Annotated in this window: 37 protein-coding genes (1 of these 37 running past the window's edge); 14 read left to right on the forward strand and 23 right to left on the reverse strand. The window is 43.5% G+C overall.

What is annotated here, in order from left to right; genetic code table 11:
- The first annotated feature begins 137 nt into the window (after nt 1–137).
- Nucleotides 138–1,268, forward strand: coding sequence for an ISAs1 family transposase (locus BLU80_RS00005; RefSeq protein WP_091391872.1), 1,131 nt, complete (start codon nt 138–140; stop codon nt 1,266–1,268).
- A 236-nt stretch (nt 1,269–1,504) separates the two neighbouring features.
- Here BLU80_RS00005 and BLU80_RS00010 read toward each other — a convergent pair whose 3' ends face one another.
- The 15 genes from BLU80_RS00010 to BLU80_RS00080 all read right to left on the reverse strand — a co-directional run bounded on the left by BLU80_RS00010 (nt 1,505) and on the right by BLU80_RS00080 (nt 31,910).
- Nucleotides 1,505–3,166, reverse strand: coding sequence for a glycoside hydrolase family 43 protein (locus BLU80_RS00010; protein WP_211481691.1), 1,662 nt, complete (start codon nt 3,164–3,166; stop codon nt 1,505–1,507).
- A 221-nt stretch (nt 3,167–3,387) separates the two neighbouring features.
- Complete coding sequence (locus BLU80_RS00015) at nt 3,388–5,802, reverse strand: glycoside hydrolase family 127 protein (protein WP_211481692.1); 2,415 nt, start codon at nt 5,800–5,802, stop codon at nt 3,388–3,390.
- Nucleotides 5,803–5,861: 59 nt separating this feature from the next.
- On the reverse strand, nt 5,862–7,841 hold the full coding sequence (locus tag BLU80_RS00020; protein ID WP_170831083.1) for an alpha-L-arabinofuranosidase C-terminal domain-containing protein: 1,980 nt from the start codon (nt 7,839–7,841) through the stop codon (nt 5,862–5,864).
- 97 nt (nt 7,842–7,938) lie between these two features.
- The gene (locus BLU80_RS00025; protein ID WP_091391877.1) at nt 7,939–10,032 is read right to left on the reverse strand and encodes a glycoside hydrolase family 43 protein; all 2,094 of its coding nucleotides are present in this window, start codon (nt 10,030–10,032) and stop codon (nt 7,939–7,941) included.
- Between the two features lie 99 nt (nt 10,033–10,131).
- A complete protein-coding gene (locus tag BLU80_RS00030) occupies nt 10,132–11,889 on the reverse strand; it encodes a family 43 glycosylhydrolase (protein WP_211481693.1) in 1,758 nt (585 codons plus the stop codon).
- Nucleotides 11,890–11,957: 68 nt separating this feature from the next.
- Nucleotides 11,958–13,559: a GH39 family glycosyl hydrolase gene (locus BLU80_RS00035; protein WP_091391879.1), complete on the reverse strand. Its 1,602-nt coding sequence runs from the start codon at nt 13,557–13,559 to the stop codon at nt 11,958–11,960.
- A 76-nt stretch (nt 13,560–13,635) separates the two neighbouring features.
- Nucleotides 13,636–14,949, reverse strand: a complete 1,314-nt coding sequence (locus BLU80_RS00040) for a glycoside hydrolase family 43 protein (RefSeq protein ID WP_211481694.1) — start codon at nt 14,947–14,949, stop codon at nt 13,636–13,638.
- Between the two features lie 71 nt (nt 14,950–15,020).
- Nucleotides 15,021–17,366, reverse strand: coding sequence for a glycoside hydrolase family 31 protein (locus BLU80_RS00045; RefSeq protein ID WP_170831084.1), 2,346 nt, complete (start codon nt 17,364–17,366; stop codon nt 15,021–15,023).
- A gap of 44 nt (nt 17,367–17,410) precedes the next feature.
- On the reverse strand, nt 17,411–18,841 hold the full coding sequence (locus tag BLU80_RS00050) for a family 43 glycosylhydrolase (protein ID WP_244518678.1): 1,431 nt from the start codon (nt 18,839–18,841) through the stop codon (nt 17,411–17,413).
- Between the two features lie 137 nt (nt 18,842–18,978).
- On the reverse strand, nt 18,979–20,586 hold the full coding sequence (locus BLU80_RS00055; protein ID WP_091391885.1) for a RagB/SusD family nutrient uptake outer membrane protein: 1,608 nt from the start codon (nt 20,584–20,586) through the stop codon (nt 18,979–18,981).
- A gap of 22 nt (nt 20,587–20,608) precedes the next feature.
- On the reverse strand, nt 20,609–23,707 hold the full coding sequence (locus BLU80_RS00060) for a SusC/RagA family TonB-linked outer membrane protein (protein ID WP_091391888.1): 3,099 nt from the start codon (nt 23,705–23,707) through the stop codon (nt 20,609–20,611).
- A 523-nt stretch (nt 23,708–24,230) separates the two neighbouring features.
- Nucleotides 24,231–27,167: a beta-galactosidase GalB gene (gene galB, locus BLU80_RS00065; RefSeq protein WP_244518623.1), complete on the reverse strand. Its 2,937-nt coding sequence runs from the start codon at nt 27,165–27,167 to the stop codon at nt 24,231–24,233.
- Nucleotides 27,168–27,335: 168 nt separating this feature from the next.
- Entirely contained in the window at nt 27,336–28,994 is a 1,659-nt protein-coding gene (gene xylE, locus BLU80_RS00070; protein ID WP_091391892.1) for a D-xylose transporter XylE, read from the reverse strand.
- A 61-nt stretch (nt 28,995–29,055) separates the two neighbouring features.
- Nucleotides 29,056–30,384 (reverse strand): xylose isomerase, encoded by a 1,329-nt coding sequence (gene xylA, locus BLU80_RS00075; RefSeq protein WP_091391895.1) that lies wholly within the window; start codon nt 30,382–30,384, stop codon nt 29,056–29,058.
- A 17-nt stretch (nt 30,385–30,401) separates the two neighbouring features.
- Nucleotides 30,402–31,910: a xylulokinase gene (locus BLU80_RS00080; protein ID WP_091391897.1), complete on the reverse strand. Its 1,509-nt coding sequence runs from the start codon at nt 31,908–31,910 to the stop codon at nt 30,402–30,404.
- Nucleotides 31,911–32,071: 161 nt separating this feature from the next.
- On the opposite strand from BLU80_RS00080, the gene BLU80_RS00085 reads away from it, so the two are divergent.
- Complete coding sequence (locus tag BLU80_RS00085; RefSeq protein WP_091391900.1) at nt 32,072–33,109, forward strand: LacI family DNA-binding transcriptional regulator; 1,038 nt, start codon at nt 32,072–32,074, stop codon at nt 33,107–33,109.
- A 421-nt stretch (nt 33,110–33,530) separates the two neighbouring features.
- Nucleotides 33,531–34,940 carry an ATP-binding protein gene (locus BLU80_RS00090; protein WP_091391903.1) on the forward strand — a complete coding sequence of 470 codons (1,410 nt, stop codon included), beginning with the start codon at nt 33,531–33,533 and terminating at the stop codon, nt 34,938–34,940.
- A 3-nt stretch (nt 34,941–34,943) separates the two neighbouring features.
- Here BLU80_RS00090 and BLU80_RS00095 read toward each other — a convergent pair whose 3' ends face one another.
- The 4 genes from BLU80_RS00095 to BLU80_RS00110 form a co-directional block, all read right to left on the reverse strand.
- Nucleotides 34,944–36,908, reverse strand: a complete 1,965-nt coding sequence (locus BLU80_RS00095; RefSeq protein ID WP_091391906.1) for a sialate O-acetylesterase — start codon at nt 36,906–36,908, stop codon at nt 34,944–34,946.
- Nucleotides 36,909–36,975: 67 nt separating this feature from the next.
- Nucleotides 36,976–39,963 (reverse strand): glycosyl hydrolase 115 family protein, encoded by a 2,988-nt coding sequence (locus BLU80_RS00100; RefSeq protein WP_170831085.1) that lies wholly within the window; start codon nt 39,961–39,963, stop codon nt 36,976–36,978.
- Nucleotides 39,964–40,105: 142 nt separating this feature from the next.
- Nucleotides 40,106–41,266, reverse strand: coding sequence for an endo-1,4-beta-xylanase (locus BLU80_RS00105; protein ID WP_244518626.1), 1,161 nt, complete (start codon nt 41,264–41,266; stop codon nt 40,106–40,108).
- A 40-nt stretch (nt 41,267–41,306) separates the two neighbouring features.
- On the reverse strand, nt 41,307–43,493 hold the full coding sequence (locus BLU80_RS00110; protein ID WP_211481695.1) for a glycoside hydrolase family 3 C-terminal domain-containing protein: 2,187 nt from the start codon (nt 43,491–43,493) through the stop codon (nt 41,307–41,309).
- Nucleotides 43,494–43,812: 319 nt separating this feature from the next.
- Between BLU80_RS00110 and BLU80_RS00115 the strand changes: the two genes are divergently transcribed.
- From BLU80_RS00115 to BLU80_RS00135, 5 genes are all read left to right on the forward strand, one after another.
- Nucleotides 43,813–44,700, forward strand: a complete 888-nt coding sequence (locus BLU80_RS00115) for a pirin family protein (protein ID WP_091391912.1) — start codon at nt 43,813–43,815, stop codon at nt 44,698–44,700.
- A 115-nt stretch (nt 44,701–44,815) separates the two neighbouring features.
- On the forward strand, nt 44,816–45,748 hold the full coding sequence (locus BLU80_RS00120) for a ring-cleaving dioxygenase (RefSeq protein WP_091391914.1): 933 nt from the start codon (nt 44,816–44,818) through the stop codon (nt 45,746–45,748).
- A gap of 51 nt (nt 45,749–45,799) precedes the next feature.
- Entirely contained in the window at nt 45,800–46,102 is a 303-nt protein-coding gene (locus tag BLU80_RS00125) for a GNAT family N-acetyltransferase (protein WP_091391916.1), read from the forward strand.
- 26 nt (nt 46,103–46,128) lie between these two features.
- Entirely contained in the window at nt 46,129–47,100 is a 972-nt protein-coding gene (locus BLU80_RS00130; protein ID WP_091391918.1) for a VOC family protein, read from the forward strand.
- Between the two features lie 62 nt (nt 47,101–47,162).
- The gene (locus BLU80_RS00135) at nt 47,163–47,816 is read left to right on the forward strand and encodes an alpha/beta hydrolase (RefSeq protein WP_091391920.1); all 654 of its coding nucleotides are present in this window, start codon (nt 47,163–47,165) and stop codon (nt 47,814–47,816) included.
- Nucleotides 47,817–47,918: 102 nt separating this feature from the next.
- Here the strand turns inward: BLU80_RS00135 and feoB are convergent, their stop codons facing one another.
- On the reverse strand, nt 47,919–50,063 hold the full coding sequence (feoB, locus tag BLU80_RS00140) for a ferrous iron transport protein B (protein ID WP_091391922.1): 2,145 nt from the start codon (nt 50,061–50,063) through the stop codon (nt 47,919–47,921).
- A gap of 120 nt (nt 50,064–50,183) precedes the next feature.
- Here feoB and BLU80_RS00145 point away from each other — a divergent pair, with 120 nt between their 5' ends.
- The 6 genes from BLU80_RS00145 (at nt 50,184) to rplS (ending at nt 55,157) form a co-directional block, all read left to right on the forward strand.
- Entirely contained in the window at nt 50,184–50,630 is a 447-nt protein-coding gene (locus tag BLU80_RS00145) for an IPExxxVDY family protein (RefSeq protein ID WP_091391924.1), read from the forward strand.
- Nucleotides 50,631–50,829: 199 nt separating this feature from the next.
- Complete coding sequence (locus BLU80_RS00150; protein WP_091391926.1) at nt 50,830–52,353, forward strand: arginine deiminase family protein; 1,524 nt, start codon at nt 50,830–50,832, stop codon at nt 52,351–52,353.
- Nucleotides 52,354–52,454: 101 nt separating this feature from the next.
- Nucleotides 52,455–53,438, forward strand: a complete 984-nt coding sequence (gene ctlX, locus BLU80_RS00155) for a citrulline utilization hydrolase CtlX (protein ID WP_091391928.1) — start codon at nt 52,455–52,457, stop codon at nt 53,436–53,438.
- A 32-nt stretch (nt 53,439–53,470) separates the two neighbouring features.
- Nucleotides 53,471–54,187 (forward strand): hypothetical protein, encoded by a 717-nt coding sequence (locus tag BLU80_RS00160; RefSeq protein ID WP_091391930.1) that lies wholly within the window; start codon nt 53,471–53,473, stop codon nt 54,185–54,187.
- A gap of 51 nt (nt 54,188–54,238) precedes the next feature.
- Nucleotides 54,239–54,742 (forward strand): hypothetical protein, encoded by a 504-nt coding sequence (locus BLU80_RS00165; protein ID WP_139188056.1) that lies wholly within the window; start codon nt 54,239–54,241, stop codon nt 54,740–54,742.
- Between the two features lie 55 nt (nt 54,743–54,797).
- On the forward strand, nt 54,798–55,157 hold the full coding sequence (gene rplS, locus BLU80_RS00170; protein WP_091391934.1) for a 50S ribosomal protein L19: 360 nt from the start codon (nt 54,798–54,800) through the stop codon (nt 55,155–55,157).
- Nucleotides 55,158–55,451: 294 nt separating this feature from the next.
- Here the strand turns inward: rplS and BLU80_RS00175 are convergent, their stop codons facing one another.
- From BLU80_RS00175 to BLU80_RS00185, 3 genes are all read right to left on the reverse strand, one after another.
- On the reverse strand, nt 55,452–55,964 hold the full coding sequence (locus BLU80_RS00175; RefSeq protein WP_091391935.1) for a hypothetical protein: 513 nt from the start codon (nt 55,962–55,964) through the stop codon (nt 55,452–55,454).
- Between the two features lie 326 nt (nt 55,965–56,290).
- Complete coding sequence (gcvH, locus tag BLU80_RS00180) at nt 56,291–56,671, reverse strand: glycine cleavage system protein GcvH (RefSeq protein ID WP_091391937.1); 381 nt, start codon at nt 56,669–56,671, stop codon at nt 56,291–56,293.
- Between the two features lie 98 nt (nt 56,672–56,769).
- Nucleotides 56,770–57,671: the 3' portion of a pyridoxal phosphate-dependent aminotransferase gene (locus BLU80_RS00185; RefSeq protein ID WP_091391939.1), read on the reverse strand. The gene runs 289 nt beyond the window's last position; 902 of the gene's 1,191 nt are visible here — the last part of the coding sequence; its start codon lies off the right edge, out of view; the stop codon is at nt 56,770–56,772.

Genomic DNA, 57,671 nt, shown 5'->3' on the forward strand with positions numbered 1-57,671 from the left:
TCAGGGCTGACGCATTAAAATTATTTTATTGAGTTATCCACATTTGAGGGTTCCTGTGTATTTGGCTCTAATATTAGAGTTTTTATTCACATGAGAGGTTTTGTTAGATTATTTGGTCTTTCATTGTAGGTAAAACCATGACAAGCGCCCCTTTAACCTATTTTCGTGGTTACAAAGACCACCGGATGAAACGAAAACAAGTACATAAGTTAGACACCATTATTGCAATAACCTTGGCAGCGATTATAAGTGGAGCTGAGAGTTGGTATGACATAGAAGATTTCGGGATAAAGAAACAGCGATGGCTTGGTCAGTTTTTAGATCTCTCGGGAGGCATCCCCTCCCATGATACTTTTAACCGTTTCTTTGCCAAGGCAGATAGTGCAGCCTTAGAGCAATGTTTCAGTGAGTGGGTTTCCTCGATAGCCAGCACCTTGAATGACCGGGTTATCAGCATAGATGGTAAATGCTTGCGTGGCAGCCGTGTAGACAGTGAAGGTAGTTTTATCCACATGGTCAGTGCCTGGTGTAATGAAAGTAATCTGGTTCTGGGTCAACAGAAGGTCTACGAAAAGAGTAATGAAATCACGGCAATTCCAAAGCTGTTGGATGCGCTCTTTATTGACGGGGCTATTATTACGATAGACGCCATGGGGACACAAAAAGAAATCGCCAAAAAGATAATTGCCGGCAAAGGGGACTACGTATTAGCGGTAAAAGGTAATCAGGAGTTCTTGGAAGATGACATTAAAGATGCATTTAAGGAAGTAAAGGCAGATGATGAATACGAGGCAAAAGTTGAATTGAGTCATGGTCGTATAGAAACACGGACAACTAAAGTAATTCATGATCTTGACTGGGTATGCAGTCGAAAAGAATGGCAGCAATTATATTGTATCATTATGGTACTAAGTAAACGAATAGATAAAAAATCGGGTAAACAGGAGGACGCAGTGCGCTATTATATCAGCAGTAAGAATGCTAGCGCAGAGCAGTTTAACAGTTATATAAGAAGCCACTGGGGCATTGAAAATAAATTGCATTGGACGCTGGATGTTGCATTCAGAGAGGACCAAAGCAAGAAAAGAGAGGGGAATGCTGCCCAGAACTTCTCATTAATGACCAAAGTAGCTTTAAACCTGATAAAAAACCATAATCCGGGTGAAAAAGACAAGGGAGGTACAAGAATTAGCGCCAGGCGAAAAAGGAATATGGCCGCCTGGGACAATGATTATCTGCTCGAAATGATAGCAGGGGCTAAAATTTAATGCGTCAACCCTGAGATTCCGATATGCTGGCTAATCTGATAAAATATATCCTCTTTTCCAGCATAAAAAACAGTCACCAAATGAAAAATTACCATGTGGTAGATTTTTTCAATTGCAAAATTCAATTACATGACTAGGCCTATAGCGAAAGCTGGCTAATTAGCAATCCCATAAAATGACAAACTACAGGAATCCTTAGCTAATTCCTTCCAATAAAGTCGTTCTCCTTTATTTCTCTACCTATCAACTTTAAAATAATCTATATCTATAAAACCCCCTGTTGCAATAGTTGCGTAATTATATATAGCAAACCTGGTTCCCATAAAAAGCTTTCTATAATCAAATATCATTTTGTAACCGCCACCTAATTCTTTCCAATTTTTACTATCCAAACTGTAATAAAAATTAGCAGAATCTGTTCCAGACCGAAAATCTCCCGTAATTTTTAAATAGATAACATTCCCATTTATATTAATACTTGACTTTACTTTCTCGTCAACACTAAGAACTGCCTTCCTTTTCTCGGACAATTCAACCACTTCTTCCTTCATCGAAAGCAATTTTTGATTGCCATTCATTTTCACTTCCAATAAACCTGAACTTCCATTAAATGCAGCAAAACCAGCAACATCTCCGTTTTTCATATGGGTTAAATCAATTTTAACTGCCGCAGTAGATTTTGGTCCAAACATACGTTGAGAAATCGTATTGGGAGCCAAATACAGGTTGTTAACTACTCTACTTGTTTTTAATCTTAAAAATCCGGGGCGTTCTTCTAGTGACCAGGCACTCCTAACTGGATTATGATTCCATTGCCAATTTAAACCCAAATTCTGCTCTGAGAAATCATCACTCAATAAAAAATTCTGCTTAACAGCATACGGAGGCAGTTTAATAACACCCGCCTCAGGCACTTTGCCATCCTTGGTTCCCAACATTGGCCAACCATCCTTCCATCGAACTGGCATTAGCAAAGGGACCCTACCAACAGCTCCCCTATCTTGAAAAACAAGTCCATACCAGTTTCCATTAAAATCATCGACAATGCAGCCTTGGCCCACAAATGAAAACCCACCAAAAGTTGACTCTAAAATGACTTTCTTTTCATATGGGCCTGTAATTTTATCTGCCCTATAACAGACCTGTCTTCTTTTCCCATCTTTAGGCCATGAAATCATTAAAAGATAATATTTGCCATTATATTTTATCGCCTGACTTCCCTCCAATAAGCCAGTCTCACTAGAATCCCTTTTAAATATCTGCATATCAACTCCGCCTTCTTTTACATCTTCCAGATCAGACCTTAATTCTCGTAACTGACCCGTTCCATAAAAAACATATACTTTTCCATCATCGTCAAAAAACAGCGAGTTGTCATGAAAGTGGGGTAACCTAGAGACGAGCGTCCATTTACGTGAAGGATCCGTTGTGGAAAAAACATAGGACCTAAAAGGCTCATCATTAGGAGAAAATAAATAATAAAATTTTCCGTTATGATACCTTATTGAGGAAGCCCACTGTCCTCTGCCATATACAGTACCGTCAACTAAGCTATATTTAGAATTATCAATTAAGCTATCGAAAACGTAATTAATAGTCTGCCAATGGACAAGATCTCTTGATTTCATGATTGGCGCTCCCGGCATCAAATGCATTGTTGTACTGGTTAAGAAATAATCTTTACCATGGCGTACAATAGACAAGTCAGGGAAGTCCGCCCATATGAGTGGATTTTCATAACTGGTGCTCTTTTGCGCCAACACAACATTGCCATCCAAACAATTAAATATAATAAAAAATAAATATGGAAAAATCCAAACAAAACTAATAGAATGGCATTTAATTTTTAACCCTGTCCATTTTCCAGCAAAACAATTCATCATTTCTAATTTAAACATGAAATAAATTAATAGTTATTCTTCTTAAGAAGCTAACTCAATCCAGGTTAATAGACTGTTCAATATATAAATTCTTCATTAATCTTATATTTCGAAGCATTATCAGGAAATCTGTTTGAATAATGATTAGAATATAATGTTCAGAAAAATTGTTTAATCAAATATTCAAAACATTTATATCTTAAAAAGGCCTCCTAATTCATTGCCAGGAAATTTAAATATTACCTAAGAAAACGAACATCAAATATGTGGCAATTATTTCTCCCAGGACCATTAATAAATTTAACTTCAACAGCCGAATCTTTTGCCAAATCCGGTTTAATTGGATAATCAATCCAGAAAAAAGCATCTTGGCTTACTTTTTTATTGATCGGTGGTGAAATCAAATGACCATTGACCTTTATTTGGAGGCCACCAGTGTCATCTTTATTCAGGTAAGTTACTCTTAGATACCTTACAGTGGAGTCCATTTTCATTTGGTAACTAAAGAAGCCATTTCCTGTAGACCGCCAATGCCTATCACCTATAATGCCAGTGAGAGAATGTTCAGATTCCATCAAATGATCCGTTTCTGGTTGTTGCTCACCAGCCACAACATAATCAACAGTTCTTGCTCTCAAAGGGAGCAATTTAGCATCTTCATTATTTAGCTGCTTCCTGCGTTGGGCAAGATGTTCCTTTCTGGCAATAGGCCAATAGACCATATACCGCGCATCTCGCACTTTAAAAAAAGGTATTAGTTTTAATCTTCGATTTTTTTCATCGGAAATTAAACTAGTAGCATCAAAAGTCAATATCCTAGGATTCAATAACCTAACTTTATCATTTACATGTGCAGTGTCAATTGATGTGATGCTGTCTGTAACTAGCATCGGTGATTTACTCAATGGGTATAAGGGCCCACTAGCGATATGATCAAAACGACCGCCATCCCCTTCAAGTCCAACTAAATCCGTCGTATCTGTGACAGCTGCCAGGACAACTGGCCCTCGCATCAGACATCCCCAATTAGAATTATCAGGTAGACCAACTAAATTTGTTTTCATAGGCAGGCAGATACTAATTAGGTCTCCCTCCTTCCATTTACGATTAATGGCTACATATCCAGCATCCTCCTTTACATCTTCATTAGCGTATTCAAATAATTTCCCATTAATCATTATTTGAAATTTTTGTCCTACCCAACTTGGTTTTCTGATGTAAAGCGTAAACGTTTGTGGATGCTTTAAGGTTAATTTAATCTGGGATTTTTCTCCAAATGGAAATTGCGTTGTTTGCGTAATGGTTATATTTTTTTGCTTCCAATCTAATGTAGAAGCAATAAATAAATTCACATAAATATCTGAAGCTTTGTGAGAATAAATCATTTCTCCATATTTGCCATGATTTTCCATCCCTGTTCCCACACAACACCAGAAATCCTTTTGTGGATTTGAGTATACACGATAACTTTCCGGCCGCAATGAACTAAAATAAACAAAACCCCCTTTAGATTCACGTTGAGTTGCCAATATCTGATTATAAAGCGTCCTTTCATAGTAATCCATATAATTAGACGATGGTCTTGATAAAAATAGTAATTCTGTCAATTTTAGCATATTATAGCTATTGCATGTCTCTGGTCCCTCAACGGACTCCATTAAAGAAGAAAAGTCATCAATGGGGTTAAAATGTTCATGCACGCTATTACCTCCTGTTGCGAGAGTGCGATGATTCACTACTGTATTCCAAAAGAATTGCGCAGCCAAACCATAGTCTCTATTTTCTGTATCAGCTAATGCTATTTTTTCAAAGCCTATAATCTTTGGAATTTGCGTATTTGCATGCAACCCTGTTAGACTATCCTTACTATTTGACAATTCACTCACAAAAGATTCCTGGCTGAAGCGTTTGGCAAGTTCAAGGTATTTCGAATTGCCCGTTAAAACACTAATATCAACGCAAACAGCATTCATGCCCCCATATTCAGTTCTGAGCATTCTACTTATTTGCTCTTTACTCATTGCATTTAATAAATCATAGGCCCAGTCAGCTAGCCTAACCAAAACAACTTTGGCTTCCTTATTATGTCCAATAACATAAGCATCCCTTAAACCGGAAAACAGCTTGTGCAAATTATACCATGGCACCCATTTTTTATCAAATAATTCAAAATTTCCGTTTCGAAGATCATTCCACATTTTACTTCCACCCGGAATACCTCCGACATATCCCAAAGGATTCTTTTTCTGGCAAATGGCAAGTTCATGAACCATGTAATTAAGTCTTTCTAAACACACTTTATTTCCCGTTGCAGCATACATCTGTGCTAATGCCGTCAAATAATGGCCAGCCGTATGTCCATCCAATCCCATACTCTCCCAATTACCATAGGATTCCGCTTTAACAGGAATCCCGGATTCTCTTAGAAAAGGAGCCAATAATCGATCTGGGTCAAGTTTTAAAATATACGCTAAATCAGTTTGTTGTGCATCATAAAATGGTCCATTTAATAACCTAACTTCATCCAACTTAAAACTCTCCATCGAGCTGGAGGCATTCACATTTTCAATTAGTGTCTGTGCTCCCAACATGCCATAGCAATTAATTAATACGACCAATAAAGCTAACTTGACAAAATTTTTATTAAAAAACATATTTTAAAATTTAATTAAAATATCCAATTTGTATATTATATTCATATAAGCACCTATTACTAATCAGCCTTTAATTGAATTACTGAAACAGAATATGGTGGTAAATTTCGATCAAAGCTCTTCGAAACTCCTTTAATTTCTGATTGGACAGGAATAACATCTGTAGGGTTTTTAATGGAATTCGTCTCCAAAGGAGTCGCAGCATGTAAAACAACCAATTTACCTTTTGCTTGAACCTTTCCTATACCCTCCAATTTTATTTTCACTTTCTGTTCGACTGACTTAGTGTTGACAATTTTAAGAAATACATTTCCATTTTTTGAATCTCTGGTAGCAACAAAAAACAACGTTGGGAGTGTTCTCGACTTTCTGCCTTCAGCAATCTCTTTTTCATTAAGCTGTTCCTGCTGAGTTAATACCGTATCTGCATCAATAGGTACAACTTTATTGCCTAAATGGTTACTAAACATTTTTTGGACATAATATGACGGAGATCCATAACTGTTTAATACATTATATCCTATTAAATCAGATTCCCATTGCATGGCTCCTTTGTTGACATTTACAAACAGTGGGGCATAACAAGACATCAAAACAATATCTGAATTACGTTCTAAACCAGTAAGCCACGCCGCATCTCCCAAAGCTGCATTAAAATTTGGTGTGGGGCTTCCTTCTCTAGTCGCCCACTCTCCAACCAATACTTTTGGGCCTTTTCGATCATAGTTGTCATAAAAAGTTGCAGAGGATTCAAAATCAGCTGCATTTCTATAAAAATGGTCATCAATCATATCAGCCTTGCCTCCTGGGACATCAAAATCTTTTCCAAACGTTGAAATAATAGTTAACTGGGGGTATTTTTCTTTTATGGCATTATAGAATTGAGCAAAGCGTTGTTTATAACTTCCAGAATGATCAAAGAAATCTTCATTGCCAATTTCAACAAAATGAAGTGGGAATGGTTCAGGATGACCGTCACTTGCGCGTTTGGCGCCCCATTTTGAATGAACATCTCCAATAATATATTCTATTTCCTCCAAGGCTTCATCTATAAAAGGCTCAAGTAATGGTCCTTCAAGATGATCACCTTCCAAAGTATAACCCGCAAAAACTGCCAATAGTGGCTCGCAATGAATATCTTCACACCATTGCAGATAATCCAATAATCCCATACCATCTGAAGACCTATAGCCCCATGTTCCCATATGTCCCGGCCTGTCTTCTATCGGTCCCAATGTCTTCTTCCAATCATATCTGGTACTAAACTTTCCTCCTTCTAAAAAGTTACCTCCAGGTAACCTTAAAAACGAGGGCTTCATATCAGCTAAAAGTTGCATAATATCTGGACGGTTACCGTTTGGTCGATTATTAAAAGTCGGCGGAAATAGTGAGCATGTACTAAAATAGAATGTCCCTGCATTCATGGTTCTAATGATAAATTTGGCGTCCGATGTTTCCCGTACATCATTTCCTGTTTTTAAAGAAAATTCATACTTTTTCCATCCGGGACCAGATTCAGACACTTTTGTCATAGCATAAACACCTAGATTGGTACTGTCATTTTCAATACTAACCGAAAATAAATGCATCCCTGAATCGCTTGATTTTGCATAAAAAAATCCTTTATATTCAGTGTTAGGACGAACAGGTATACCCCAATAACCTGAATTAGCAATCCCAGCGCCACTGGAACCGGCTTTTGTTACAGTAAGTTTTAGTGCCATTTTATTAGCGTCATTTAAAGGCTCTTCTGTCGTTAGGGACATAGTCGCTTGCCCGTCCACTCCAGAATTAAGCGTCCAATGTTCAGGATATTTATCGTTATCTTTAAAAGACCTATTTCTGATAATTTCTGCATAAATCCCACCATCATAAGCATAATTGATTTCTTCTGTCATTAAGCCGTACAACATTGGACTCACATTTCTAGTTGTGTCATCTAAATGCAAAGTAAGTGTTGTAGTCTGTGCGACCAAACTTGAAAACGAGGACACTGCAATGAAGCCAGAAACCAACAGTGATAATTTTCTATTTATCATAAAATAATTTTTATAAGTAATTTTTATTAAAAAGATAATATTTCTAATTAATCCAATGTTACGGATGTTAAAATTAATAAAACAAAATCCTTAATATTCAATAGCCCTCCACATTCCAGACTAAGACTATTCCATTTTTGCGGTTCGGGGCCGCCCCCGGCCAATCAGCAGAATATGGCTCTCCGGTTTCAGGGTCTAGTCCAAGGTAGCGATGAGTCTTGAGGGACATCAACATACATTGATTATGCAACATATCCTGCCACTGAAATAGACAGTCTTCCGATTCTTTCTTTACCAGTCTTACATCGCCGGAAAGTCCTTCTCCTGCAACGGTAAGGAATCCCATACCGTTTTGCGCTTCTAATACAACCCTTCCCAAACCACGATCCAATACGTTGAATTTCACGCCAGAACTTTTTGCTTCCGGCGAACCCGAATAAGCAAAATGCAACAGACCATGAGGGCTTGCATAAGCCAGTAGATTATTTGAAAAATTTCTCAAAGTTATTATCTTACCTAAAGGAGTGTTTTGGGAACGATTAGCCAAAGGTTCTTTCATAATAAAGTCGTCAAAATCTGCATATCCCCCTTCTCTACCTTCTGTATTAAATGCAAAAAGTGAATAGCGCACACCTTGAAAAGTCTTCATTTGATAAGCCAATTGCAGTTTACCTCCTATTGCCTGAAAAGTTTTAAAATTTTCACTATAACTAAAGTTTGCCGTATCTGATTCGTAATTGCCGTAAACGCGCAATGCAATTTTGGGAAAATTGAGCGGCTCTTCAAGTGTAGTATTTGTTACTTCATTATAAGAGCGCAAAAAGTATTTATTATTTCTAACAATAATGCCAATCCAATAATATGGTACGCTGAGCAATCCAAGACCTGCAATATCGCCCTCTTTCATGCCTGTTGCATCTAATGTTACAGTCGCTTCAGACACCGGGCCAACAACATGTTGTGTCAAAGTATTTTTAGCTTTGAAAAAATCAGAAGCCGGTAAAGTATGTAGACGTAAAACTCCTTTCTTTTCTGCAAGCGACCATTTTGCATTAACAGGAATATGATTCCATTGCCAAACAGGTTGAAGTTTAGATGAAGCAAAATCATCACTTCGTTTAAAAACCGAAACAGGTTTTACATTTACTCCTGTATTTGGCTTTAGCCAAGTTCGCGGGGAACGACCAAGATTACCAGGCAATCCAAAATAAGGCCAGCCGTCTTTCCATGTAACTGGCGACAGAAAAGTCATACGCCCCAAAGCTTTAGCATCTGCCATGGAAAAGCCCCACCAATCTCCGTTGGGTAAATCGACGATTCCACCTTGGTGCAATGTGTAAGCTGCAAAGTAATTGCCATTTCCAGGATCACTTAACTTTATCGTATCTCCCGGAACAGGATTTGCGGACCAGAAACCAAAATTCTGCGTTGTCCATCCTCTTTGAGTTCCCATTGTTTCCCGGTCGCTGATGACAACAGTCTGATAAGGTCCATCAATGTTATCGGCGCGTGCACACTGCATACGACCAACAGGTGCATAGTCGGCGCTTATTATGTAGTATTTCCCTTTTATTTTATAAAAATGGTGCCCTTCTCCCATGGCATTTCCCTTCGGAATAATAACCTTATCACTACCTTCAACATAACCGGATAAATCTGATTTTATTTCAATCAAGTGAACCTCATCGTAACCATATACAGCATAAATTTTATCACCATCAAACAGAACACCTAAATCATAAATTATACCACCCATATTTCTATGCGCCCAAGGCCCGGCAGGATTAGTCGATGTATAGACCTGCAACCCATAACCATTCACATTTACAAATATGTAAAACATGCCATTGTGATAGCGAATTGCCGGCGCCCAAATGCCATTGCCATAAGCGCCATGATTTCCTTCGAGATGAAACTCCGGTCCCAAGTCAAGCGTATCAAATGCGTAGGTCAATAATTGCCAATTAACCAAATCCTTAGAATGCAAAACCGGCAAACCGGGCATAACATGCATTGTACTGCCAACCATATAGTAATCATTGCCGACACGTATTATATCCGGGTCTGAAAAATCTTCGTAAAACAATGGGTTGGTAAATGTTCCGTTTCCATTATCAGCAACCCACGACTGAGATTTAACCTCATGAAAAACGAAAACAATTCCCAATAAAATCAAAATAATTTTCTTCATAATAATTTAGTGCAATAAAAATCTGTTCTCCTTCTGAACTTATAATTCAATGTAATATATCTAAGTTCGAATACGATTACATTTCTATGAATAAGATCACTATTTTACCATTACTACTTTCTTTCCTGTGCTTACACATTTTTCATCAAAGGCATCAATTGAAAAATAGTATTGTTCATTGGCGTTTAAACTTCTTATCTCAATCGAAGTAGTATCAAGTACCTGATAATTATGATAAAGTTTATCCGGCGATGAACCGTACCTGATATTATATCCTATAGCATCTCCATTTTTCTTCCAGACTATTTTTACTTTAGTCCGATCTTTTTCTGAACGATCAACTTTAAAATCATCAATAGTTCCGGGAGTACCTGAATAAGCATTACCAAAAACGCGTAAATCAGACAGGGCAAACGTTCCACTTGGTATATGGTAATTTATAACTTTAATATATCTTGCGGTTACGGGTTTCTTTAATTCAAAATAATTGTGCGTTAAATCGGAAGTCGCATTAGAGCTATCAACAAGTATTTGCCAAGTTTTTCCATCCGTAGAATATTGAAGAACATATTGTTCGTTAAGAGAAGGCGAGCGCCCAAAAACATCGGTTTGATTTTCGGCAAAGTTCAACTGGAGGGCGTTTATAGTACATATTTGTTGCAAATCCATTGAGAGCCATTCTCCTTTATTACCTGTTTTTGCGCTCCAATAGGTCCTGATATTTTCATCTGTCGCAAAGCTTCCCGGATGGTCAGGCAATTCAGACGAAACAGCTATATCTTTTTTATAAGAAAGCAACATCCAATTCGCAAACAATTCTTTAGGGTCAGCTATTTTATGCGATGGTATATGATATGGAAAATCTCCAAAACCTGTATATGCACTCAGCATACCATCTTTATCAAAGAAAGCAGGAAATAGTCCCAACCGTCTTTCAAACATGTGTTTTTGAGAAATAGTCATCGTAGCAATATGCCAATAATTTCCATACTTATCCATGAACGTGCTGCCATGACCTGCACCTGCAATAAATCCTTCAGGCTTCGATGAATAGGGATTATTACCTTGTATTACAAAAGGCCCAAGTGGGTTATCCGAAACATACACACCATCAGAATAACTCTTAAATTGTGTTCCTGGAGATGCATATTGCAAGTAATATTTTCCTTTATATTTATTCATCCATGAACCTTCTATCCAAGGATGTTCTATAATTTCATTGTAATCTCCGGGCCTTTCCCAGCCGTATAAACTGAAATGACAATTAAATAATTCTTTAGGTTTCCCAATAGGATTTAAAGATTTTCTGTCCAATTCAATGCCATAAATGGGATTGACATCTGAACATCCATAATATAAATATAGCCGTCCATCATCATCCAAAAACAGACAAGGATCTACAATAAAACCCAACGGAACTGCGGCATTGGCAACCTGCCACTTCCCTGCTTTTGGATTGCCGCTTTTATATATTGCCAAAGTTGGCTTAACAGAACAGGCAGTAAAATATAACGTGTCTCCAATAACGACAACTGTTGGCGCATAGTCTTCCAAGGGTAAATCTTTAGTTGTAATAAAATCCCAATTTATCAAATTTGACGAATGCCAATATCCTCCCGATTTTGAAGCAAACAAATAGTACTCTCCTTTAAATGTTATCATAGTAGGATCTGCCGCTTCGCGCCTTGAAGGAGAATCGAGATAAAAGCGATAACTAAGATTTAAAGGATTGCAAATTGTTGAAGGTTTAGACAATACAGTATTGTCGGACTGAGCATGGGATAAAGATGCAACGAATAAAAAAGCTGTTGCCATAACCCATCGCACATCATTCTTAAATAAAATAAATCTATACATTCCTAATTGCTTTAATTGTAAATATTCAGTACTCACGCACCACAAAAAATGTCATAAAACACCCCTTATCATAGTTTATTCAACTTAACAAAATACACATCATTCTGTCGCATGGTAAATTCTTTCTCTAACTTGCCATCGGCGGATATATTTATAATTTGCTGCTCCGACGGAGCGCCGCTATTCTGTTGTTTTAATTCAGCAACCTGTTTTCTGGTAAGCTGCGCCGGAGAACCCATCGACATATAAGAAGTAAAAGGATCATTTACCTTAAAACCGGTTCTGTATATTTCCATTGAATATTTTCCCGGCTTTAATCCGGTTAATTTAAGTTTTGCAGCAGAAGCCGGTTTTGCAGGAATTACACGATTATAAAACTGTTGGTCATTCGTTGTATCATTGGCATGATCGATAGTACAATCCCAAAAAAGAACACGGACATTTCCTGAAGAATCTTTGCAGACATAACTATCAGCATCTGTTGAAGCATACTCCTTATTTCCAAGTTCATTCATAAACTTAAACGCATAATAAGCCGGCTTTTTAATATCCTCGTAATTCATTAGTCCGAAACCTCCGTGAAAAGCCTGAAAGCGCGGACCTAATTCTTCAAAAATATCTGTGAAAGTCCAATAAGACATTGAGTTTACAGAAGAACCTGCCTGTTTGATACTGTTTAAAATAAACGGAGCTTGCTCGTAAGTATCGTGCATAAAATCCGTTGGCGTGTAGGAAGAACTCCATTCAGTATAATGCAATCCGAGATGTGGTAATGAAGAATTCAAAATCATCTCTTTCGTTTTCTTCATATTATTTGATACAGCATTTTTATTCGGATTAATAATAGTCCCCGATTCTCCGCTCGTATCAACGTGTCCAATCATTACGCCATATTCATGAGCCGTGATAAAATCAATTGGCACATGTTCATCTCCGCAAAATTTAAGCATTGCCGGAACCCAGGCATTACCTGCCGAAGCTGGACCGCCAACTCTATATTTTGATGAAACTTTTTTAATCGTCTCAGCCGTTTCACGATAAAGTTTGAAATAATCATTTTGGTCTCCGGAAAAAAAGTAACCTCTTAAATTCGGTTCATTCCATACTTCAAAAAACCAGGAAGCAACTTCATCCTCCCCGTAACGCTCTGTCCAATGTGTAACAAGGGCTTTAATAAGGTTGTCCCATTTGTTATAATCCTTTGGAGGTGTAATATTTCCTTTCCACCAAAAGACAGTCTGGTTGCCGCTCGCTAATGCTTTCGGCATAAAACCAAGCTCAACAAATGGCTTGATATGAATGCTCAATAAAAAGTCGTATAATTCATCGATATATTGCCAGTTATAAGACGGATTACCATACTTATCTTCTTTGTATACACCCATGTCATCGCTCAATAATCCATGAAACCTGATGTACCTGAAACCACACTCTTTCTGCACTATACGTAACTGCCTTTGCCAGTCGGCACGCAAGCCTTCGTTGGCACGACCAGCACCTATACATTCATTAAAACTCATGTTTAAAGGCGTGGGCGTTTGTTTTAGATTAGCTTCGATAATTCGCGCAGAGCCTGATTGTGCCTTACTATTTTTCGGAATAAAAAATAATATCGAGAAAACTGCAACAACAATTATCTTAATCCTAATCTTTAATATTTTCTTCCACATTCTCAAATCGTTTTTATTTAAAAAATTTTTATTGTCTGTATAGATAAAATCTCAACTATAATAAATTTCAATAGTATCAATGAAATCTCCACCAATCGAAATTGAATAATTCTCCTTCTCCTCCGGAGAATACTAAGTAAAGATCATGCTTGCCTTTAGCATCTCTCACTTTACATTTTGCGGTAGTCCAATTAAGCCATCCGCCTGTATTCTGAACATTGCAAATACCGACAAGCTTCCCGTTTAAGGAATCCAAATGCAATTCTATTTTTCCTCCGTTACCGCCGGAAGCAATTCTTGCTTCAAAAGATTTAGCTCCTTTTCCAAAATCTATATCCCTTAGTTTTATATAATCTTTGTTATTTATTTCTGTCACATAAACCCCGGTTTGCTTGTCTTCTGCAGTTTCTACACCTTCTTCCCATGCGATTGTTTCCGCTTCTGTTCGTTGATAAGGGTTCAGATTAATCACCGCACTTTTAACTCCCGCAGTCATATTAATTCTTGGAAATGAGCCATCGGAATTATACGTAAAAGGTTCTACACAAACAGAACGTGCAAAACCACCACCGCCGGGCAAAGCGCCATTGTGATAAAAGAAATAGGAACTCCCTTTGAAATCTATTACACCACAATGATTGGTAAAACTCTTCCCCTGAATAGTCATAATTGTATCGCGGTAAGTCCATGGTCCGACAGGATTATTACTTGTAGAATAAGCAATATGTTCCGGTACACCTCCTGCCGCATACAGCATATAGTACAGATTATTCCTATGATAAAACCAGGGGCCTTCTTCGTATTGCGTGGCGCGCTTAGGATCGTTGTAACGCTTGCCGAATGCTTCTGTTGTCAACGGAACTGTTTGAACATCGCCGGAATAAGAAAGCATATCTTTATTTAATTTCACATACCACAATCCGGGATTTCCCCAATACAGATAAGCCTGTCCATCGTTGTCAATAAAGACCGTAGGGTCGATATATCCAAAGCCGGGAGCAACCAAAGGTTTACCTAAGGCATCTTTAAAAGGACCGGACGCGTAATCAGAAACAGCCACGCCAATAGCAAAATTGCCTGTAACTTTTCCCGTAACAGGAACATACCAGTAAAATTTTCCGTTGCGTTCAATACATTGTCCCGCCCAGGCATTTTCTTTAGCCCATGAAAATGTACTAACGGACAAGGGCGTGCCTCTATTCGTCCAGTTTACCATATCCGTTGAAGAAAATACTTTCCAGTCTTTCATTTCAAAATACTTCGCACTATTTTCATCATGCCCAGTATAAACAAAAACAGTGTCTTTGTAAACCATTGGGGCAGGGTCGGTGGTATAACAGGTTTGAACAATTGGATTTTGAGCCCACCCATTCTTCAAAAAAGCAACCATAAATAGTAATATGAGTATAAAAGGCGAGATCATTTTATTTATCCTGCTCATTTTCAATTATTTATTGTTATTTATAATTTAATATTAATAGCCTTCCCCACATATTCGACTTTCCGGGTTACTATTGAAGATAAATCTGGTCCACTGCAGTTATTTTTATCAACTAGGACTATATCAAAATCTCTTTTATATAACATACCTGGAAAGTTGCCTTTTCTATTGTCAATTCGCAAAGTTTTAGCTTGGTCATTCCAATGAAAATGGATCTCAGAGTACGCGCCCTTCTCGTAATCATAATTATCATTTTCATCCTCATATAACACAAAATCTGCATCAGATCCGGGATAAACCCTAATCCTTAAATTTTCCCACCTTTTCTCTGTGGCATATTGTACATCTGGTCCCCATGGCAAAATTGCACCCGCTTTTACATATAACGGCATAATATCAAGAGGCACTTTCTTTTCAACCCATACCCCACCTTTCAATTGATCACCAGACCAAAAGTCAATCCATGAACTTCCAGAAGGTAGATATACTTTTTGCTTTTGAATTCCAGGTTTTGTAACGGGTGACACCAATATCGATTTACCAAAAAGAAATTCATTTCCAATTTCTGCCACATTGGGGTCTGCGGCAAAATCTGATTGTAATGGCCGCATTATTGATGCACCATTTTTAGTTACTTGCCAGGCAGTAGCATACAAATAGGGCAACAATCTATACCTCAATTTAATGTACTTTTCCAGAATATTGAAAATACGATCACCCGGTTTGCCAAATTGATAAATTTCTCTAGGAATATCCGTTCCATGGGATCTCATCATAGGCATGAAAGTTCCAAATTGCAACCACCTTGTATACAATTCCTGAAAAGCAGGGTTTTGGGCACCTCCGTCTTTAGTAAATTTTCCAGCAAAAAATCCACCAATATCAGTATTCCAATAGGGGATTCCCGTTAAGGAAAAATTGAGTCCAGCGGGAATCTGTCTGGCAAAAGTCTCCCAATCAGAAGTCACATCTCCACTCCAGGTGTTAGCACCATATCGCTGTTGACCCGCAAAAGCTGAACGTGTAAGAATGACTACCCTTTTATCATTTGAGACCTTTCTCTGATGCTTGTATATTCCACCCACATGCTCCAGTGGAAATGCATTCCGTACACTACGATAGGTTCCTAAATAAGTTTTCTCGTCAAAATCAGTATCCTTTTCATTTAAATGATCTGGTTCTGAAGAGTCCAGCCACCATGCATCTACACCTAAAGAAAATACTCCTTTATTAAGATATGACCAATAGATGTCTCTCGCACTAGGATTATATACGTCATATACGCGTGCTCCTGCATCAGGAGGCCAAGTATCGAAATGCATTAGCATATTGCTATCCTCAAGTTGTTTATATTGCGGAGTAGAAGGCCCAAAACCTGGCCATGCCACCACAAATAAATGCGCATTCAATGCGTGAACGCTATCCACCATTCTTTTAGGCCTTGGATACGTAAGAGAATCAAAAGCCATAGCATTCCAATGCACGTTATCACCCCAATATTGCCAATCCTGAATAATGCCATCCAAAGGAACTTTAAGTTTACGATATTGCTTTACAACATCCATTAATTCAAATTGCGTCTTATATCGCTCTTTAGATTGATTGTATCCATAAACCCAAAGCGGTAATAACGGTGCAGAGCCTGTCAAAAACCGCATGTCTGCAACAATATCATCCGTAGAATTCCCCTTCATAAAATAATAATCAATTCCCTTTGCAACCTGAGAAGTAAAACTAGTATTCCGGGCTGAATCTTTAAATTGAGTAGGTGAATAATTATCCCAGAATATTCCATAACCAGCAGTTGATTGAAAAAAAGGAATAGCTACTTTGGTATTTCCTTGTGCCAACCATATTGTTTTTCCTCTCTGATTCAAATTACCATTCTGTTGTTGGCCCAAGCCATAAATACACTCTTCTGGTTTTAAAGAGAACCCTTGGCTAATAGAAAAATCGCCCTTATCCGCACCTGTACAATCCTTTAATATAGTTGAACCCGGTAATTCTTCAAAAACCTTTTGCTTGCTGCCAATTTTGTAAAAAGTTAGGTTTCCCAGTTTTAGGCCAATTTCGACAATTAGAGAATCTGTTTGCAAGAAGACAGAATGCTTTGTATTTGAAACCTTAAATTTGGGATTTACCTCTGGCACCTGAATTACAGAGAGGCTATTTCTCTTTAATACTTTACCCTTTGGCATCTTTATCACACGAATAATGGAAGGAGAGTATACCTCAAGCGTTACATCTATTTCCCCAATATTTGCACTGATTCCTGTTTGGGTTTTCTGAAACCTTTGGCCATTTGCGTATGGTAATGAACTCATAATCATCCATAAGAAAAAGGCGCTTAAACAAAATAATTTCATAAGAAAAAATATTAAATTTATTAAAACATTCTATGGGCCACATTTTATTGAAATAATATCCAGTCAATCTCTACATTCCCTGGTGAATCACTGCCATTTGATAGAATTAAATCACATAAGCCAAAAGCATTGTCCGAGATTATTGCATTAATGACAACAAAATCATCAGATTTCTTATACTGAATATTTGCAAGCGTTTTGATATTTACATTTTCACCATTTTTAGAAATTGCTTTTAGCAATAATAGCCCCTCCTGATCTGCCTTAAGGCGCAATTGAACTATTTTGTTCTTTTTTAGACCAAAATCAACGCTGTTATATCTCACCCATGATCCGGGAGTGCTAAGCTTTAGCGACCATCCTTTAAAATGATGATTAGTATCCAAAAAATAAATACCAGCCCCAGAATCACTTATACTGCTGTATCTGTCTACCTGAATAGTATCGGTTACATTTGATATCCCAACACCACGCAAAGTTGGTTTTACTTCCCTTATAGTTCCATCAGCGTTAAAAAATAAGGAATCAATTCTAGCAGACCGCGCTTTGTCAAACCTAGGAGAATAATCATTTGAATGATAAAAAAGATACCATTGACCCTTAAATTTCACAATGGACTGATGGTTTGTCCAACAATTATCAGATGCTTCCATTATCACACCCATTGGTTGAAATGGTCCTAAAGGTTTATCACTGACAGCATACTCCAACCTTTCTGTTTTATCCTCCACGTGGGGATAGGTTAAATAGTATTTTCCTTTGTTCTTGAACAAAAAAGGACCTTCTTTCAACCCTTTCGCCGGTAAATGTTCTAAAATTTTAACTTTTGAATCCAGATCAAGCATATTCCTTTTAAGCTTGGCTCCCATTATGTCCCCTTCTGCCCAGAATAAATAGGCCTGCCCGTCATCATCAATAAATACATTAGGATCGATGCCTTTAACTCCCGCAATGGGCTCAGACATCACTTTAAATGGACCGCCTGGTCGTTCACCTAGGGCAACACCTATGGAAAATTTTGATTCACCGTCTGAACCTTTCATTTTCGTTGGAAAGTAAAAATAATATTTCCCATCTCTCTTTATGCAATCAGGCGCCCACATGCTATAAGAGGTCGTATCAGCCCATGGCACATCATTTTGACTCAATAACATTCCCCCATCTCTCCAATGTACTAAATCTGCTGAAGAAAATACATGGTAGTCCTCCATACAGAACCAACCTGGCTGTCCTTTTCCTTGTTCTGCCAATATATCATGAGAGGGATAAAGATAAATGCTGTCTCCAAATACCCTGGCGGTCGGGTCAGCTGTAAAATGATTATGAATAATTGGGTTTTGTGAATAGCTCTTTATTATGGCCCCTATTAATAGTATAACCAAAACACACCTGATTAAAACTGTAGCCCTTATTTTCATAATACATAAATATTTAGATAAAACTAATATGGTTCTAACATTGCCTCCAATAACCACTGGAAGCAACTTTCTATATTTAATCTTTTAATACAGTTTTAGAATTCTATCAGGTAGAAGAGGCCAGTTTCTTTCAATCCCCCTTATTTCTTAATTAAAAAGACCCTGGCCATCTACCCTATTCAATTATTCCCCTACTAATGGTTCATTGAATTACCTTCCAGATTTGGATTATTATCTAATTCAACCTGTGGGAATGGATAATACATCGCTCGTTCAGTCCAACCAATTTCTTTTAAAGGTTCTAACCATTTAGAATCTGCCATCCCCCAGCGAAGCAAATCAAAATAACGAACATATTCTCCGCAAAGTTCTACATACCTTTCATGTTCTATTATATTTTTAATACTGTTCATTTTAATACCATTAATGGTAATATTCTCCGCCAACAGACCATCTACATCGGGAATAGTTCCTTTTGAACTATGGTACCAAAGTTGTGACTGCTCTGTGGGCACAATGTCATTTGCTCTAGTACGCACCATATTTATATAGTTTTTTGCCTCTTCAGGTTTACCATTCTCATTCAGGCATTCCGCATACATCAATAGCACATCCGCATAACGCATAAGTCGATCATTAATACCGTCATCAAAATCAGCAACTTGGACGTCTGGACAATACTTTCTGGTACCATATAAATCCTTATTAGTTGCTAAGTGTGCCATCCAATAATCATAATCAGTAACTGTACCATCCACTTGCGTATATTTAGCACCGCCATCACACCATAGAGTCATGTATTTCCTTGGATCACCATTTTCAAACTCATTGTACGTTTTCTTATTTGGTGCCAGATTCCACCAAGCTCCTCCTGTCCCATCATACATTCCTATTTCCTGCCAGCGCCATGAATCAGACATATCGTCTCCCAACCATCCTGGGCCATTATGCATTTGGATTTCAAATACAGATTCTGCATTATTTTCGTGTTCTTCATCAAAATTATCTCGGAAATAAGGCATAAGACTGTATTCTTTGCTGTCGATAACCTTTTTTAATTCGACCTCTGCCTTATCAAATTCAGCTTTTTGGCCCAATTCAAGAATTGGACGGTACATGTACGCTTTTGCCAAATATGCCTGAGCAGCACCTTTGGTGGCCCTTCCAATATGTGCAGCATCCGCATTCATTACACTCTTCACTGGCAACAATTCAGCTGCCTTTTGAAAGTCACTGATAATCAACGCATATACTTCACCAGCCTTACTGTTAGTTGGATAATAGTCCTCATTAGAAAGGGTTGGATGATCTATTAAAGGGACTGTTTCTCCAAATAGCTCAACTACATGCATATAAAGTAACCCCCGCAGGAAATAAGCTTCTCCAAGGAGCCGATTCTTTTGATCATCTGATATTTCTCCTGTAAAATTGGTAATGGCCGATATGGCGGTATTTGCAGCAAAGATTCCATTCCACATGTCCTTCCATGACCCTGCGATCAAACCATCACTTGCGGGTGTATTATAGGTATCCTGATACATTGGCTCCCACTTAAAAGTGTGATTAAAATCATCCCCAGGAGCTAACAAATTATAATAAAAAGCTCTGGCATATCCACCTTGTACCTTGCCTATCAAAGCCTGATAAGCCGGAATAACAGATGCCTCCAATTCTGAAGCGGTCTTATAATAAGTCGATTTGGAAACTTCCTGTGGATTTATCAAATCTAGATTTGGTTTACATCCTGATAATGCACCAGCTACTAATACAAGTGCACCAATTATATATCGATTCTTTTTCATTTCAATCTATTTAATTTTTAAACTAAAAAGTTAATTGCGCTCCAAAGAACAATTCTTTATTATTAGGGAAAGTCAATCCCCATGGGGTTAACTCATCTATACCTCTATAGAGGTTATAACTTGTATTATCCGCACCAACTTCTGGATCATAACCTGTGTACTTCGTAAATGTCAGCAGGTTTTTACCTCCAATATAGAATCTCAAGCTATTGATTTTCAATTTTTTTGTAACCTTTTCTGGCAACTGATACCCAATGGTCAGCGATTTAAGTCGCAAATATGAACCGTCTTCGATAAATCGATCAGAAGCACGAAGATTATGATTTGGATCACCCAAAATAGCTCTTGGAATATTAGTGTTTACATTCTTTGGATAAATTGTTGTCACCCCCGAAACAGGATTCACAAAAGTGATCTCTTCTGCACGGTATCTATTGAGAACGGTAGCATAGTCATTATAATAATGGTACATACCTTCACCCCAATATTTACCATTATTGTAGATCTCATTGCCTTGGGTTCCTTGCCACATTGTGGACAGATCAAAAGACCCGAAATTAGTATTATAGGAAAGGCTTAAATTAAACCCATAACTAAAATCAGGTATAGGACTTCCAATAAAGGCTTTGTCTTCTTCATTCAATACGCCATCTTTATTTAGATCCTTAAAACGAACGTCCCCTAAAGCAGCATTTGGCGCAAATGCCTTATCTGCAGTCAGCTGATCGTCTGATTTATATAGGCCATCCGTAACATATCCCCAAAACTCTCCAATGGATGATCCGACTGCTGTTCTTGTAACATTTTCGCCACCAGGGCTTACTGTTCCAGCAAGGATCTCATTATTGTTTCCCAATGCTAAAACTTTATTCTTCACTGTTGAAAGGTTAGCTGATACAGAATAATTAAGATTGCCTACTGAATTTTTATAAGTCACTAAAAATTCAAACCCTTTGTTCCTTATGCTGCCTGAATTTAACGTGGGGAATTTATCAAGATAACCAGCAGTATAAGATATGGGGACATTTACCAACATATCTTCAGTTTTCTTATTATAATAATCAATAGTCATTTCTAGGCTGTTATTGAACATAGACAAATCAAGGCCTAAATCTGTGGAATATTGAGATTCCCATTTGACATCCGGATTAGAAGGGTTTGTCGGTAAGGCTCCTGTAACCTTTACGCCATTAAGATAATACCAAACATGATCAAACGTTACAGTATTTTGGTATTGATACTGTGGAATATCGGAGTTACCCAAAACACCGTAGCTTCCACGTATCTTCATGTCATTTATAAATGAAAGTTTTTTCATGAACTTTTCTTGTCCAATTCTCCAACCCGCAGAAACGGATGGGAAATTTCCATATCGGTTGTTTTCACTAAAATTGCCAGAACCGTCCCTTCTGAAGTTTAAAGTAAGCAAATACCTACTATCGTAATTATAGTTAATTCTGCCCAGCATGGAGTACATCGCAAACTGACTTATTGAGGACCCCACAACCTTTGAACTAGCATCCTGTGTTAGACCCAGAATCAACAAATCCGAACTCGGCAATGCCCTAACGCCTCCATTTAGCCCTTTTGAATTTGATTCTTCTGAGGTAATACCCGCTACAGCACTGATATCATGCTTTCCATAACGATGATCATAGGAAAGCGTATGTTCATATAAAACTCGATTACTCTGACTCATTGAAATATTTAACTCATCCGGATCATGATTTTGGTATTGCCCGACTGAATACGCAGATATATAGCCTTGGTTTCTGCCTCTGTAAACATCTACGCCCAGATTAAATTTATATTTCAACCCAGGAATAAATTCATAGGTTAGCCATACATTACCATTAACACCAAAATCTTCGGATTCATTAGCATTCAAATAGGCATTCGCCAAAGCACTTGCGACATCTGTACCATTTCCAGCACCTGCAAAACCTGTTGGATTACTGGAATCATACAATGGCAAAGTAGAGGACCATTTTTGTGCGTCAATTAAATTCTTATTACTCCAGTTTCTTGAATTATAACTGATCTTAAAATTTTCGCCGACTTGTAAATTTCCAAGGGTGAAATCGGAAAGAAACTGTAAACTATAATCCTTCGATTTGTCTTTGATGATTATTGGATTATCATTTCCAAAGGTTCCGTTTAACCTGAAATGAGCCATTTGTGAACCACCGCTGATAGATAACGCATGGTGCTGATAACTTCCAGTACGCAATAAAGCATCTTGCATGTTATAACCTTCACCAATTTCGGGTGGATTTGAGAGGGCTTTCAAATAATCCGTTCTCGTCGGATCCTGATTATACATTTCCTCATTGATCAACTCGGCCAACTGTTGACCATTTAACATCTTTATATTGTGTGAAATTTTCTTAACGCCCGCATAACCATTGTATTCAATTCTAGTAGGTCCGGATACACCTTTTTTTGTTGTAATAAGTACGACTCCATTCGCGCCTCTTGACCCATAAATGGCACAAGATGCGGCATCCTTTAGAATTTGTATACTGGCAATATTATTTTCATCAGGCATTGCTCCTCCTATCATTCCGTCTACTACAAACAGTGGATCCGTATTATTAATAGATCCTACACCTCTGATACGGATCCGGCCATCATTTATCTGTACGCCTGGTGCATCACTTTGTAATACAGCTGAAAACCCTCCAGGAACCTTTGTCATCTTTTTGGGGTCAACGGTAGTAATTGCAGATGTCAGGTCTACTTTTTTTTGTTTTCCATAACCGATCACAACCACCTGTTCCATTGTATTGGTCTCTGTTGGAACTAATTTAACAGAAAGGTCCTTACTATTATTCACTGCAACTTCCTGGCTGACAAATCCCAATGAATTTATGCCCAAGGTGTCCCCTTTATGCACTAACAAAGAGAATTTCCCATTTTCATCCGACACAACACCATGGTTTGTCCCTTTAACTAAAACAGAGACACCTGGTACTGTTATATCGCTTTCATTATATATAGTTCCAGATATTTTAAAAGGTTGATCCTGCGAATAGACGGGATTTCTTAATAATCCCAATTGGAGAACAATCAGCATCACAACAAAGCTTATTCCCCTAAAGCTTCTTAAATAATTCATCATTTGATTTTGTTTTTAATACCCTTTAATAATTTGAAAATCATTTAACCCTGTAAAATCATTTTTTGTGATAAGTTCTAAGATGTGTTCTTTTCAAAAGGTTCCATTGTGATGTAATTTTATAGTTTATAATGAGGGGATTTTCTGTTAAAACACAATGTAAATTGTAAATTATACAATTTAACCGTAAACAAATGTAATGTTAATTAATTAAAATTGCATTCGATTGCACAATTTTTTTTGAAAAAATTTTTATCTTTATTTAAGAAATCGATTTCATAATTGTCGATAAGACACAATTATTATTAATAGACTAAATTAAACATTAACAGGCTTAGCAATCAAAATGTGTTAATTACAATTTATATACTTAATTCATATGTTACACAAAAATTGCCAGAAAATGAAGTAATATCTCAACAGCCGAAGAATTTATTATAATTCCTCGCGTAATAGAAACCCCTTTAGAATACTTTTATAAATAAAAGTATTCTAAAGGGGTTATACGGTGTATGGAATTAAATAATTACTGATTTATATAAATCGGAAGCCGGGCACTTTTAAGCCCCTCACATTCAGCATCGATATAAATAATCGCTCTTTCTACTTTATATGAATCTCTATCATTCGCTAATTTATTTTCTTTATTTGTGGATGATGGTCCGACAATACAAAGCGCCTTGCCACTAAAAGCTTTCCGGTTATCGGAGGCGAAGCAGTGAAGGTCAGCCGGATCGCCGTTATCCGTCGCCCATATCTTGACCTGGCGTGCATTTGCATCAGTGTCTGCCTCCACTGCCCGAATGGTAAAGTGAATACTATTTTGCGCATCCGGCACCAGGTTTCCTTTATCATCGATGACTTCTGCCTTGATAAAAGCCAGGGATCTTTCTGCCAGATGAATCGTATCGGTATTTGCTGTAAGCCGGATGGCCGCCGGAGCGCCTGCCGTATTTAATGACTCGGTGGCCCATAATTTTCCATTTTTATAGGTGACCACTTTAATATTCCCCGGCTCATATACAGCACTGTCCCATCTGAACCTGTAGGTATAAGGCGTTTTATATCGTTTACCCTGGGATATACCGTTTATAAACAGTTCAGCTTCATCCCCTGAACTAAATACATGGACAGGCGTGACTATTCCTTCTCTTCCGGGCAGGGTCCAGCTGGGCAGTATATGTGCCATGGGATAATCAGGACGCCATCTGGCCTGGTATAAATAATAACGGTCCTTTTTAAATCCGGCCAGATCAATGATGCCTGAATAGGATCCTTTTGCCGCGTAATACGGCGTGGGTTCTCCCAGGTAATCAAAACCCGACCAGACAAATTCACCGGCTACAAAAGGATGCTGATCCTGAGCGGCAAAGACTTTATCGGGAGAAGCCCCAAAGGCCGCCGTATACAACCCGTAATCACTCACCCATAAATTCCTGGGATCTCCGCCTGAAGTGTCACTGGCGGGTGCACTGTTATATTTTGTTACCGGGAATACATAGGTGCCTCTCGTGCTTAAGGTGGAGGCAGATTCACTGCTGATGATCATCTTATCCGCAAACTGGTGATGAAAGCTGTCATATAAGGGTGAGGTATGAATACCCTGCAGCCCTGCATAGGCAGGCGCATCTCTGATACCCTCTCCCTGATAATTTAGATTCAGCACATCCATGACCCGGCCAAAAGGCATGAGCGGTCTGGCATAGTTCATCGAGGCGGAAGCAGGTCTTGTCGGATCTTCTTCATGGACAATATCATGAAGCCTTTTAGCCAGCGCCGCTCCGGCGCTGTCCGTATACTGTTCCCCTACCTCATTGCCAAAACTCCACTGCATAATGGACGGATGATTGCGGTCTCTGCGCACAAAGGATCTAAGGAGGGCTTCATACCAGTCGTCAAAAATCAGATGAAAATCCAGTGGGTTCTTCCCTTTTTGCCAACAGTCATTGATCTCATCGATAACCAGCAGTCCCATGCTATCTGTAAGGTCCAGCAGCTGCGGATCGGGAGGATTATGAGAGAACCGGATGGCGTTGCAGCCCATTTCCTTTAAGATCTCCAGTTGCCTGAGTGCGGCTGACCGGTTAAAAGCTGCGCCAAGCGCTCCGAGATCATGATGTTGATTTACCCCCTGAATCCTTACTTTATGGCCGTTAACAATAAGCCCTCTGTTTGCGTCATATTGAATATCCCGGATGCCGAACTTTGTCTGGTATTCATCGAGCAGCTGCCCCTTCTGATTATATACAAGGGAGCGTATCTCGTAGCGGCTGGCCTGATACCGGTTGATATCTTTTGTAAAACCGACCGGCTGCCAGAGCCTGGGGTTATTCAGCTGAGCGGTCGCCAGGGCGGTCGCCGCCTTGCCCTTTGCCAGCCGGAGCTCCACAGGCGTAAATCCGGCCAGAGGCTCGCCTGTTACGTTGCCTTTTTCATCCAGGGCGTAAACAGAGGAGACAACACGCAGGTCCGCCGTATTGCCGGACTGGTTATTTAGCTTCACTTCCAGACGGACCAGGGCTTTGTTAGCGGAGACCTCCTGAGTGGTAACATATGTTCCGTACTGATCGATATGGACCGGGTTTACTTTTACCAGCCAGACATTTCTGTAAATACCGGCGCCGGGATACCACCTGGAACTACTTGCCGGATTATCGAGCCGGATCGCCAGCTGATTCATGCCGCCCGGATGTACAAAAGCAGTCAGATCTAATCTGAATGAGCTGTATCCGTAAGGCCAGCCACCTACCAGATGCCCGTTAAGCCACACTTCGGCGTAACTCATGGCGCCATCCATGTCTAAAAAAATACGTTTGCCTTTATCCGCAGCGGGAATGTTCAGCTTTTTTCTGTACCAGGCCACGCCCTGTACCGGCAGCCGGCCCATGCCGCCGCCTACCGGCACCGGATCTCCCTTATAAAATTCCTTGTCTATGGCCCAGTCATGAGGCAGATTCACCTTTTGCCAATGGCCGTCATTAAAATCTGCCTGCACGAAAGCAAAGTCCTGACCGGGACTTTTACCCACCGGGTGGGGGTACCAATCAGCAGTATCTTTAATAAATTTGTTGGCCGTAGGAAGTATCCAGGATTTAACCCCGCCAACGCCGCCGGTTTTTCCGGTAATATCTGCTCTTGTATCGGCTACTTTCTGATCATTATGATCGGTTACCTGAGGACGCTTATCATAATAAAGGGAATCCGGCTCCTGATCCTGCCCCAAACTGTCCTGACCGGGATAGCGCATGAAACGCCAGCCCTGATCGATTAATATTCTTTGTCTGGGGCTTTGACCCGGATCATTTTGTGCGTGCGCCGCTGCCGATAAAAGGCAGAGTAATAAAGCACAGACCATCCGTCTAAAAAAAAGCGGTGGATAAAAGTTGCTTTTAACATCAGTATCCATTGCAGTCTGCATAACCTGGCGCGCTATATGGATGGATGGACATTTTGGGGTTATCATACGTCAAAGTCTCCTAATTAAAATATGTGGTCAAAAAAAGGCTTGCAGGCCGGCTATACCCAACTGTTCTGACAGTTCGTTTAACCTGGCCGCAAGCCTTTATAAGTAAGTATGGATAGATTTTATCCGGATGGACTTATCCGGATGCGGATAAGTCCGTTCAGTACCTTAATGTTTCTTTTTCCAGAACAGTTCAATTTCTTCCAGACTGCGTCCTTTGGTTTCCGGAACCAGTCGCCAGATAAAGATGGCGGATAAAACAGACATGATGCCATATACCCAATAGGCAAAGCCATGGTGAAATTTATCTACTAAGGCGATATTATCGTTCATCATGGGGAAGGTAAAGGACACCACCCAGTTAGCAATCCACTGTACTGCTACTGCTATAGACATCGCTCCTCTGATTGAATTAGGGAATATCTCTGCCAGCAGTACCCAGCATACCGGACCCCAGCTCATGGCAAAGGCGGCGGTATAGATCAGCATAAAAATCAAGGCCCCCACGCCCACGCTGTCAAAATAAAAAGAAAGCCCCAGGGCAATCATACTGACAGCCATGCCCAAGGATCCGATAATCATCAGCGGCTTACGCCCGAATTTATCCACCGTGAATATGGCCAGTACCGTAAACAGCAGATTGACGATCCCTACGATAATGGTTTGAAGTAAAGAAGCGTCGGTGGAAGCGCCCATATTTCTGAAGATATTACCCGCATAGTAAAGCACCACGTTAATGCCCACAAACTGCTGGAATACGGATAGCAGGATACCGATTACAATAATCAGCGATCCGTAAGAAAGCCAGGGACGGCTATGATCTTTTAAAGTTCCCTTTATCGCTTCCAGCACACCCGGCGCCTCTGACTTACCGCCAATTTTTTCCAGGACTTTTAAAGCCTCTTGCTCTTTGCCTTTTAATGCCAGAAAACGCGGTGTTTCCGGGATAAAAAACAGCAGGATAAAAAACAGGCCGGCAGGCACGACTCCGGACAAAAACATCCAACGCCAGCCGATTTCCTTCAGCCAGGCTTCATCTCCCTGGGCAGCGATCCTGTAATTGACAAAATAAATCACCAGCATACCGAAGATAATGGCAAACTGGTTAAAAGAAACCAGTTTACCTCTGGTCCTAGCCGGGGCAATCTCTGCGATATACATCGGAGAAATCATGGAAGCCAGTCCCACGCCGATTCCTCCGATAATTCTGTATATCACAAAAGAGAATACATCCAGGGTGCCAAAGACATTGAACAACTCAGGCCTCCAGGCACCGATAGCCGAGAGGATAAAACAAATGGCCGATATAAACAGGCCGTTTTTCCGTCCCAGACTTTTGGATACCACGCCTGCTAAAGCGCCGCCTACAATACATCCCACCAGCGCACTGGCAATCACAAAACCTTTAATCGTGTCTCCCATTCCCTGGACAGCGACGCTGTCCGCAGGTACCGCTTCCCCGATAAAAGACCAGCTCCAGACCCCCCAAAGGATTAAAACAATGGCAGTAAACAGTCCGCCTTTTTTACGGCCCAGCAGTTTAAGCATCTGGAAGGAGATGATAACGGCTACCACCAAAAGGACCACCACCATCAGTATCCGGTACTGCGTAATGATGGGACGAGTCAGCGTCTGGTAATGAGCAGGATCCAGCATGGGTGTAATATAAAAATCCACCAGGGATTTTTCTGCCCCGTTCACCACTGCGGTATCATACCCGAATAAGAGCCCCCCAAAAGTGGCTACCAGGGTTAAAAGCACTAAGTATAACTTGTTGCCCTGTTGTAATCCTGTATCGGCGGATCCGCCGGTATTTATAAAAGCCATATGTGATGGTTTTAGCGTTTGGTTGTAGGATGATTAAAGCGAAGCTTTTAGCAATCCCGGATTAGATATATTGATTAATGATGTTCTCGTATAATTCCTGTTTGCCGCTGATCATGGCCGGTTCACCATTGGCTACCGCATAATCTCGCAGGGCCACCAGATCCAGTTTGCCTGCTTCAAAATCCGCGCCCGCACCACTGTCAAAGGACTGATAGCGCTGCTGACGAAGTTTTTTGTAATCAGACTGCTGTAAAACTGCGTCGGCCACAATAAGCGCTCTGGCAAAAGTGTCCATGCCACCGATATGCGCATAGAACAGATCCTCGGGATCCGTAGAGTTTCTTCTGATTTTTGCGTCAAAGTTGATTCCGCCTTTATTAAGACCACCGGCTTCCAGTAAGATCAGCATGGTTTCTGCCAGCTCATTGACACTGGTCGGGAACTGATCGGTATCCCAGCCGTTTTGATAATCTCCTCTGTTGGCGTCCATGGAACCTAATAATCCCGCCTGTGCGGCCACCTGCACTTCATGCTGGAACGTATGGCCGGCAAGTGTGGCATGGTTCACTTCCAGATTCAGCTTAAAGTCATTTTGCAGACCAAAATGCTCTAAGAAGCCAATAACGGTGGCTGCGTCATAATCATATTGATGTTTGGTAGGTTCACAGGGTTTTGGTTCGATTAAGAAAGTGCCGGTGAAGCCCTGGGCTCTGCCGTAGTCCTTAGCGACATGCAGGAACTTCGCCAGATGTTCCTGTTCTCTTTTCATATCGGTATTTAAAAGACTCATGTACCCTTCTCTGCCGCCCCAGAATACATAGTTGGAACCGCCCAGCTTAATGGTAGCGTCCAAGGCCGCTTTCACCTGTGCAGCGCCGTGCGTCAGCACGTGAAAATCAGGATTGGTCGCTGCCCCGTTCATGTAACGTACATGAGAGAACAGATTAGCCGTACCCCAGAGCAGTTCAATGCCGCTGGCAGCCTGTTTTTGTTTGGCATAGTCCGTAATGAAACTCATGCGTTTCTCATTTTCCTGAATATCATTCGTATGTTCAATCAGGTCCACATCGTGAAAACAGTAAAACGGCAGGTTGATCTTTGTCATAAATTCAAAGGCCGCGTCCATTTTATCCTTAGCCCGCTGCAAGGGGTCTGCGCTCTGATCCCATGGGAAAAAATGGGTTCTGCCGCCAAAAGGATCGGAACCGTCTCCGTTAAAAGAGTGCCAGTAAGCACAGGCAAAACGTAACCAGTCTTTCATGGGTTTGCCTGCTACCACTCTGTCTGCTTCATACCATCTGAATGCCAGTGGATTTTTTGATTCGCGGCCTTCGAACTGAACCTGGCCGATACCTTTAAAGAACGCTTTGTCCCCGGTAATAATTGACATATCTACTTTGATTTTTTTTATGAATGAATAATGTTGTTTTTTTCAAGTTTGTTGTCCAGCAGGCTCTTCCACTGTTGATAAATGGTTTCATATTGAGCCACTAATGCCGGATCGGGTTCTATTACGGCCAGTTTTTCCAACGCCTCAAAGGCAGTGGCCGGTTTGTCATAATACCCCTGTCCGATACCGGCGCCCAGTGCGGCGCCGATGCTGCCATCCGTATTATAGAGTTCAAGGGTAAGTCCTGTTACATTTACAAAAGCCTGGATAAAGGTCTGGTTTAAGAACATATTGGCTTTGCCGGCCTTTACCACCCGGGCCTGGGTACCCCCTTCTTTCATGATATCCAGTCCATACCTGAAAGAAAAAGCAATCCCTTCATGTACTGCCCTGTATAAATGAGCGCGGTCATGGGTATTAAAATCAATATTTTCCAGATGGGCCCCCAGATAATGATTACATAATATTCTTTCTGCTCCGTTCCCGAAAGGCAAAAACAGTAACCCATCCGCTCCGACGGCTGTAGCCAGCGCCTTTTGGTCCATCTGCCCGTAGGAAAGGCCCGGATCCGTCATCTGTTTAATCCAACGGTTGCTGATACCGGTACCATTAATACATAATAATATACCCAGCCTGCGATGATCTTTTGCATGGTTAACATGAGCAAAAGTGTTTACGCGGCTCAGGGGATCAAAATAACGCTGGTCAGTGACCGCATAGATAACACCGCTGGTACCTGCCGTAGTCGCTATTTCTCCAGGTTCCAGCACCCCCAGCGATAATGCATTATTAGGCTGATCGCCGGCCTTATAGGTAATCGGGATGCCCGGCTTTAAGCCCAGCGCTTCCCCGGTTGCCTCATTAAGCCTGCCGTGATCGGAGAAAACAGGTTGAACGGCCGGCAGTAAATCCCTGTCCAGTTCCATTGCTTCCAATAAGGCTTCTGATATATCTTCTTTTTTAAAATCCCAGAAAACACCTTCAGAAAGCATGGAAGGGCTGGCCGTAATCTTACCCGACAGCTTAAAGGCAATAAAATCGCCCGGCAGCATCATTTTATAACTCTGATGATAGATTTCCGGTTCATGTGCTTTAACCCAGCCTAATTTAGAGGCGGTAAAGTTTCCGGGAAAATTGAGCATATTAGTCAGTAAATAACTGTCACTCAGTTTTTTTCTTGCCTGACCGCCTACTTCTGTCGCTCTGCCGTCACACCAGATGATAGAGGGGCGCAGTACCTTGCCTGCTTTATCCACCAGGACCAGTCCGTGCATCTGATAAGTAATCCCGATGGCCGCAATGGATAAGGGATCAAACCCGCCCCCGTCGATTACCGCTTTAATCCCATTTTGAACATCACTCCACCAGAGCTCCGGATCCTGTTCCGCCCACCCGTGGCGCGGCGACTGGATCTCACGTTCTGTATCAGAAGGATAGGAAGTGGCAGCTACCACCTTTCGGGTATCGGCATCTACCACGGAGACTTTTATAGAAGAAGTCCCTAAATCAATTCCCAGTAAAAGCATACACTATATTAGATGATTAAAAAATAACTTCCCCAGCAAACCACTCCTGTCAACTTTCTTCATTTTTGGGAAGTTGTCACAGCTAAAGTAGTATTATTTTTTTATAAATTGCAATCGATTGCAATTTTTTTTTAAAATTTTCCGATAAATTTGTAAGAACTATGCAAAAAGAAATAACCATTTATGATATCGCAGAGCGCCTGGGCGTCTCTGCTACCACTGTCAGCAGGGCTTTAAATGACAATCCCAGAATAAATAAAAAGACCAGAGAAAAGGTCCACCAGCTTGCCAAAGAACTGGGCTATCGACATAACACCTTGGCTGCCAACTTAAGAAAGCAACAAACAAAGACCATAGGTGTTATCCTGCACGAGGTCAACAGTTATTTTGCCACCTCCGTCCTTGCTGGTATTGAAAAAGTGACCACCCCGGAAAATTTCGATATTCTGATTACCCACTCTGCAGAAACCGCTGAGCGGGAAAAAGCGAATGTGAAGAATCTGATTAATAAAAGAGTGGATGGCATTATTGTATCGCTGGCCATGCACTCTCACGACATCGAGCATTTTGCCCCCGTGTTCGACCGGGAAGTTCCCCTGGTCTTCTTTGACCGTGTTTTACAGGGAGCGGAATGCACAAAAGTCGTCATCGATAATTTCCAGGGCGGTTATGACGCAACCAACCATTTAATCGGCCAGGGTTGTAAGAAAATTGCCCATATCACCGGAGATCTGGATCTGAACGTATATATGGATCGCTATAAAGGTTACCAGAAGGCCTTAAAGGACCATAAAATTAAATTAAATAAGGAGCTGGTCAAGGTCTGCGGCCTGAACAAGGCTGAAACGACCCAGGCCGTTACAGAAATGCTGGAACATCAGCCGGATGCTTTTTTTATCCCCAGCGACTTTGCCGCAGCGGTCTGTATGGAAATCCTGCATAATAAAGGGCTCAGGATCCCGGAAGATATTGCCGTTTTTGGCTTTAATAACGATATGCTGAGTGATCTGATAACGCCTAAGCTCTCTACCATTGATTATCCGGGGTTTTTAATGGGAGAAATGGCGGCCAAGACCTTAATTGAACAAATCAAATTACGTCGTAAGAATAAAAACGTTAAAGACCATACCATCGTGATTCCGACAGAAATTATCCTAAGAGAATCTTCTGTCAGAAAAACAGCAAAACCCAAACGGTGATAGAAAACATAGGGCAGGACTCAATCATACACAAAATCCGGGGTCGCCTGCAATAACGGCTGTCCCCTTTTTTCAAGTCGCATTACATGGATAAAAAAGATGGGTACCGGAAAGATCTTTAGGCAGCGATAACAGCATCATGGACCCAAAAGTGGAAACACAATTTTGATTTCTGAGATTTAAAGTTTGCCTGGAAATAATCAAATAAATAAAATGCTGCCATTTTATCAATATCAGTTCATGAGGTACCCGCCCATGATGTCAGCAGTAGTGATGCGTTTTTCCTGAATAACCGGAGGAGTGATTATTCATTAATAATAAATAAGAAAAATTGATCAATTTTTCTTATTTTTGATATAAATATAAAATAAGGCAACTAAATTTCACTTATTTTATATTTAAATATAAATTAAAGAATATCATGCCTTATTCAAACACTATTCCTACAGAAAAAATAATCCAGCGCTTACAATTTGAGAATCCCTGGTGGCAGACATCTGCAATCGATGAGCAGTTGCAAAGACTGCCTAAAAGATTATATTTCAAGCAGTTTATGCCAATAATTCAAAATATTGACCTAAAAAGGGCCATTGTTTTAATGGGTCCGCGCCGGGTTGGGAAGACGGTTTTAATGTATCAGGCAATCGGAGATTTGCTCAGCCAGGGAACACCCGCTAAAAATATTCTATTTGTTGGCATAGACAATCCTATTTACACCACCACTCGTCTGGACGATTTATTTCAATTGGCAAAGAAAGCCGGAGGCCTTCAAAACGGTCAGGTATATGTTTTTTTTGATGAGATACAATACCTTAAGGACTGGGAAAGGCATCTTAAAACGATGGTGGACAGTTATCCCCAGGTAAAATTTATCGTATCCGGTTCAGCTGCTGCTGCATTAAAAATTAAGAGTACCGAAAGCGGCGCTGGAAGGTTCACGGAATTTATGCTTCCCCCTCTAACCTTCCAGGAATTTTTAGCCCTTCGAAAAAAAGAAGATCTGATCAGTTTTCAAAATGGCCTGTTCAAAGTGACAAATTTTAAAGCCCTCAATCATCAATTTCTAGACTATATCAATTATGGAGGCTACCCGGAAGTTATTTTTTCCAGCTCCGTCAGGGAAAATATGGCTAAATATGTCAAAGGAGATATTATTGACAAAGTATTACTCAGAGATCTGCCCAGTTTATATGGCATTAAAGACGTCCAGGAGATGAACCGGTTTTTTGCCTATATAGCCTTCAACACGGGCAAGGAATTTTCCCTTGAAAGAATTGCCCAGGAAAGTGGCATTGAAAAAAATACAATCAAAAAATATATAGAATATCTCCAGGCGGCATTTTTGATTAAAGTCATTCATAAGGTGGATGAAAAGGCAGCCAGGTTTAAAAGAATCACCTACTTCAAAATATACCTGACCAATACCTCCATACGAAGTGCTCTACTGTCTCCGATAGATTATCTGGACGAAGAAATGGGCCTAATGGTAGAAACGGCGTTGTTCGCTCAATGGATGCATGAATCGACTCAGGATTTAAGGTATGCACGCTGGAAAATAGGTTCTTCGGAAGGCGAAGTAGACCTGGTCCGGCTGGATCCCCTTAGGCAGAAAGCCCGGTCCTGTCTGGAAATTAAATGGTCTAATCGGTATACAACCAGAGTAGTTGAACTAAAAAGCCTGCTTTATTTTTGTGAACTTAATAAAATAACTACGGCCACCGTCACTACGATTGACCAAGAACTCACGGTGCATTACAATAACTTGCAGCTTAACTTTATACCTGCAGCCCTTTATGCTTACCAGATTGGCTACCAGTCCCTGTCAAAATAAGATTTATTCTTTAACCGTTAGTTCAAAAGGTGCAGCCGGTAGTCCTGCCATATTTTCCAGGTTTGCCCTGAGCGGATTATCACTCCAGCCATAACGAACGGACCTGGGAACTTTTACCTGTGGGCTATGGACCCAAACCTGATCCCCTTTAATTTCAGCGTGGGCCCAGTAGTATTTTCCGTCAGCGCCGGCCAGGGCAAAATGATCCAGGCTGCTGTCCCCCGGTCTTATGCGCAGGGGCTGGGGCGATCTGAAGTGGATAACCACGCTATCTCCCAAAAGCTGTGCGTCCCTGGCCACCGGGCTATGATGAAGGGGTACGAAGCTAGCGCCGTTTAACCCGGCGCCGCTATAACACATATCTTTGGCCAGTAAAAACAGACGCTCCCCGACCGGCTTTTTATTATACGGATGTACATCATTCCACTCTCCAAGCCCGAGTGTAACGGCTACATCCGTACGGGGCTGGGAGAGAATACTTAGTTGCGCCTGACGTAAGGCCGCCCAGGCGCTGCTGGCCCCGGCGTCCCAACTCTCCGTCATAAAATTGGGTAGTTGCACGACTAAAAAAGGTAAACTTTCACTATGCCATCCGGCCCTGAGGGCAGCTAATAAATCCTTTAATTTAAGCGCATATTCCGGGGCATTATCGGTATTGGATTCGCCCTGATACCAGATAACGCCTTTCACCCCATAGCTGAAAGCGGGCGCCATCATGGCGTTATATAAACCGCCGGGCTTCCACCGGACAAAAGTCTGGCCGGGTGCAGGAGCCCGGGCGGCTCCTACCTTTATCTTCCAGCGTCCGGCAAGGCTTACCGTATCCTGATCCAGCACCAGCGCATAAGGTTTATCCGGCACAAGGCCCCCCTTATCCGCCTGACTTACCAGACGGATGGTCACCGTATTTATGCCCTCATGCAGCACATCTGCATTAAAATCATACCGTCTTCTGGGATACTGATAAGTCGTACTTCCGACATAAACGCCGTTTACAAACACAGAGTCCGCATCCACTATTCTGCCAAGCATGAGTCTGGCTTTTTTTGCGGTCAGGGGATGGCGGAGTAAAACAGATTTTTTCAGCCATACCACGCCGTTTACCTGACCCAGGCCCTGATCCGCCCAGTAGCCTGGCACACTCATGGAGAACCAGCCGTTCACTTCCGCACTATGAATATCCAGCCTTTGCCAGCCCTGATGCTCTCCTTTATCCTGACGGTTTAATCCGGCCGCCCACGCAGCCGCTTTTTTTTGATCACCCTGTTCAACCGCTGCAATCAGGCTGTCGTTTTTAAAACGCAGCAGTTCTGCTTCATCTTCAGGGTATTTTTTAAGGGCAGATTCAGGCAGCCAGGCCTCTATTGGTGAGCCGCCGAGAGAAATATTAATAATCCCCACCGGCTGATGGGTATCGTGGTAGAGCTGCTGGGCAAAGAAAAATCCTACCGCCGTAAATGCACCGATCTTTTCATGGGTGGCAGCGGTCCAGCTGCCTGCCGGATAATCCTTTTGCTCCTGCTTAAAATTATAAGTACCCGGCACCTTGAACTGCCTGATCGCCTCATAGGAGCTATCGGCTAATAAGGACGGATATTTTTCTACCACACTATTCAGATCATGCTCCATATTGGACTGGCCGCTCAAGACCCAGACCTGTCCTACCAGGATATCTCTTATGAGAATCTTTTGTTTGCCGGAAGCAATGAGCATCTGGTCCGGCCCGCCGGATGATAAAGCAGGTAAGCTGACCCGCCACCTGCCGTCTGCGCCCGCCCTGGCGTGATACTGCTTCCCCCTGAAACTTACATGCACCGTACTGCCTTTCTCTGCCCAGCCCCAGACAGGCACCGGTTGGCTGCTCTGCAAAACCATACCATCGCTACAGAGCCTGGGCAGTTTTAACTGGGCACCCGCCCAGAAGCCAGACATTAAAAACAGACAACTTCCTAGAATTTTTTTAAACATGAGCTGAATAAATAAAGATAGGTTCTGGAATACATTTTCTGCTGCCGCTGCAGCTACTCAATATCTTTTAAGGATGAAAATAAGACGCCGGCGCCCCGAGAAAACTAGGTCTTTCTTTGCCAAAGTTCAGTTCCATTTTCTCCAGCACCACGCCTGGAGAAATCGCCCATATTTTAAGCGTGTGCAGACCTGAACGGCTCAGATCCACCTTTTCGGTGATGATCCTGATGGTGGCGGCCACTTCTTTTCTCCAGGCCTGTTCTGACTGAACGCCCTGATTCATATTGATGGTAACCGGGCTGCCATCATCTATGGCGTAGGCAAACTCAAGGCCTTCCGTATGCCAGAGATTGAGCGTGGGCGCCAGATAAAACTTCAGGCTGGCCTTGCCTTTATCCGTCGTATAGAACCGGTAACTGATACTCGGGTTTTGCGGGCTGAAAGGCATGGGCGTAAAGTTGACCGGCATGGGCGTCACGGCGCCGGCCGTTTTCCCAAAACCGGGCAGCGCCGTCCAGCGCACACCCTGGCTGAATTTTACGGAGTCCCCCGTAAAACCAAGTGCGTCCATACTCACCAAATGATCCGATTCGATATAGGCCTTATGCGGCCAGTTACCGGCAGCTCCATCATGTAACTGCAGGACTATTTTTTTATAAGCACCCCCGCTACCCGAAATCTCCATAGAGGTCGTTCTCAGCTGGCCAGCTGAATGGTCGCCTCCCAGCTGATCCCAGTTGACCTGAAAGGAGATATCCACCCCTGCCTGCGCGAGGTCCAGCTGACTTTTTTTATTTTCTATTATGATCACCGCCGGATCAGCCGTTTTAATCTGATAGCTGACCGGAGTAGCGGACTTAGCAAATACGCTGATCTTCCCCGCCAGCTCTTTTTCTGCGGTCCATCTGTCCAGGTATAAAGTATCAGGTGCTGCAATGCCCAGCAGCGGTTTTTCTGGTAAGCTAATATTTTTTACTTCCGGCAGGCTGTTATGCTCCGGCTGTTGCCAGTATGTATAGCCAATATGTGTCTGATCCATAAAATGGTTCCACTTGCCACCCGCATTTACCTTATTATAACGATAACTCAGCAGGCTGTCCTGCAGATAATAAAACCTGACACTGTCTGCATATCTGCCGGTGGCGGATCTGCCCTGACGGGCATACAGGTGATTGAGCGCCTGGGCCCGGTACAGCTGGTATAAATTGGCGCTTGCCGCCACCTGATAGCCTACCAGTTCAAAATAAGCCGGCCTGTACGCTTCAGGCAGCGCCTGATAGACGGCCTCACTTCTTTTAGCAAGGCTGGTGTAATCCGTCACCACCCGGTTCCACTCCTCAAAGTGCTCCAGACTATAGGTATTTCTATCCAGCAGCTCCGGTTTTACCCGGGCATTGTATTTGGTAAATAAATGAATAATATCCGCGATCTCAGCCGGGTAGTGACCGCCGAACTGCCGGGCGGCCCAGCTTTTGGTATAGGCCGGCAGATCCTCATAGGATATCTTATCCGGGTTATAGGCATAATCCAGAAAAAAGGAAATAGGGAACTCCATGGGCTTTAAATCTCCGACGTTTACAATCCATATTTTATCCACTCCGTAACTGTATGCCAGATGCATCTGCTCCCAGGTTCGTTCAATCGTATTGGTATTAATCCATTTATAGTTTCTGGGGTCTCCCACATAATCAAAATGATAGTAGATACCATAGCCTCCCGGCCGGTACGGCGCGTCCAGCTTCGGCAGTTTTCTAAGATTGCCCCAGTTGTCATCACAGAGCAGCAGGGTAATATCATCCGGCACCCGCATGCCTTTGTCGTAGTACTCCTGTACCTCTTTATATAGCGCCCAGAGCTGCGGCGTCTCGCTGGCCGGTTTACCGGTCACCCTGGACAAAATGCTTCTTTGGTCCTTTATGATTTTTTCCAGTAAGGCGATATTGCTGCCTTCGGTCATCGGCATATCTCCATCACCCCGCATGCCGACCGTTACGATGCTCTCATGCGTACCCATATGCTCAATGCCTTTTTCCCAGAAATCATCCAGCACCTTTTGGTTGGTCTGATAGTTCCACTCGCCTTTGCCATATCTTTTCCACTCCTGTTGAGCGCGCAGCATCGGTTCATGATGGGAGGTCCCCATTACGATTCCATACTGATCTGCCAGCCGGGGATTGAGCGTATCATCGTCATTAAAAGCATTGCCCCACATGGCCGGCCACAGGTAATTGGCTTTCAGTCTGAGCAGCAGTTCAAATACTTTCGTATAGAACTGATGATTAAAGCCGCCAAACTTTTCATGGACCCAGCCGGAGAGCGCCGGTGCTTCATCATTTAAGAATATGCCCCGGTATTTTACTTTGGGAGAGGCCAGCACTGTTCTTTGGTTCAGGCAATAAATCTGATCCCGGTGCCGGGTCGGCACATCCCCCCAGTAATACCAGGCAGAGACCCCTATTTGTCTGGAGATCTCATAAATGCCGTAGATGGTGCCTCTTTTATCACTGCCGGCTATGACCAGCGCCCTTTTAACGCCGGGCACCGGATTATCCACCACCTGCATCAGCGTGGATTCCCACTTTCCGGCTACCTCATCCACCTGTATCTTTCCCTTTTGAATTAAAGCGTCAATAAGCGCATTATGACCTATCGTACCGGCCAGGATGGCCATGTCAAGGGGCTGCGTCGCAGTCGCACCGTCCGGTATTACCCTTGCCGCCGTTCCTGTCACCCGCTTAAAATCAGCCGAGAGATTACCGGCTGCAATGGCCACGCCTTTATAATCGTCACCTGAAATCAAAATAGTCGCCGCCCGGTCCCTGGCGGCCAGTAGATAAGACGCAGTATCCTGCTTCTGGTCTGCCTGCGTACCAGTTTTTAAAGCACTCGCCGCAGCGCCCGGTGCAAAACCGATTATCTGCGTCTGCGCCTGTAAAGGCGCCGCCGTCAAACAAAAACCGCCTGCAAAAATGATCATTACTGCCAGTAATTGCCCTGCAAGGCTGTCCCTAAGGACGCTGCCGGAAGTCCATAACCGCCTGAACGCTGCTCTCATAATAAACGTTTGACTTTACAATAATTTTAGAATAAATTATGCCACCGGTCCTGTTCCTACCGGACTGCATGCCCGGATGTGGAGCGCGGATGCGGACCCCGGGCCCGTAACAAGGCCGGAATACTATTAAAATTTCTCTTTTTTAGGGAGCGGTTGCCCCGGCCCCCTTAAAATCCGTTACCGCCTGATAGGCGGGTTTTCTCTTTAGCGCACTGTCAAATAATAAGGGATAGTTTTTACGGCCTTCTACCGGATAATAATTCAGCCAGGTATCCCTATCCGATACGTTCCAGAAAGTAACCCCTGAAATCACCCCTTTATAGTCCCTGAAGACTTTAAAAATCATTTTATAAAAAGCCGTCTGCCGGTCTTCCACCTGACCCTGGTAGCGGATCTGATCTTTGGGCAGGAGCGCTCTTTTATTTTTCTCCCATGGGAATACAGAAACGTCCAGTTCCGTAATCTGAATTTTCAGCCCCAGGCTTTTAAACAGATCCAGTGTGGAGCGCAGCTGCTGCTCTGTTGGCTGGTAGACCGACCAGTGCGCCTGGATACCGATGCCGGTAATAGGCACGCCTCTTTGCTTTAAGCCTTTGAGCAGGGTATAGATCCTTTTGGCTTTCTCCGGAAAAACGACATTATAGTCGTTATAATAAAGCTCCGCTTTGGGGTCCGCCCGGTGGGCATACCAGAAGGCACTGTCTATAAAGGAAGGTCCGATAATTTTAAGCCAGGGGCTTTTTCTGAGCAGCTCCGTGGAGTCATCGCTGATCGCTTCGTTGACAACGTCCCAGCAGTATACATCCTTCTTATAACGGCTAACCACGGTCCGGATATGATCCCTTAATCTGGAAAGCAGGACGCTTTTAGCGACCTCGCCGCCTCCGGCATCCTTAAAAAGCCAGTCCGGCGTCTGTTCATGCCAGCAGAGATTATGTCCTCTTACCTTTAAACCGTGCCTGCGGGCAAAGGCAACGATGCTATCCACAGGGGCAAAATTATACTGATCTGCTGCGGGGTGTACCGGCCCCATTTTCATGTCATTTTCCGGGGTAACGCTGTTATATTCCTTTAATATAAGTGCGGCCTCGGGGCCTTTAATATTACGGCTGTTAACGGCGACGCCGACCGGAAAATAATCCTTGTAATAATCCTTTAGTCCCGGCTGCGGCGCTGCCAGCCCGGAACCGGACAGCCCGCTGTCCTGACGCCCCTTACCGCTTTGAGCACTCCCGCCGCAGCTGGCAAGGCCAAGCACCAGGCTTATCCCCGTAGCCATTATAACCCTTGCTGATAGATGCATGTTTATGGATTGATTTCTTTTTTGTTACTGTTGACCGGCCTTAACGCACTTCAATATTTAAGACGGCCATCTCAGGCGCACCCAGCTGCCGGCTGCGCTCCAGGGGAGAGCTGCCGCCTACATATACTTTATAAGTGCCTTTGGGCAATACCCGTTTACCTGCCCCGTCATAGACCTCCAGATCCCTTGCTGTCAGACTAAAATCCAGCTTTTCATCGCCGCCTGCTGCCAGATGCACTCTTTTAAAACTTTTAAGCGCATATTTAGGCGTCTGATAAGACTGCTGCGGTACGGATACATATAACTGCACCACTTCGTCACCGGCCACCTTACTGCTATTTTTAAGATCCACGCTTACTTTAATCCGGTCCTGGTTATTTTTAAGGGTGCCATGATCGGCCTTGATCCCCTGATAGGAAAAATCCGCATAGCTTAATCCGAATCCAAAAGGGAACATCGGTGTTTTATCCATATACCGGTAGGTGCGGCCGGTCATGCTATAATCCTCATAGGCAGGCAGATCATCTAAAGACATCGGGAAAGTCACCGGCAGTTTGCCGGAAGGAGAGACTTTTCCAAAGATGATATCCGCCACTGCATTGCCGCCTTCTTCTCCCGGGTACCAGACCATCAAAAGGGCGTCAGAGAGGGAATCCACCTGCTTTAAATTCATGGGGCTGCCACCGGTTACAATCGTTACAATCTTACCTTTATATCCTTTTCTGAGCTTCTGTAAAAAATCCACCTGGTTTTGAGGAATGTTATAATCCAGACGGTCTCCAAAATGTTTGGAGGCGATGGCCTCCCCTTCTTCCCCTTCCAGGGTACCGTCTATGCCCAGGACCACAAAGATAGCCTCTGCCTGCTGCGCATCGGAGGTGGTCCAGTCAATCGGGTTATCATTGGGACGGTCCAGCAGGATGCCTTTTCTGTATTGCAGCTGACTGCCTTTGGCTATCTGACCGGCAATCCCTTCCAGGATGGTGCTCATCTGATTATTGACCCCGTAATAGTTACCCATCAGCGCTTCCATATTCGTCGCGTTGGGTCCGGTGATATAATATTTCTTAAGGTTATTTTTAAGCGGCAGGGCCTGGTCTTTGTTTTTTAATAAGACAACGGATTCAACGGCTGCCTGACGTGCCAGCTGACGGTGCTGATCGCTGTTCAGCTCATCCGGTCCGATTTTATCATAAGGGTTGCTGCCGGCAGGATCCAGTAAACCCAGTTTAATTCTTGTTCTGGTAACGGAGGCCAGGGCGCTGTCTACCTTAGCCTCTGAAGTCAGTCCTTGTTTAATCGCATCCACTAAGGCAAAATAAGTCGATCCGCAGTTCAGGTCCAGCCCTTTATTGATGGCCAGCGCCGCCGCCTCGGCAGCGGTTTTTACCAGTTTATGACCGGTATAAATATCCTCTACGGCGTCACAGTCAGAAACGATATGTCCCTTAAAGCCCCACCAGCCCCTAAGGACGGTATCTATTAAAAAATCGCTGGCGCTGCAGGCCTCCCCGTTGACGCGGTTATAAGCGGACATAAAGGATTCCACGCCCGCTCTGGCCAGCGCATGAAAGGCCGGAAAATAAGTCTGCTGCATATCCTGCAAACTGACCTTGGCGTCAAATTCATGACGCAGTTTTTCAGGGCCGCTGTGCACCGCATAATGTTTGGCACAGGCAGCTGCCAACAGATGGGTCGGATCACTGCCCTGCAGCCCTTCTACAAAGGCTACGCCCATCTGGGAGGTTAAATAAGGGTCCTCCCCATAGGTCTCCTGTCCCCGTCCCCATCTGGGATCTCTGAATATATTAATATTAGGGGTCCAGAAAGAAAGACCTCCGTAATGAATCTCATAGCCGTTTTTACGGTCAATATTAAACTGGGCACGCGCCTCCTTGCCGATGGCCCCGGAAATCTTTTTTAACAGGACGGGATCAAAGGTAGCGGCCTCACCAATCGCCTGAGGAAAAACGGTCGCCACACTGGAACGGCCCAGGCCGTGCAGCGCCTCATTCCACCAGTTATAAGCCGGTACACCCAGTCTTGGAATAGCCGGTGTACTGTTCATCAACTGATCCACTTTTTCCTTTAAGGTGAGTCTGGAAATAAAATCATTCACCCGCTCATTGACAGATTTGGTGGGATCCTTAAATACCTGAGCATTCGCAGCGCCTGCCATAATGACCATGGTGCATAGTGCGCTAAGTTTAACGGAGATTCGCTTCATGAGAGTTCTGTAATTTTAAGGGAAGGTAGTAAATAATTTGAAATTGCAATCGATTGTATTATATTTTATTAATCACAATATATCAGCGTAAACGTTTGTATACGCCTATAATCAACCCTTTACAGCGGTATTGATTTTTATCTGCCACCGGAATTATTTTTAAAAACGGGCGGTCCCACTTATCAGCCTGTTAAGTTTCCTAGCCGCGCTTGCAACCATTGCAATTAGTTGTAAATTTATGACTTGGACGCTGCCTGAACGTAACAGTTAAGCGCAGCCGCCTGAATACGCATCCATCAACACAACACAAAATACAGCGATGTCAAATATTGATTTAATCCTGACAGAGAAAGCCGCCGATATCGGCAACTTTTTAGTGGGCAGGCTGCTGCCCTTCCGGCAAAAACGAAGTGTGGGGCCTTTTGTTTTCATCGACCATATGGGTCCCGCAAGACTCTCTGATCACGAGAATGTGGACGTCCCGCCACATCCCCATATCGGACTCTCTACCCTGACCTATTTATTTGAAGGAGCCATTACCCATAAAGATTCTATGGGTAATGACCTGGAGATCCTGCCGGGCGACGTCAACTGGATGACGGCAGGCAGGGGTGTCACCCACTCGGAACGCACCCCCTTGAGGCTTCGTCAGACGGATAAGCGCTTACACGGTCTGCAGATCTGGATTGCCCTGCCCAAAGAGTTGGAACAGATCGACCCTGATTTTGCGCATATTGAAGGTAAAACTTTGCCCGTGTGGCAGCAGGCCGGCGCAGCATTCCGGCTGATTGCAGGCACCCTGCATGGCCACCGGTCACCCGTACCGGTGTATAGCCCTTTATATATGCTGGAGATTAAAGCAGCCGCTACCACCACCATTGATTTAAAAGATATACTGTATGGAGAGAGCGGCTTATATGTAGTGGAAGGCAGCATAGAAAATCAGGGCAACAGCTTTGGACCCAAGCAGCTGCTGATTACCAAGGAGGCGCACTTATGCAACTTTACCATTACAGGTGGCAGTCATGTCTTTTTATTTGGCGGCACCCCTTTTGAAGAGGAGCATTTTATCTACTGGAATTTTGTCTCCAGCGATAAAGCCCGTATTGAAGCGGCCAAAGCGCGCTGGGCAGCCCATCAGTTCCCGGAAGTGCCGGGAGATGACGGCTATGTTCCCCTGCCGGGTCCTAAACCTTCCGGTTCTTAGGCGTGTGGCCGGGATAACTTAACCTGGATTAAGTCCCTGGGTGCGGTGGCTTAACCTAGGTTATTGCCCGCGCTTGTGATGGGCGGTAACTTTGTGGAACAAAAACAAAATAGTTATGAACACCAATCACGTAATAGGGTTACACCATATAACCGCCATCGCCAGTCATGCAAAAGAAAACCTTGATTTTTACACCAAAGTCCTGGGGCTCCGGCTGGTTAAAAAGACCGTCAATTTTGATGATCCCAGCACCTATCATTTTTATTACGGCAATAAGTCCGGTGAGCCCGGCACGATCCTTACCTTTTTTCCCTGGGAGGGCATCAGTCAGGGACGTAACGGAACCGGGCTGGCGACACATATCGGGTACAGCGTTGCCAAAGGGGCACTGGAATTCTGGAAGCAAAGACTGACGCAGTTTAATATCCCTTTTGAAACAGCGGAAAAATTTGGAGAGCCCTACCTCAGCTTTACGGACCCGGACGGGCTGCAGCTGCAATTAATTGAGCCCACAGACCCAGACCCCAGAACAGGCTGGCTAACCGACGGGATAGACGCCCATCCCGCGCTGAAGGGATTTTATAGCGTGACGCTTACCCTGGATCAGGCGACCCCCACCGCCAGGGTATTAACGGATATCCTGGACTATCAGCAGCAGGGGCAGCAAGGGCAGACCCTGCGCTTTAAAAATCAGCATATAGCAACCGCCGGTACGATAGACATCCTGGAAGACCCCAAAGGGAAAGGCGGTTATAATGCAGCGGGCACCAATCACCATATTGCCTTTCGGGTCAAAAACGAAGATATCCTGATGCAGTACCGGGAAAAAGTGCTGGCCGCCGGTCTTAAGATCACGCCTAAAATAGACAGAGATTATTTTTTCTCTTTATATTTCAGGGAGCCGGGCGGCGTATTATTTGAGCTGGCGACCGATAATCCCGGTTTTACCACAGACGAGCCCCTGGATGCTCTAGGCAGCCAGTTAAAACTCCCTAAACAATATGAAGGGTTCCGGGCGCAGATAGAGGAGGCTTTACCCAGGCTGTAAAAATAAAGCAGCTTATAGCGACACAGTCATCATACCATACAATAAATACCCATGGAAAAAACAGCAGTAGTGTTACAGGATAACGGAAGCGGTCAGATCAGCCTTTACTCAGATGAGCAAAAAGCAGGTTTTATGGAGATCTCAGTAGATCTCGATCAACACCTTTTGACCGTCTATCACACCGAAGTTGAAGAGCAGTACAACGGCCGGGGTTTTGGCAAGCTGCTATTAGAAGCGCTGGTTCAGTACAGCCGCAATAACCAGCTCAGGGTCCGCCCGCTTTGCCCTTTTGTCCACGCACAGTTTAAGCGGCATGAAGAGAAGTATCAGGATATCTGGTATAAAGAACATTAAAAAATTTAAGCAAAAGGAAGGAAAATATGTCTACACTCATAACAGGCATCCACCACGTTACGGCCGTATCCGGAGATACACAGGCAACCATTGATTTTTACCAGGGCATACTCGGGTTCAGGATGGTTAAAAAGACGGTCAATTTTGATGACCCGAACGTTTACCACTTTTATTTTGGCGGTGATCTGAAAGGGGAAGTGCCGGGACCGGGCAGCATCTTTACCAGTTTCCCTTATGGGAAGCAGTTAAAGGATGGCCGCCACGGAAAAGGAAAGATCAATACCACCGCTTTTTCTTTACCGCAGACGAGCCTGGATTACTGGGTGCAGCGCCTGGATCAGTACCATATTGCCTATAAATCGCCGCAGCAAAGATTTGCGGATGAAGTATTTATTTATCTGGAGGACCCGGACGGGCTGGGGCTGGAGCTGGTCTTTGACAGCAAGGAAAACAGGCCTGCAGCGGGCCTGAACCCCAACATACCGGCAGCGCACAGCATCAGGGGGATCCATCACGTAGAGCTCTGGCTGGATCATTTTGAAAAAACAGCGGCCCTGCTCACCACGGTTATGAACCACCGGCTCCTGCAGGAGAGCGCCGGCCGGTTCAGATACGCGGTAGATGACCTGCCGGGTAAATACATCGATATTCTCTGGGACATCAATGCTTTAAAAGGTCTCAGTGGCAGAGGCATGGTGCACCATGTGGCTTTTGCCACACCGGACACTAAGACCCAGCGGAAAATCACGGAACAGCTGAGCGCCTTCGGTCTGGAACCCACGCAAGTGAAGGACCGAAAATATTTCAGTTCCGTATATTTTACGGAACCGGGCGGCGTCATCTTTGAAATCGCTACCAGCGGACCTGGATTTACCATAGACGAAAGCCCTGAGGCCCTTGGCCGGGGATTGATGTTACCGGATCTTTTTGAATGGAACCGGGATTATCTTACTGCCACGCTACCGGCCTTTGATTATGAACCGGGCCGGTTCCGATAGTGTATCCAATCAAAGCCACCCTAAAAACATCATCATATATAAATCATTATAAGGAGCAAATCATGACATCTTCCAATCATAACAGGCCTACCACTTTTCTTAAGACCAGCCCTGAGCACTTAGCGTTAGAGGAGGCCAAAAAAGCACTGGTCATGGTGCACGGCAGGGGCGGCAGCGCTACGGATATGCTGCAGTTCAGCCGGTATTTTAAGTTACAGGACTTTGCCGTCCTGGCCCCGGAAGCTACGGGCCATAGCTGGTATCCGCTTTCTTTTATGGCAGATGAAAGCAGTAATGAGCCGCAGCTCAGCCAGTCCCTTGACACCCTGGATCAAACAGTGGCCATGATCAACAAAGCTGGCATCGGGGCAGAAAATATCTATTTTTTCGGGTTCTCTCAGGGCGCCTGCCTGAGTCTGGAATATACCGCCCGTCATGCCAAACGCTATGGCGGCGTAGCCGCTATTATCGGAGGCGTAATCGGCCAGAAAGTCCATCCCGAGCGTTATAGCGGTGACTTTGCCGGCACGCCTGTTTTTATAGGCACCAGTAATCCGGATTTCCATGTGCCGATTACCCGGGTCTATGCCACGGTCAACATCCTAAGAGACCTGAATGCAGCGGTCACGTTAAAAGAATATCCGGGCCTTGGTCACACCATTAACCAGGACCAGATTGAACTCACAAACAGGCTTATCTTTGACAGGCAGCCTTAAACAGCGCTTCGGGCACCTGGAATGCGTAGGATAACTATAACTACGGCAGTTACTAGAAAAGGGGCCCGGGGCCCCTTTTCTAGTAACTTTCTTTCGATTTATTTATTTGAGCAGTTCAAAGGTAATCCAGCTACAGACATAGGCCAGCGCCGTCATATATACTAGCTGTATCACCGGCCATTTCCAGGACTTGGTCTCTCTTTTAACGACAGCCAGGGTACTCATACACTGCATGGCCAGCACATAAAAGATAATCAGCGACATGGCCGTAGCCAGGGTATAGACTTTGGAGCCGTCCGGCCTTTTAGCGTTTTCCATTTTCTGCTGAAGGGTCGAGGTATTGTTTTCATCCACACTGTACAGCGTGGCCATTGTACCCACAAAGACCTCTCTTGCGGCAAAAGAGGTAATTAAGGCAATGCCGATTTTCCAGTCATAACCCAGCGGCTTGATAACAGGTTCAATGGATTTACCCAGCAGGCCTGCATAGGAATTTTCCAGTTTTTCCGTGCCGTACTCTCTGTCCAGTGCTTCCAGGGCCTCTGTATTATCCGGCCCGGCCTGGGTGAGTTCCGTCTTGGTCTTTTCATATCTCTGGGTAACAGCATCCATTTTTTTGGATGGCCCGTAGGAGCTTAAAAACCAGATCAGCAGACTGATCACCATAATAACCTTTCCCGCTTCCAGGACAAAGATTTTGGCTTTTTCCACCATGGTCACCCCGACATTTTTCCATCTGGGGGCTCTGTATACCGGTAGTTCCAATATAAAAAAGCTCTTTTCCTTGATTTTGACGATCCATTTAAGCACAAGACTTACGATGAGCGCCATCACCACGCCAAGCAGATACATAAACATCATGATCAGACCCCGGGCGGAGAAAATACCCAGGTAATAGGTATCCGGCACCACCAGGCCAATAAGTATGGTATACACCGGCAAACGGGCACTGCAGCTCATCAGCGGTGTAATCATGATCGTTAAAAGCCTTTCTTTTTTATTTTCGATATTGCGCGTACTCATGATGCCCGGAATCGCGCAGGCGAAGCCGCTGATCATCGGCATCACACTCTTGCCGTTCAGGCCTACCTTGCGCATCAGCTTATCCATTAAAAAACTGATACGGGCCATATAGCCGGAGTCTTCCAGCAGGGTTATCAGACCAAATAAAATCATGATCTGCGGGACAAAAATCACGATGCCGCCAAGTCCGGCCAGCAGTCCGTTACAAAGCAGATCGCTCCACCAGGTATCCGGCAGCACAGAGGCGGCCCAGCCGGTCAGCTCAGAAAAGCCCCAGTCAATGGCATCCATGGGATAGGAAGCCAGCCAGAAAATGCTTTGAAATAAAACAAACAACACCACCAGCAAGATGACATAGCCCCAGACCCGGTGCAGCAGTAAATTGTCCAGTTTGTCGGTAAAGATCTTTTTTTGCAAAGGATCCGGTTCCACCACAAACTGCTGCATGATCTTGCGGATACGGGTATAACGCTGTAAAATCTCCTCTGCCTGTACTTTATTGGGAGAGAAATTATTTTTAGTCTCTACTGCTGCAATTTGCGCCTTCAGGGGCGCGTCAAAAGCCAGGTTCTTGTAATTGGCCAGATAATGCACGGCTAAATAGTCGTTGACTTCCGGCATAATAGCCTGCAGGTCTTCAATGGCCTGGGGAGCCAGGGCTTTATTATCTATAAAATCCGGAGCCGGTGCGCTGACACTTTGTGCAAGCACATGGCTGATGACTTTTTTTAACTCCGGGATCCCTTTATTGGTTCTGGGATTGACTGGCACCACCGGGATACTTAATTCTCTGGACAGTTCATCCACATCAATACGGATGCCTTTTTTCTGTGCCAGGTCATTCATGGTAAGGGCTACCACGACCGGACACTTAAGGTCTACCAACTGGGAGCAAAACAAAAGGTTACGCTTCAGGTTGCTGGCATCCATAACCAGCAACAGCAGATCCAGGTCCTGCTGTTTTTCCACATCCATCATCACCCGGTAGGCGACCCATTCATCTTCTCTTCTGGGATACAGGCTATAAGTACCCGGCAGATCTATAATTTTAGCGGGTCCGTGTCCTGAGATCTGCGTGACACCCACTTTCTTATCTACAGTGACCCCTGGAAAATTGCCCACTTTCTGGTTCAGGCCCGTTAAGGCATTAAACAAAGAGGTCTTTCCGCTATTGGGGTTACCCGTCAGCGCGATCTGAATTGTCTTTTTTCCGGTTCTTAACATTGCGTGGCAAAATTACCATTCTTCGCCGTCATTTGGTTTACGATTTTGGGAAACCTTGATTTTTCCCGGATTCTTTTAGCTTTCTGTTGGCCTTTTTACCGGAAACCTTAACTTTGAGTCATGAAACCCGGCAAAAGCTTCTTACTGGACACCACCGACTCCTATGACGAGTTTTTCGAAGACTGCTGTCTGATCGGGCTGGTCACTTCTGTTAAAAGCTATAAATTTTGCCTGAAAGTCAACAAGCTGCTCAATTTTGATTTCAGGTTGAATACCGATATTGAGATTCTGCTGAATAAAAAAAACCGCAATTATTATTTTCCGGTCTATCAGTCCAATGTAAAGCACAGTTTTACAAAACACTATCTGTACAGCAACCGCAATGATGGAGAGGTCCTGCTTCCGGAATTCAAGCATATAGATTTTGTCTGGCTGATTAAAGGCCAGGTGGGTCCGGGCGATGAATTCGGGCAGATGCTGTCTTTGGTTAAATCCATTCAGGATGTTCAGCTGGCCACAGAAATCGATTATATGCTGCTGGAACATAAAGAGCACCTGATTTTCTGATGACAGATCCCTCGGGCACACCGGCCGGCACTTCGGGCGTCCCCATACCTGTTTTGCCCCTGCTTTGCCGCAGAACGCTATCCAAACAATAGATAATTAATTAGTTACAAAACTAACATTTATTAGGATATTAACAGCAGCAGCCTTTATTTTCTTTAAAAAAGCCCTATATTGCGCCCCTAGCAAACCTCCTGTTTTTATGAACCCAAATGTAGACATTCACGTTGAAACGGAAATCGGCCAATTAAAAAAACTGATCATACACAGCCCGGATGGCGGCATCGGCAAGATTGTGCCGGCAAAGTTTAAAGAGTGGTTGTATGACGACACCGTGCATCTGTCCGAGATGCGAAGAGAATACAATCAGTACGTCAAACTCCTGCTGCATTTTACCGACCCGGAAAAAGCAGCTTATGTCATGGATTATGAAAAATCGACTACCGGTATGCAGCAGCCGGATTGTTATAAGCCGGATAACAAGGCTTACTTTAACAGCAAAACGGTCCTGGATACCCAGTTTTTACTTTCAGAACTCTTAAACAGTGACAGTCTCAGACAAAGACTGATTTCTGCCGTTTGCGGCTGGGAAGGCAGCAGCTCCAGAACAGAGAATAAACTCATGGCCATGGACAGGTCCGAAGACCTGGCCAAAGCCCTGATTACCGGCATTATCAAAGAAGGTAGTGAGGATACCGGAGAGTTTATCTTCGCCCCCCTGCCTAATTTTATCTTTACCCGGGATATCGCTATTACCGTCAATGACCACCTGCTGCTCAGCAATGCCGCCAGCCCGGCCAGAGAAAGAGAATCTTTACTCATGAAATTTATCGCCCAGTACGCGCTGTTTAAAAACCAGCCGGAAAAGCTCATTGAGATTACCGAGCCCAGCAATTACTTTTTACTCAGTGAACAGGAACAGGCCATGCAGAAAACCAGTCTGGAAGGCGGGGACGTCATGATGATTGCGCCCAACCACCTGCTGATCGGCTGTAGTGAACGCACGACGCCAGCCGGTATCAATGAAGCCATCCACAATATATTTGCCGATGCCACGACCGGGATCGAAAAAATATCGGTTATAAAAATACCGCAGCACCGGGCCATGATGCATATAGATACGGTTTTTACCCAGGTAAGAAAAGATACCTGGGTCTTATTTGGTGCTTTTTCTGAGAAAATCATGCAACTGGATAAAAGGCGTCAGTACAGTTATATTAAAAGACTACATTCTGACCGCCACAAGGAAACCGGCTTTAAGATAGAGATCCTGCGTTTCCAGAAGCCGCTCCAGGAAAGCTATGTTCCCTTTAAAAATTATGAAGTCAGCATCCAGCCGCATATAAGCGGGCTGGAATCCCTGCTGCGGGACATCAGCATTCACGATTTTGGGGTCGATCCGGATAAAGTACAGATCATCTACAGCGGCAATAATACGTTCCCTTATGATGAAAGGGAACAGTGGACAGATGCCTGTAATCTGCTGGCCTTAAAAGACGGCGTGGTCGTAGGATACGACCGCAATGAACGCACCATCGGTACTTTTAAAAAAATGGGCTTCTCCGTTAAAAATGCCGCCGCCCTTAACGAAGAGCTGGGTAGAGGTCTCATATTGCCTGATGAGATAGAAAATACACTGATTTTACTGCCTTCGGCAGAGCTCTCCCGGGCCAGGGGCGGTTCTCATTGTATGAGTCAGCCCCTGCTCAGAGAAAAACTGCCTTAAGCGTTACCTCCATTAAGTTTTCTTAAATCCTGCGGTCCGTCCTTAAAATAAGGCCAGGGTTTTGTACCTTGTACATTCAAGGCGACCGGCAACCCTTGTATATGCATACGAATAATTATATGACACAACCTAATTCAGATAATAAGCAACTATCTTCCCATGATCCCCAGCTGGCCTCAACCGTGTTAATGGTCCGGCCGGCCAGTTTTGGGTTCAACCCAGAGACCGCCCTTAGCAATGCCTACCAGAAAGCGCCTGACTTTACAGATGGTGCGTATGCCAACCAAAAAGCCCTGCAGGAATTTGACGGCTATGTGGCTGCGCTGCGGGCTAGGGGCATTGAAGTAATCGTTATCCAGGACAGTAAAGAGCCCGTAAAACCGGATGCGGTTTTTCCCAATAACTGGTTTTGCACCCTGCCTTACGGCCAGGTAATTGTTTTTCCGATGCTGGCCGAAAACCGCAGGGAAGAAAAACGTGACGAGATCCTGGAACAGATAAAAGAACAGTACCAGGTCCTGGACGTGGAAGACTGGAGTGAATATGAAGCAGAGAATTTCTTTTTAGAAGGGACGGGTTCCATGATCTTTGACCATCCCAATAAAACCGTATACGCCTGTCTTTCAGACCGGACGCATAAACCTTTGCTGGAGACCTTTGCCAGAGCGCACGGTTACCGCCCGGTTTATTTTGTAGCTACTGACGGCAATGGCAAAGCCATCTATCATACCAATGTAATGATGCACATCGGAGCGACCTACGCCGTCATTTGCCTGGAGTCCATTAAAAATCAGGCGGAGAGAATCAGAATAGCCCAGGAACTCACTTCCGGCGGCCATGAAATCATAGACATCACTTTGGAACAGGTGCAAGCTTTTGCCGGCAATATGCTGCAGGTTCAAAACAGCGAGGGCACCCCTTATACCCTGATGAGTGAGACGGCCTATGACTGCCTTACCGCGGAACAAAAGCGGATTTTAGGGATTCACAGCAGCCCGCTGCCTGTTGCTATTCCAACCATTGAGTCCATTGGCGGCGGAAGTGCCCGCTGCATGATAGCTGAGATATTTCTGGCAAAAAAATAACCGCCTTACCACCACCGTAAAACATGCACAGGATGAAAAACACTTCTGACAACTTCCCTCAAAAAACCGCCTGCTGGCCTATAGGACTGCTGCTGATCAGTATTCTGGTCATCACCGGCTGCAAATGCAACCAGGGAGATCAGACCCGGCAACAGGTAGACTCCCTGGCTGGGCTATCAGCCGACTCTGCCAGTCAGGAAATCAGAAACCGTAGTCATCAGTTCACTTTTGACAGTCTTACCACCGGCTGGCTTTCTGCCACCATGGGCGGCCGAAAAGTAGACACCGCAGCTTTTACCAGCGGCCATGCGCCCGGCTTCGACCCGGACAGCACGGCGGCCGGCTCTCAGGACGCCGCCACCAGCCAGTTCCCGGAAGCTGTAAATTTTCAGCCGGACCAGCAGTATTATAAGGACTATGCAAGTGTGCTTCGGTTTTCACCAGACAGCAGCTATATTTTGGATTTTGGCTCCTATGGCAGCATCCCGGTGAAAGGCAAATCCGGCAGGACTACCCTGGAAGGCGGCGAGCCTGATACAAAAATCATGGTAGGCATTCCCGGGCAGCATAAAGAATGGCAGGTGATGTTTGCCGGCCCCGGCACCGCCATCCTGGATGCCACCTGGAAAAATGACCACCAGTTTATGGTTTTATATGCCAGCCAGCAGGAGGGCAGCCGCATTGACACCACGCTTATTATGGGGGATATGCACACCCAGACGCTCCACTGGTTCCAGTTAAGTAAATAACTTTAGCAAACAAGGATTCGTTTTTTTGGAAAAATCACCTATTTTTAACAGGTGAAAAATGGATGTAAAAATGTGTGGCGCGTGGGACGTGCAGGCTGGGCTATCTGTATAATCATACTGATAATCAGCTCCTGCAGCCTGACCAAACCCCTGATGCAGGACACCCAGGTAGCGGGCACCTATAGCGCTGTCACTGATTTTTCCAGGGATGTCCAAAACATGAACGGGGCCAAAGAGACCATGGTTTATAAAAAAGGCCGGGAAGAGAAGCTCAAGTTTCTGCCCAATCATAAATTTATTAAAACCATACATTACTCCAGCGACCGGGTAGCCGACCAGATCGTCATGGGCACCTGGGAACTTTCTGAAAACCAGTACATACATGCCTTCGGCAGTGAGGGCACCGGCTCCTTTTCTGAATTCTATCAATTAGAAGCAGCAGGCGGTAACCTGATTCGTCTGGATGAACACAAACAGAAACTAGCCCCTGAATATGCACCTTATTATACGTATTACCGCCAGGATGCGCCTAAATTAACCGGGCAGACAAAATAATTTTGTTGATTGTTTGTTTTATTACTACCTTTGCAGTCCTTAAAATTTTTAAGCTATGAACGCAGCAGTGAACTATGTACACGAGCAATTGACACAGGTCAAAGAATTTCCGAAGTTTAAAGCTGGTGACAATGTTACCGTAAACTATAAAATTGTGGAAGGTGGTAAAGAAAGAATCCAGAGCTTCCGTGGCGATGTATTGAAAATCCAGGGCAACGGTGCTACTGCTACTTTCACGGTCCGCAAAATTTCAAACAGCGTTGGTGTTGAAAGAACATTCCCTTTCTCTTCTCCAAACGTTGACTCTATCGTTTTAAACAAAGTGGGTAAAGTGCGTCGCGCAAAACTTTACTTCCTGCGTGAAAGAAGCGGTAAAAGTGCAAGAATTAAAGAAAAACGCTTCTCTAACCTCTAGTAGCAGCTTCGGCTTATACTGGGTGAGATATGCTGTAATCCGAAGGGTCCGAAGGGCCTGACAAGGTACAAATATTTTCAAAAGGGAGGTGATGCTGATGATAAGGTCAACCGTCAAAGTTAACCAGTATCCCCTGCCAGACATTTCAAATGATCTGACCCTACTGTAAAAGATTAGTCCCGAAAAAGCATTCAAGCGTTTTACCATATTAAAAGACCGGCCTGAACTGTATCAGGTCGGTCTTTTTGTTGCTTAATCTGAGGGTAAGGTGCATCAGCATCCCTTTTATAAAGACTACTGCTTTTGCAATACCAGGTTGCCGTCATCTTTTTTGTTCACCACCAGAATTAATAAGGGATGAATGGTAAAACCCAGCTGTTCTCCTACCGTCTGTTTATAACTCAGTACGATATTACCGTCTTTTTTAATTAATCCGAGCGGAATCAGTTCTATTTTCTGAGCCGTGGTCGGATGATTGAGCACAATGACATACTGCTCATTAAAATCTATTGGCGTAGGCTCTCCGCCGGCGCCCATAGTGGCCGCCATCCCAAAATACTGATCAAAAGTCGCCTTATCGGTAATCTTTGCCGGAATAGAATCCTTGACAGAATTATTGACAAAATAGTTCTCTGCTATTTTATAGGGCACGGAGTCCTGCTCACTGCCTGCCAGCTGTTCGGTTTGAGCCGCCTGGCTGCCCGTACTGTCCTTATCCTTACTATCTGCCGCCGTTCCGTTACAGGCGGCTATACTCATATACATGGCGCTCAGTGCAATGGCCATTGGTAAAATATTTCTTCTCATTTATGCGCTGCTTTAAAAAATAATCGATGCCTTTAAAACAGTAAATCAACCTTTGCAGGTTGATTTTGACTGATGATGCATCATACAAAGTATGTAAGTTACTTAAAAAATTAACCCAACTGCCTAACTGCGGACAATACCACGATTTTTTAACGCAGGCAATCTTTTTCTACCGATGCCCTACCTGGTCTGTTTAAGGATAAAAAAAATTAGCTGACTGATTATTAAGTAGTTACTTAATAATCAGTCAGCTAATTTAATATACGGTTCCGGTTTATTATGTACATGCAACCAGCCCGAAGGACGTTTTTTGTTGTCCGGACTTGCTAGGAGACCAGGTTCTGATAGGCGGCGCTGTCCAGCAGCCCTTCCAAATCAGCCGGGTTTTCCAGTTCAATTTTTACCATCCAGCCTTTTTCATAAGGATCAGTATTCACCAGTTCAGGCTGATTTTCCAACTCAGGGTTCACTTCCAGCACTTTACCATTAACCGGTATAAATAAATCACTGACAGTTTTCACCGCTTCCACTGTTCCGAATACCTCATCCGCTTTCAGGCTATCCCCTACAGAATTAATATCTACAAATACTATATCACCTAGTTCGCTCTGGGCAAATTCAGTAATACCTACCAGCGCCTGATTACCTTCCAGGGCTTTAATCCATTCATGGTCTTTTGTGTACTTTAATTCAGATGGAAAATTCATAATAATTGATTTTTAATTGCACAAACGTACAGGAAATTTAAAAATAATGTAGCGGGTCCCCTAAAAATTATTTTGTACGGCCCGGCTGCAGGTTTTAATTATTTAAGTTTCGCTAACGCGTCTTTGATCCGGGCCCAGCCTTTTTCAATATTTTCAATACTGTTGGCAAAGGAGAAGCGAACACAATCGGGCTCTCCAAAGGCTGCCCCCATTACGGAGGACACATGCGCGGTATTTAGTAAATACATGGAAAAATCAGCAGAATCCTTGATCGTTACCTGGCCGTCGGATTTACCATAGAACGCATGGACATCCGGGAAGATATAAAAAGCACCCTCAGGCTCTGAACAGCTCAGCCCCGGGATTTCACCAACCAGCTCCAGGACACGTTTTTTACGACGGGTAAATTCTGCAGCCATATCTTTAGATGGCTGTAAATCACCTGTTAAAGCGGCAATGGCAGCCCGCTGTGTAATAGAGCAGGTTCCGGAGGTGGTCTGTCCCTGGATTTTCTCCATGGCTTTGGCAACGGTGGTATTAGAGGCCGTATACCCCAGACGCCAGCCAGTCATGGCAAAGCCTTTACTTAAGCCGTTGACGATAATCACACGGTCCTTTAAATCATCGAACTGCGCGATGCTCTGATGCTCACCGACATAATTAATATACTCATATATCTCATCGGAGATAATAAAGATATCCGGATGCTGACGAAATACTTCAGCCAGCGCCGTTAACTCTTCTTTGCTGTATACAGCCCCGGAAGGATTACAGGGAGAAGAGAATAAAAAGGCTTTTGTTTTTGGCGTAATGGCTGCCTTTAACTGCTCAGCAGAAATTTTAAATCCGCTTTCAGGAGAAGTGCGCACTTCCACCACTTTGCCTCTGGCGAACTTCACCAGTTCGGAGTAGGTAACCCAGTAAGGTGTGGGAATAATGACTTCATCATTATCATCAGTAATGGCTAAAATAGCATTGGCCAGACTTTGTTTGGCTCCGG

It is taken from the genome of Arachidicoccus rhizosphaerae (assembly GCF_900107765.1).
GTDB classification, from domain to species: domain Bacteria; phylum Bacteroidota; class Bacteroidia; order Chitinophagales; family Chitinophagaceae; genus Arachidicoccus; species Arachidicoccus rhizosphaerae.

Excerpts from the sequence above, each read along its gene's own strand:
- ctlX (WP_091391928.1), top strand. The coding sequence starts at position 52,455 with ATGCATACGAATAATTATATGACACAACCTAATTCAGATAATAAGCAA.
- BLU80_RS00160 (WP_091391930.1), top strand. The coding sequence starts at position 53,471 with ATGAAAAACACTTCTGACAACTTCCCTCAAAAAACCGCCTGCTGGCCT.
- BLU80_RS00015 (WP_211481692.1), bottom strand. The coding sequence starts at position 5,802 with ATGTTTTTTAATAAAAATTTTGTCAAGTTAGCTTTATTGGTCGTATTA.
- BLU80_RS00100 (WP_170831085.1), bottom strand. The coding sequence starts at position 39,963 with ATGAGAGCAGCGTTCAGGCGGTTATGGACTTCCGGCAGCGTCCTTAGG.
- BLU80_RS00090 (WP_091391903.1), top strand. The coding sequence starts at position 33,531 with ATGCCTTATTCAAACACTATTCCTACAGAAAAAATAATCCAGCGCTTA.
- BLU80_RS00125 (WP_091391916.1), top strand. The coding sequence starts at position 45,800 with ATGGAAAAAACAGCAGTAGTGTTACAGGATAACGGAAGCGGTCAGATC.
- BLU80_RS00130 (WP_091391918.1), top strand. The coding sequence starts at position 46,129 with ATGTCTACACTCATAACAGGCATCCACCACGTTACGGCCGTATCCGGA.
- BLU80_RS00135 (WP_091391920.1), top strand. The coding sequence starts at position 47,163 with ATGACATCTTCCAATCATAACAGGCCTACCACTTTTCTTAAGACCAGC.
- BLU80_RS00095 (WP_091391906.1), bottom strand. The coding sequence starts at position 36,908 with ATGTTTAAAAAAATTCTAGGAAGTTGTCTGTTTTTAATGTCTGGCTTC.
- BLU80_RS00010 (WP_211481691.1), bottom strand. The coding sequence starts at position 3,166 with ATGTTTAAATTAGAAATGATGAATTGTTTTGCTGGAAAATGGACAGGG.
- BLU80_RS00105 (WP_244518626.1), bottom strand. The coding sequence starts at position 41,266 with ATGCATCTATCAGCAAGGGTTATAATGGCTACGGGGATAAGCCTGGTG.
- feoB (WP_091391922.1), bottom strand. The coding sequence starts at position 50,063 with ATGTTAAGAACCGGAAAAAAGACAATTCAGATCGCGCTGACGGGTAAC.
- BLU80_RS00145 (WP_091391924.1), top strand. The coding sequence starts at position 50,184 with ATGAAACCCGGCAAAAGCTTCTTACTGGACACCACCGACTCCTATGAC.
- BLU80_RS00025 (WP_091391877.1), bottom strand. The coding sequence starts at position 10,032 with ATGAAGAAAATTATTTTGATTTTATTGGGAATTGTTTTCGTTTTTCAT.
- BLU80_RS00045 (WP_170831084.1), bottom strand. The coding sequence starts at position 17,366 with ATGAAATTATTTTGTTTAAGCGCCTTTTTCTTATGGATGATTATGAGT.
- xylA (WP_091391895.1), bottom strand. The coding sequence starts at position 30,384 with ATGTCAATTATTACCGGGGACAAAGCGTTCTTTAAAGGTATCGGCCAG.
- BLU80_RS00005 (WP_091391872.1), top strand. The coding sequence starts at position 138 with ATGACAAGCGCCCCTTTAACCTATTTTCGTGGTTACAAAGACCACCGG.
- BLU80_RS00085 (WP_091391900.1), top strand. The coding sequence starts at position 32,072 with ATGCAAAAAGAAATAACCATTTATGATATCGCAGAGCGCCTGGGCGTC.
- BLU80_RS00080 (WP_091391897.1), bottom strand. The coding sequence starts at position 31,910 with ATGCTTTTACTGGGAATTGATTTAGGGACTTCTTCTATAAAAGTCTCC.
- BLU80_RS00115 (WP_091391912.1), top strand. The coding sequence starts at position 43,813 with ATGTCAAATATTGATTTAATCCTGACAGAGAAAGCCGCCGATATCGGC.
- BLU80_RS00175 (WP_091391935.1), bottom strand. The coding sequence starts at position 55,964 with ATGAGAAGAAATATTTTACCAATGGCCATTGCACTGAGCGCCATGTAT.
- rplS (WP_091391934.1), top strand. The coding sequence starts at position 54,798 with ATGAACGCAGCAGTGAACTATGTACACGAGCAATTGACACAGGTCAAA.
- BLU80_RS00060 (WP_091391888.1), bottom strand. The coding sequence starts at position 23,707 with ATGATGAATTATTTAAGAAGCTTTAGGGGAATAAGCTTTGTTGTGATG.
- BLU80_RS00150 (WP_091391926.1), top strand. The coding sequence starts at position 50,830 with ATGAACCCAAATGTAGACATTCACGTTGAAACGGAAATCGGCCAATTA.
- BLU80_RS00120 (WP_091391914.1), top strand. The coding sequence starts at position 44,816 with ATGAACACCAATCACGTAATAGGGTTACACCATATAACCGCCATCGCC.
- BLU80_RS00040 (WP_211481694.1), bottom strand. The coding sequence starts at position 14,949 with ATGGTTGCTTTTTTGAAGAATGGGTGGGCTCAAAATCCAATTGTTCAA.
- galB (WP_244518623.1), bottom strand. The coding sequence starts at position 27,167 with ATGATAACCCCAAAATGTCCATCCATCCATATAGCGCGCCAGGTTATG.
- gcvH (WP_091391937.1), bottom strand. The coding sequence starts at position 56,671 with ATGAATTTTCCATCTGAATTAAAGTACACAAAAGACCATGAATGGATT.
- BLU80_RS00110 (WP_211481695.1), bottom strand. The coding sequence starts at position 43,493 with ATGAAGCGAATCTCCGTTAAACTTAGCGCACTATGCACCATGGTCATT.
- BLU80_RS00020 (WP_170831083.1), bottom strand. The coding sequence starts at position 7,841 with ATGATAAATAGAAAATTATCACTGTTGGTTTCTGGCTTCATTGCAGTG.
- BLU80_RS00030 (WP_211481693.1), bottom strand. The coding sequence starts at position 11,889 with ATGTATAGATTTATTTTATTTAAGAATGATGTGCGATGGGTTATGGCA.
- BLU80_RS00055 (WP_091391885.1), bottom strand. The coding sequence starts at position 20,586 with ATGAAAAAGAATCGATATATAATTGGTGCACTTGTATTAGTAGCTGGT.
- xylE (WP_091391892.1), bottom strand. The coding sequence starts at position 28,994 with ATGGCTTTTATAAATACCGGCGGATCCGCCGATACAGGATTACAACAG.
- BLU80_RS00035 (WP_091391879.1), bottom strand. The coding sequence starts at position 13,559 with ATGTGGAAGAAAATATTAAAGATTAGGATTAAGATAATTGTTGTTGCA.